The sequence below is a fragment of the Micromonospora trifolii genome (genome assembly GCF_022229005.1).
Taxonomy (GTDB): Bacteria; Actinomycetota; Actinomycetes; order Mycobacteriales; family Micromonosporaceae; genus Micromonospora; species Micromonospora trifolii.
Genome location: NZ_JAKKFD010000066.1, coordinates 1 through 56,408, shown reverse-complemented (window position 1 = coordinate 56,408; position 56,408 = coordinate 1). Strand labels below are relative to the sequence as shown.

At 71.3% G+C, this 56,408-nt stretch carries 56 protein-coding genes (1 of these 56 running past the window's edge); 29 read left to right on the top strand and 27 right to left on the bottom strand.

Annotation, left to right across the window (positions count from 1 at the left end; all coding sequences use genetic code 11):
- Positions 1–298, bottom strand: partial view of an MFS transporter gene (locus NIE79_RS30995; RefSeq protein ID WP_238681943.1) — the 5' end (the start) only. 1,001 nt of this gene lie to the left of the window's left edge; only the first 298 of its 1,299 coding nucleotides appear in the window; it begins with the start codon at positions 296–298; its stop codon lies off the left edge, out of view.
- A complete protein-coding gene (gene pdxH / locus NIE79_RS30990) occupies positions 295–924 on the bottom strand; it encodes a pyridoxamine 5'-phosphate oxidase (RefSeq protein WP_238682125.1) in 630 nt (209 codons plus the stop codon). Before pdxH ends, NIE79_RS30995 begins: the two co-directional genes overlap by 4 nt.
- A gap of 279 nt (positions 925–1,203) precedes the next feature.
- Here pdxH and NIE79_RS30985 point away from each other — a divergent pair, with 279 nt between their 5' ends.
- The 3 genes from NIE79_RS30985 to sepH all read left to right on the top strand — a co-directional run bounded on the left by NIE79_RS30985 (position 1,204) and on the right by sepH (position 4,896).
- Complete coding sequence (locus NIE79_RS30985) at positions 1,204–2,310, top strand: citrate synthase 2 (protein WP_030486376.1); 1,107 nt, start codon at positions 1,204–1,206, stop codon at positions 2,308–2,310.
- A gap of 196 nt (positions 2,311–2,506) precedes the next feature.
- Positions 2,507–3,634 (top strand): phosphoserine transaminase, encoded by a 1,128-nt coding sequence (gene serC, locus NIE79_RS30980; protein ID WP_238681942.1) that lies wholly within the window; start codon positions 2,507–2,509, stop codon positions 3,632–3,634.
- A 185-nt stretch (positions 3,635–3,819) separates the two neighbouring features.
- Positions 3,820–4,896, top strand: coding sequence for a septation protein SepH (sepH, locus tag NIE79_RS30975; protein ID WP_238681941.1), 1,077 nt, complete (start codon positions 3,820–3,822; stop codon positions 4,894–4,896).
- A 56-nt stretch (positions 4,897–4,952) separates the two neighbouring features.
- Here sepH and NIE79_RS30970 read toward each other — a convergent pair whose 3' ends face one another.
- The gene (locus NIE79_RS30970; protein WP_238681940.1) at positions 4,953–5,783 is read right to left on the bottom strand and encodes an alpha/beta fold hydrolase; all 831 of its coding nucleotides are present in this window, start codon (positions 5,781–5,783) and stop codon (positions 4,953–4,955) included.
- A 15-nt stretch (positions 5,784–5,798) separates the two neighbouring features.
- Complete coding sequence (locus NIE79_RS30965; RefSeq protein WP_238681939.1) at positions 5,799–6,464, bottom strand: DUF4097 family beta strand repeat-containing protein; 666 nt, start codon at positions 6,462–6,464, stop codon at positions 5,799–5,801.
- A gap of 238 nt (positions 6,465–6,702) precedes the next feature.
- On the opposite strand from NIE79_RS30965, the gene NIE79_RS30960 reads away from it, so the two are divergent.
- Entirely contained in the window at positions 6,703–7,470 is a 768-nt protein-coding gene (locus NIE79_RS30960) for a helix-turn-helix domain-containing protein (RefSeq protein ID WP_238681938.1), read from the top strand.
- Between the two features lie 79 nt (positions 7,471–7,549).
- On the opposite strand, the gene NIE79_RS30955 is transcribed toward NIE79_RS30960, so the two are convergent.
- The 4 genes from NIE79_RS30955 to NIE79_RS30940 form a co-directional block, all read right to left on the bottom strand.
- A complete protein-coding gene (locus NIE79_RS30955; protein ID WP_238681937.1) occupies positions 7,550–8,059 on the bottom strand; it encodes a hypothetical protein in 510 nt (169 codons plus the stop codon).
- Between the two features lie 95 nt (positions 8,060–8,154).
- On the bottom strand, positions 8,155–9,438 hold the full coding sequence (locus NIE79_RS30950; RefSeq protein ID WP_238681936.1) for an MFS transporter: 1,284 nt from the start codon (positions 9,436–9,438) through the stop codon (positions 8,155–8,157).
- Positions 9,439–9,510: 72 nt separating this feature from the next.
- Positions 9,511–9,960, bottom strand: coding sequence for a MarR family winged helix-turn-helix transcriptional regulator (locus NIE79_RS30945; protein WP_201748962.1), 450 nt, complete (start codon positions 9,958–9,960; stop codon positions 9,511–9,513).
- Positions 9,961–10,075: 115 nt separating this feature from the next.
- Positions 10,076–11,554, bottom strand: a complete 1,479-nt coding sequence (locus tag NIE79_RS30940; protein WP_238681935.1) for an NCS2 family permease — start codon at positions 11,552–11,554, stop codon at positions 10,076–10,078.
- Positions 11,555–11,642: 88 nt separating this feature from the next.
- On the opposite strand from NIE79_RS30940, the gene NIE79_RS30935 reads away from it, so the two are divergent.
- Entirely contained in the window at positions 11,643–11,888 is a 246-nt protein-coding gene (locus NIE79_RS30935; protein WP_091395273.1) for a DUF2530 domain-containing protein, read from the top strand.
- 36 nt (positions 11,889–11,924) lie between these two features.
- On the opposite strand, the gene NIE79_RS30930 is transcribed toward NIE79_RS30935, so the two are convergent.
- Entirely contained in the window at positions 11,925–12,854 is a 930-nt protein-coding gene (locus NIE79_RS30930) for a DUF3027 domain-containing protein (RefSeq protein ID WP_238681934.1), read from the bottom strand.
- Here NIE79_RS30930 and NIE79_RS30925 point away from each other — a divergent pair.
- Both NIE79_RS30925 and NIE79_RS30920 read left to right on the top strand, forming a co-directional pair.
- The gene (locus NIE79_RS30925; protein WP_238681933.1) at positions 12,853–14,454 is read left to right on the top strand and encodes an MFS transporter; all 1,602 of its coding nucleotides are present in this window, start codon (positions 12,853–12,855) and stop codon (positions 14,452–14,454) included. The two genes, NIE79_RS30930 and NIE79_RS30925, sit on opposite strands and share 2 nt — an antisense overlap.
- Positions 14,451–15,101 (top strand): futalosine hydrolase, encoded by a 651-nt coding sequence (locus NIE79_RS30920; protein WP_238681932.1) that lies wholly within the window; start codon positions 14,451–14,453, stop codon positions 15,099–15,101. Before NIE79_RS30925 ends, NIE79_RS30920 begins: the two co-directional genes overlap by 4 nt.
- Before the next feature lie 43 nt (positions 15,102–15,144).
- Here NIE79_RS30920 and NIE79_RS30915 read toward each other — a convergent pair whose 3' ends face one another.
- Complete coding sequence (locus NIE79_RS30915) at positions 15,145–16,014, bottom strand: helix-turn-helix domain-containing protein (RefSeq protein WP_238681931.1); 870 nt, start codon at positions 16,012–16,014, stop codon at positions 15,145–15,147.
- 327 nt (positions 16,015–16,341) lie between these two features.
- Between NIE79_RS30915 and NIE79_RS30910 the strand changes: the two genes are divergently transcribed.
- Positions 16,342–17,190 carry a 1,4-dihydroxy-6-naphtoate synthase gene (locus tag NIE79_RS30910; protein ID WP_112677681.1) on the top strand — a complete coding sequence of 283 codons (849 nt, stop codon included), beginning with the start codon at positions 16,342–16,344 and terminating at the stop codon, positions 17,188–17,190.
- On the opposite strand, the gene NIE79_RS30905 is transcribed toward NIE79_RS30910, so the two are convergent.
- The gene (locus NIE79_RS30905; RefSeq protein WP_124816498.1) at positions 17,151–17,537 is read right to left on the bottom strand and encodes a cold-shock protein; all 387 of its coding nucleotides are present in this window, start codon (positions 17,535–17,537) and stop codon (positions 17,151–17,153) included. The two genes, NIE79_RS30910 and NIE79_RS30905, sit on opposite strands and share 40 nt — an antisense overlap.
- Before the next feature lie 27 nt (positions 17,538–17,564).
- Complete coding sequence (locus tag NIE79_RS30900; protein WP_238681930.1) at positions 17,565–18,188, bottom strand: HAD family hydrolase; 624 nt, start codon at positions 18,186–18,188, stop codon at positions 17,565–17,567.
- A gap of 83 nt (positions 18,189–18,271) precedes the next feature.
- Between NIE79_RS30900 and NIE79_RS30895 the strand changes: the two genes are divergently transcribed.
- Positions 18,272–20,755: a helicase-associated domain-containing protein gene (locus NIE79_RS30895; RefSeq protein ID WP_238681929.1), complete on the top strand. Its 2,484-nt coding sequence runs from the start codon at positions 18,272–18,274 to the stop codon at positions 20,753–20,755.
- Between the two features lie 30 nt (positions 20,756–20,785).
- Here the strand turns inward: NIE79_RS30895 and NIE79_RS30890 are convergent, their stop codons facing one another.
- Both NIE79_RS30890 and NIE79_RS30885 read right to left on the bottom strand, forming a co-directional pair.
- Entirely contained in the window at positions 20,786–21,022 is a 237-nt protein-coding gene (locus NIE79_RS30890) for a hypothetical protein (RefSeq protein ID WP_238681928.1), read from the bottom strand.
- 97 nt (positions 21,023–21,119) lie between these two features.
- The gene (locus tag NIE79_RS30885) at positions 21,120–21,998 is read right to left on the bottom strand and encodes a L,D-transpeptidase family protein (RefSeq protein WP_238681927.1); all 879 of its coding nucleotides are present in this window, start codon (positions 21,996–21,998) and stop codon (positions 21,120–21,122) included.
- Between the two features lie 172 nt (positions 21,999–22,170).
- Here NIE79_RS30885 and NIE79_RS30880 point away from each other — a divergent pair, with 172 nt between their 5' ends.
- A complete protein-coding gene (locus NIE79_RS30880; protein WP_238681926.1) occupies positions 22,171–23,850 on the top strand; it encodes a DNA repair helicase XPB in 1,680 nt (559 codons plus the stop codon).
- Between the two features lie 86 nt (positions 23,851–23,936).
- On the opposite strand, the gene NIE79_RS30875 is transcribed toward NIE79_RS30880, so the two are convergent.
- Positions 23,937–24,512: a TetR/AcrR family transcriptional regulator gene (locus tag NIE79_RS30875; protein WP_238681925.1), complete on the bottom strand. Its 576-nt coding sequence runs from the start codon at positions 24,510–24,512 to the stop codon at positions 23,937–23,939.
- Positions 24,513–24,601: 89 nt separating this feature from the next.
- On the opposite strand from NIE79_RS30875, the gene NIE79_RS30870 reads away from it, so the two are divergent.
- A complete protein-coding gene (locus tag NIE79_RS30870) occupies positions 24,602–24,973 on the top strand; it encodes a DUF4267 domain-containing protein (protein WP_238681924.1) in 372 nt (123 codons plus the stop codon).
- A gap of 86 nt (positions 24,974–25,059) precedes the next feature.
- Here NIE79_RS30870 and NIE79_RS30865 read toward each other — a convergent pair whose 3' ends face one another.
- A complete protein-coding gene (locus tag NIE79_RS30865) occupies positions 25,060–25,755 on the bottom strand; it encodes a hypothetical protein (RefSeq protein ID WP_238681923.1) in 696 nt (231 codons plus the stop codon).
- A 157-nt stretch (positions 25,756–25,912) separates the two neighbouring features.
- Positions 25,913–26,665, bottom strand: a complete 753-nt coding sequence (locus tag NIE79_RS30860) for a TIGR03089 family protein (protein WP_238681922.1) — start codon at positions 26,663–26,665, stop codon at positions 25,913–25,915.
- A 144-nt stretch (positions 26,666–26,809) separates the two neighbouring features.
- Here NIE79_RS30860 and NIE79_RS30855 point away from each other — a divergent pair, with 144 nt between their 5' ends.
- Together NIE79_RS30855 and NIE79_RS30850 are read left to right on the top strand one after the other, a co-directional pair.
- The gene (locus tag NIE79_RS30855; protein ID WP_238681921.1) at positions 26,810–27,862 is read left to right on the top strand and encodes a hypothetical protein; all 1,053 of its coding nucleotides are present in this window, start codon (positions 26,810–26,812) and stop codon (positions 27,860–27,862) included.
- Positions 27,863–27,916: 54 nt separating this feature from the next.
- The gene (locus tag NIE79_RS30850) at positions 27,917–30,226 is read left to right on the top strand and encodes an esterase-like activity of phytase family protein (RefSeq protein WP_238681920.1); all 2,310 of its coding nucleotides are present in this window, start codon (positions 27,917–27,919) and stop codon (positions 30,224–30,226) included.
- Between the two features lie 314 nt (positions 30,227–30,540).
- Here the strand turns inward: NIE79_RS30850 and ligD (NIE79_RS30845) are convergent, their stop codons facing one another.
- Together ligD (NIE79_RS30845) and ligD (NIE79_RS30840) are read right to left on the bottom strand one after the other, a co-directional pair.
- Entirely contained in the window at positions 30,541–31,452 is a 912-nt protein-coding gene (ligD, locus tag NIE79_RS30845; protein WP_238681919.1) for a non-homologous end-joining DNA ligase, read from the bottom strand.
- Positions 31,442–32,383 (bottom strand): non-homologous end-joining DNA ligase, encoded by a 942-nt coding sequence (ligD, locus tag NIE79_RS30840; protein WP_238681918.1) that lies wholly within the window; start codon positions 32,381–32,383, stop codon positions 31,442–31,444. Before ligD (NIE79_RS30840) ends, ligD (NIE79_RS30845) begins: the two co-directional genes overlap by 11 nt.
- An 85-nt stretch (positions 32,384–32,468) precedes the next feature.
- Here ligD (NIE79_RS30840) and ku point away from each other — a divergent pair, with 85 nt between their 5' ends.
- From ku to NIE79_RS30810, 6 genes are all read left to right on the top strand, one after another.
- Positions 32,469–33,503 (top strand): non-homologous end joining protein Ku, encoded by a 1,035-nt coding sequence (gene ku, locus NIE79_RS30835; RefSeq protein WP_238681917.1) that lies wholly within the window; start codon positions 32,469–32,471, stop codon positions 33,501–33,503.
- A 73-nt stretch (positions 33,504–33,576) separates the two neighbouring features.
- Positions 33,577–34,215 (top strand): DUF4241 domain-containing protein, encoded by a 639-nt coding sequence (locus tag NIE79_RS30830; protein ID WP_238681916.1) that lies wholly within the window; start codon positions 33,577–33,579, stop codon positions 34,213–34,215.
- Positions 34,216–34,361: 146 nt separating this feature from the next.
- Positions 34,362–35,033 (top strand): FKBP-type peptidyl-prolyl cis-trans isomerase, encoded by a 672-nt coding sequence (locus tag NIE79_RS30825; protein ID WP_238681915.1) that lies wholly within the window; start codon positions 34,362–34,364, stop codon positions 35,031–35,033.
- 192 nt (positions 35,034–35,225) lie between these two features.
- Positions 35,226–36,053: an SCO6745 family protein gene (locus NIE79_RS30820; RefSeq protein WP_238682124.1), complete on the top strand. Its 828-nt coding sequence runs from the start codon at positions 35,226–35,228 to the stop codon at positions 36,051–36,053.
- A 32-nt stretch (positions 36,054–36,085) separates the two neighbouring features.
- A complete protein-coding gene (locus NIE79_RS30815) occupies positions 36,086–36,739 on the top strand; it encodes an HAD family hydrolase (RefSeq protein ID WP_238681914.1) in 654 nt (217 codons plus the stop codon).
- Between the two features lie 28 nt (positions 36,740–36,767).
- Entirely contained in the window at positions 36,768–37,778 is a 1,011-nt protein-coding gene (locus NIE79_RS30810; protein WP_238681913.1) for an NADPH:quinone reductase, read from the top strand.
- A gap of 184 nt (positions 37,779–37,962) precedes the next feature.
- Here NIE79_RS30810 and NIE79_RS30805 read toward each other — a convergent pair whose 3' ends face one another.
- Positions 37,963–39,597, bottom strand: a complete 1,635-nt coding sequence (locus NIE79_RS30805; protein WP_238682123.1) for a fatty acid--CoA ligase — start codon at positions 39,595–39,597, stop codon at positions 37,963–37,965.
- A gap of 71 nt (positions 39,598–39,668) precedes the next feature.
- Between NIE79_RS30805 and NIE79_RS30800 the strand changes: the two genes are divergently transcribed.
- Positions 39,669–40,160, top strand: a complete 492-nt coding sequence (locus NIE79_RS30800; RefSeq protein ID WP_112735496.1) for an NUDIX domain-containing protein — start codon at positions 39,669–39,671, stop codon at positions 40,158–40,160.
- A 35-nt stretch (positions 40,161–40,195) separates the two neighbouring features.
- Here NIE79_RS30800 and NIE79_RS30795 read toward each other — a convergent pair whose 3' ends face one another.
- A complete protein-coding gene (locus NIE79_RS30795) occupies positions 40,196–41,230 on the bottom strand; it encodes an aldo/keto reductase (protein ID WP_238681912.1) in 1,035 nt (344 codons plus the stop codon).
- A gap of 125 nt (positions 41,231–41,355) precedes the next feature.
- Here NIE79_RS30795 and NIE79_RS30790 point away from each other — a divergent pair, with 125 nt between their 5' ends.
- Complete coding sequence (locus tag NIE79_RS30790; RefSeq protein ID WP_238681911.1) at positions 41,356–41,988, top strand: TetR/AcrR family transcriptional regulator; 633 nt, start codon at positions 41,356–41,358, stop codon at positions 41,986–41,988.
- Between the two features lie 53 nt (positions 41,989–42,041).
- On the opposite strand, the gene NIE79_RS30785 is transcribed toward NIE79_RS30790, so the two are convergent.
- Entirely contained in the window at positions 42,042–43,718 is a 1,677-nt protein-coding gene (locus NIE79_RS30785; RefSeq protein ID WP_238681910.1) for an MDR family MFS transporter, read from the bottom strand.
- Between the two features lie 168 nt (positions 43,719–43,886).
- Entirely contained in the window at positions 43,887–44,429 is a 543-nt protein-coding gene (locus NIE79_RS30780; RefSeq protein WP_238681909.1) for a type 1 glutamine amidotransferase domain-containing protein, read from the bottom strand.
- Positions 44,430–44,620: 191 nt separating this feature from the next.
- On the opposite strand from NIE79_RS30780, the gene rfaE2 reads away from it, so the two are divergent.
- Both rfaE2 and NIE79_RS30770 read left to right on the top strand, forming a co-directional pair.
- Entirely contained in the window at positions 44,621–46,456 is a 1,836-nt protein-coding gene (gene rfaE2, locus NIE79_RS30775) for a D-glycero-beta-D-manno-heptose 1-phosphate adenylyltransferase (RefSeq protein ID WP_238681908.1), read from the top strand.
- On the top strand, positions 46,453–47,331 hold the full coding sequence (locus NIE79_RS30770) for a glycosyltransferase family 2 protein (protein ID WP_238681907.1): 879 nt from the start codon (positions 46,453–46,455) through the stop codon (positions 47,329–47,331). The genes rfaE2 and NIE79_RS30770 overlap by 4 nt, the downstream gene beginning before the upstream one ends.
- A gap of 1 nt (position 47,332) precedes the next feature.
- Here the strand turns inward: NIE79_RS30770 and NIE79_RS30765 are convergent, their stop codons facing one another.
- The 3 genes from NIE79_RS30765 to NIE79_RS30755 are packed head-to-tail and all read right to left on the bottom strand — an operon-like array spanning position 47,333 to position 49,502.
- Entirely contained in the window at positions 47,333–48,439 is a 1,107-nt protein-coding gene (locus NIE79_RS30765) for a glycosyltransferase family 9 protein (RefSeq protein ID WP_238681906.1), read from the bottom strand.
- Between the two features lie 8 nt (positions 48,440–48,447).
- A complete protein-coding gene (locus NIE79_RS30760) occupies positions 48,448–48,999 on the bottom strand; it encodes an Hsp20/alpha crystallin family protein (RefSeq protein ID WP_238681905.1) in 552 nt (183 codons plus the stop codon).
- The gene (locus NIE79_RS30755) at positions 48,999–49,502 is read right to left on the bottom strand and encodes a DUF2231 domain-containing protein (protein WP_238681904.1); all 504 of its coding nucleotides are present in this window, start codon (positions 49,500–49,502) and stop codon (positions 48,999–49,001) included. Before NIE79_RS30755 ends, NIE79_RS30760 begins: the two co-directional genes overlap by 1 nt.
- 167 nt (positions 49,503–49,669) lie before the next feature.
- On the opposite strand from NIE79_RS30755, the gene NIE79_RS30750 reads away from it, so the two are divergent.
- From NIE79_RS30750 to NIE79_RS30740, 3 genes are all read left to right on the top strand, one after another.
- Positions 49,670–50,287, top strand: a complete 618-nt coding sequence (locus NIE79_RS30750) for a pyridoxamine 5'-phosphate oxidase family protein (protein WP_238681903.1) — start codon at positions 49,670–49,672, stop codon at positions 50,285–50,287.
- Between the two features lie 318 nt (positions 50,288–50,605).
- Complete coding sequence (locus NIE79_RS30745; protein ID WP_238681902.1) at positions 50,606–50,866, top strand: hypothetical protein; 261 nt, start codon at positions 50,606–50,608, stop codon at positions 50,864–50,866.
- A gap of 130 nt (positions 50,867–50,996) precedes the next feature.
- A complete protein-coding gene (locus NIE79_RS30740) occupies positions 50,997–52,529 on the top strand; it encodes a hypothetical protein (protein ID WP_238681901.1) in 1,533 nt (510 codons plus the stop codon).
- Positions 52,530–52,544: 15 nt separating this feature from the next.
- Here the strand turns inward: NIE79_RS30740 and NIE79_RS30735 are convergent, their stop codons facing one another.
- A complete protein-coding gene (locus tag NIE79_RS30735; RefSeq protein WP_238681900.1) occupies positions 52,545–53,099 on the bottom strand; it encodes a DUF4240 domain-containing protein in 555 nt (184 codons plus the stop codon).
- 110 nt (positions 53,100–53,209) lie between these two features.
- Here NIE79_RS30735 and NIE79_RS30730 point away from each other — a divergent pair, with 110 nt between their 5' ends.
- From NIE79_RS30730 to NIE79_RS30720, 3 genes are all read left to right on the top strand, one after another.
- Entirely contained in the window at positions 53,210–53,854 is a 645-nt protein-coding gene (locus NIE79_RS30730) for a class I SAM-dependent DNA methyltransferase (RefSeq protein ID WP_238681899.1), read from the top strand.
- A 90-nt stretch (positions 53,855–53,944) separates the two neighbouring features.
- Complete coding sequence (locus tag NIE79_RS30725) at positions 53,945–54,820, top strand: patatin-like phospholipase family protein (RefSeq protein WP_238681898.1); 876 nt, start codon at positions 53,945–53,947, stop codon at positions 54,818–54,820.
- Between the two features lie 733 nt (positions 54,821–55,553).
- Positions 55,554–56,408, top strand: an 855-nt coding sequence (locus tag NIE79_RS30720) for a hypothetical protein (RefSeq protein WP_372471912.1), incomplete at its 3' end; no start/stop codon positions are given.

Genomic DNA, 56,408 nt, shown 5'->3' with positions numbered 1-56,408 from the left:
GCAACAATGAGCCGCCGAGCAGCACCGCACGCCGGTCGCGGGCGTCGGCGACCGCGCCGCCCCAGAGCCCGAAGACCAGCAACGGTACGAAGGCGGCCACTCCCAGCAGGCCCACCCAGAACGAGTCCCGGGTCAGGGCGTACATCTCCACCGGCACCGCGACGGCGGTGAACTGGAAGCCGAACATCGCCACGGTGTTGCCGAGCCAGAGCCTTCGGTACGCCGGAACCCCCAGCGGACGTACGTCGATCGCCCAGCGGCGCGCTTCGCGCGGCCGGGTCTCCCGCACACCCGTCACGGCGCCAACCGCTCGACGATCCAGCCGCCCTCGTCGAGGCGACGGAAGCGGAGCCGGTCGTGCAACCGGCCGGCGCGGCCCTGCCAGAACTCCACCGACTCGGGTTGGACCCGCAGCCCGCCCCAGTGCGACGGGGTCGGGATCTCGGCCTGGTCGGCGAACCGCTCGGCCGCCTCCTGGTACCGCTGCTCCAGCGCCGCCCGACCCGACACCACCTGGGACTGCGGGCTGGCCCAGGCACCCAGTTGGGAGCCGCGCGGCCGGCTGGCGAAGTACGCCTCGCTCGTGGCGCGGTCGACGTGCTCGACCCGCCCGGCGACCACCACCTGACGCTGCATGGGGAACCACGGAAAGACCAGGCTGGCGTACGGGTTGGCGGTCGCCTCGACGCCCTTGCGCGACAGGTGGTTGGTGAAGAAGACGAAGCCCTCCGGGTCGTACCCCTTCAGCAGCACCGTCCGCCCGCTCGGCCGGCCGGCCGAGTCGGCGGTGCCCACCACCATGGCGTTGGGTTCGGGTAGCCCGAAGGCCACCGCGTCGGCGAACCAGCTGTCGAACTGGGTGTGCCAGTCGCTGGCCAGGTCAGCCTCGGTCAGGCCCAGGTCCGCGGCGTACTCGTTACGCATCGCGGCCGGGGCGGGTGTGTCACCCGTCACGTCCCCACTCCTTTTCGCAGGCCCCGCCAGCACCCTCCCGCGCTGACCAGCCCGCCCTGCCCCAGTCTCACTGAGCCGGGCGGAGAATGCGCGTCCGGGGATGTCGCGTGCAGCACAGTCGCAGCGGGTCGCGTATCCCTTACTCAGCAGGCAGTATGTTCCGAACACATCCCTGAGGGTCGCCTAAGGCGCTCGGCCGATCGGGCCGGATGAGCGATCGGGCGCACCGACCAGATCCAGGAGAGCGACATGGCTGATTTCAAACCCGGGCTGGAGGGCGTCGTCGCCTTCGAGACCGAGATCGCCGAACCTGACCGTGAGGGCGGTGCGCTGCGCTATCGCGGAGTCGACATCGAGGATCTGATCGGCCAGGTGTCGTTCGGCAACGTGTGGGCACTGCTGGTCGACGGCCGTTTCGGGCCGGGCCTGCCGCCGGCGGAGCCGTTCCCGGTGCCGGTGCACTCCGGTGACATCCGCGTCGACGTGCAGTCCGCGGTCGCCATGCTGGCCCCCTACTGGGGTCTCAACCAACTGCTGGACATCTCCGACGAGCAGGCCCGTGAGGATCTCGCCCGGGTCTCGGTGACCGCGCTCTCCTTCGTCGCACAGTCCGCCCGCGGCCTCGGCCTGCCGGCGGTGCCGCAGAAGGAGATCGACAAGGCGCAGACCATCGTCGAGCGGTTCATGAAGCGCTGGCGCGGCGAGCCCGACCCGCGGCACGTCAAGGCCGTCGACGCGTACTTCATCTCGGCCGCCGAGCACGGTCTGAACGCGTCCACCTTCACCGCTCGCATCGTCGCCTCCACCGGGGCGGACGCGGCCGCCTGCATCTCGTCGGGCATCGGCGCCCTCTCCGGCCCGCTGCACGGCGGCGCCCCGTCCCGGGTGCTCACCATGCTGGAGGCGGTGGAGCGCAGCGGCGACGCGGAGGGCTACGTCAAGGGCGTCCTCGACCGCGGCGAGCGGTTGATGGGCTTCGGCCACCGCGTCTACCGTGCCGAGGACCCGCGCGCCCGAGTGCTCCGGCGTACGGCCAAGGAGCTGGGCGCGCCGCGCTTCGAGATCGCCGAGGCGCTGGAGAAGGCCGCCCTCGCCGAGCTTCAGGCCCGCCGCCCGGACCGGGTGCTGGCCACCAACGTCGAGTTCTGGTCGGCAGTGGTGCTGGACTTCGCCGAGGTGCCGGCGCACATGTTCACCTCGATGTTCACCTGCGCACGGATGGGCGGCTGGAGCGCGCACATCCTGGAGCAGAAGCGTCTCCAGCGGCTGGTCCGCCCGTCCGCCCGTTACCTGGGCCCGGAGACCCGCAAGCCGTCCGACGTCGAGGGCTGGGCGGCCATCCCGCACGGCGTCTGAGCTGCTGGGAAAGGGCCCCTTCCCGACGCCGGGCGTCGGGGAGGGGCCCTTCTCGACGTCTGCCGGGGCCGACTGTGGCGAAGGACTCAGACCGACGGCCGGGACCCCGGCCATCGCCGCCCGGCCCGGGTGCGAGGATGAGGGCCGGCAGTGTCGCCGGGCCCGCCCTCGCCCTTGCGGAAGGATCTTCAAGACCGTGGCTGACGCACCGATCATCCGGATTCCCGATGAGATCAAGCCCGCCGACGGACGCTTCGGCTGCGGCCCGTCCAAGGTTCGCCCGGCGGCGGTGTCCGCTCTCGCCGAGGTCGCGACCACCTACCTCGGCACCTCGCACCGGCAGAAGACGGTCCGTGACCAGGTGGCCCGGCTGCGTTCCGGCATCGCCGAGTTCTTCTCGCTGCCCGAGGGCTACGAGGTGGTGATCGGCAACGGTGGCACCACAGCGTTCTGGGAGGTCGCCACCTTCGGCCTGATTCGCGACCGGGCCCAGTTCGCCAGCTTCGGCGAGTTCGGCGCCAAGTTCGCCAAGTCGGTCAAGGACGCCCCGTTCCTGGGTGAGCCGACCGTCCGCAAGTCCGAGGCGGGCAGTGCACCGACCCTGGTCGCCGAGTCCGGCGTGGACGCGTACGCGACGCCGCAGAACGAGACCTCCACCGGTGTGGCCGTCCCGATCAGCCGGGTGGCCGGTGCCGACGAGGGCGCGCTGCTGCTGGTGGACGCGACCTCCGGCGCGGGTGGCCTGGAGGTCAACGTCGGTGAGACCGACGTCTACTACTTCGCCCCGCAGAAGTGCTTCGGCTCCGACGGCGGTCTCTGGCTGGCCCTGATGTCCCCGGCCGCTCTGGACCGGGCCGCCGAGATCAAGGCATCCGGGCGCTACATCCCCGCTTTCCTCGACCTGGTCACCGCGATCGACAACTCGCGGCTGGAGCAGACCTACAACACCCCGGCGCTGGCCACCATCTTCCTGGCCGCCGAGCAGACCGACTGGATGAACGCGCAGGGCGGCCTGTCCTGGGCGGCGAAGCGCACCGCCGAGAGCGCCGCCGCGGTCTACGGCTGGGCCGAGCGGTCCAGCGTGGCCACCCCGTTCGTCACCGATCCGGCGCTGCGCTCCAACGTGGTCGCCACCATCGACTTCGCCGACGGGGTGGACGCCACGGCGATCGCCAAGGCGCTACGCGCCAACGGCATCGTGGACACTGAGCCCTACCGCAAGCTTGGTCGCAACCAGCTGCGGGTGGCGCTGTTCCCGGCCGTCGAGCCGGCCGATGTCGAGGCGCTCACCGCGTCCATCGACTACGTGGTCGAGCGACTCTGACGTTCGTCACGGTCGGTGTCCGTTGGGGCCTCCACGGACACCGACCGTGATCATCGCCGCAGCTCAGTCACGACATGCGGGGTGTCGCTTCCCCCACCCTGAGGCAGATGCGCGTACGGTGGTCCGAGACGCCTGGGTGGCCGACTCGTGGCGTGCGGTCAGCGAAGCGGGACGGAGGCAACGCTATGCGCCCAGTACGCTTCGTCGCCCTCTCCGAGGACGGCCAGGCCCTGGTGCTCGCCGACGAGGTGGGGCGACTCCTCGCCCTGCCGATCGACGAACGCATCGCCGGCGTGATGCACCCCGAGCCGGGTGCTCCGCCGCTCGCGGTGGCACCGAGCACCGTCGATCCGATTCCCTCACTGTCCCCCCGGGACATCCAGGCCCGCATCCGCTCCGGTGAGTCCGCCGAGGATGTCGCCCGCATCGCCGGGGTGCCGGTCGACCGGGTGCTGCGCTATGCCGGCCCGGTGCTCCAGGAGCGGGCGATGCTCGCCCAGCACGCCCGTCGCACCCGCCTCAAGGGTGCGGAGAAGCCCACCCCGCTCGCCGAGGTGGTCAACGGTCGACTGAGCCAGCACGGCATCGACACCGAGAAGATCTCCTGGGACGCCTACCGGCGCGACGACGGCACCTGGCGGATCATCGCCACCTGGCCGTCCGGCAAGGCCACCGCCCAGGCCATCTGGGACATGGACAAGGCCCGGCAGGTGGTCACGCCGCACGACGACATGGCGCAGTACCTGTGCGCCGAGCGGCCCACGCCGATCCTCGGCCAGGAGCCGGCACCGGAACGGACGGGGCACGCCCTGCCCGGTCCGTCGCGTGGTGAGCCGAGTCGTGGTGGGCACGGGTTGCCTGCCGCGTCGGAGCACCCGCGCCCTGGCCGCGATCCGATCCGGGCTGGTCGGGACGCGCTGCTCGCCTCACTGGACCGCCCGCTCGGCGGCTCGTCGGGTCGCGGGCTTGAGCCGCGTACCCCGGCTGCCCTTGCCGGGTCGGACGCTCCTCGGCAACGGCCCGTCGGTGGGGGTGCCGCCGCGCTGCTCGGCGGTGGCCAGGGCTCGGCCTTCGACGATGATTCGGACGCGCCCAAGGAGGTGCCGGCCGTGCCGTCGCTGGCGGTGCTGCGGCCCCGCCGGACGGGCGCTGCGGCGGCCGCCGGCGAGTCCACCGACGCCAACGGCAAGCCACGCAAGCGGCTGCCGAGCTGGGACGACGTGCTCTTCGGCAGCGGCCCGGCCGCCCGCGAATCTTCCTGACGCTTCGCGTTGACGGGTGACAGCGTGCGTCACCCGTCAACGCGAGCGTTCGGATCTCACCGAATGTCCCCGGCCTCTTCGCGATGAGGGGCGGCGACCCCGCGTACGGCCTCGGCGACGGCGCGGAAGTCCTTCTTGAGGATCGCACCGTGGTTGCTGGCGACCTTCGCTCCGATGGTGATGTGCGGGTTGCGGGCGGTCACCGCGTCGAGGCTGGCGCGGATCTGCTCCTGCTCGTCTCCGCGACTGCCGAGGGACGTTCCGGAGGCGACCACGTACCGCACCGGGACGGTGATGGCGTCCAGCACCGGGCCCAGTTCGCGCTCTCGGGAGAGTTCGCCGAGTTCGATGTTGCTGTCCGCCATCTGGTCGGCGTTCATCCGTGGGGTCAGGCCGGTCGGGCGAAGCAGCGGCATGAACAGGTTCATCCGTCGGAACATCTTGCGGATCCGCTGCGCCATGGCCTCGTCGAGCCAGTCGTGCGGGAAGGCGCCGTCGACCAGGACCGCGCCCAGGGCCCGCTCCGGGTTCCGGTTGGCCCAGTGCGCCCCGACCACCGCTCCGTAGGACCAGCCCACCAGCACCGCCTGGTCCACGCCTCGGGCGGCGAGAACGGCGTCGACGTCCCGGACGGCCGCCTCGAAGGAGTAGTCGGCTGAGCGCTTCGACTTCCGGCCGCGAGCGCGCTCGTCGTAGGTGATGTGCCGGAATTCGGTGCCCAGGTCGGCGATGACCTGCCGCCAGTAGCCCTGGGTGGCGAACTGGCCGTTGAGGTAGACCACTGGGATGCCGGGACCGCCGGTATCGGTGACGGCCAGGGCCGTGTCGTCGACCGACACCATGCCGGTCCACGGCGAGTTGGTCGAGGGCATGCTGTTGTTCGTCATCTCGTTCCGTCCTTTTCAGAGGCTGCGGGCGTTGATGTCGCCCTGCAGGGTGCTGGCGTGGATGTCGAGCTCGACGGTGCCGTCGTTCTTGAGCGCGTTGCTGACGCGGCCGTGGCCGGTGCCGGCGTCCAGGGCGGCCGAGACGCCGGCCGCCGCCGCGACCGAGATGTCGCCGGACTGGGTACGGAGGACGACGGTGCCGCGCATGGCCTCGGCGACAGTGATGTCACCCCGGGCGGTGCTGATCTCGGCGGGCCCGTTGAGCCGGCCGATCTCGACATCGCCGTCGATGGCGGTGAGGCGCACACTCGCGGCCTCGTCGATCTTGATTTCCCGGTACGCCCCGTCGACGGTGACGTCGCCGAGGCGGCCGACGCCCCGAAGCTCGGCGCTGGCGGCCCTGGCCTCGACGCGGGAGTCGGCGGGCACCCGGACGGTGACCTCCAGAGAGCCGGAGGGGCCGAAGAGCTTGTTGATGGGACGTGCGGTAGTGATTCGCAGGACGCCGTCGGCGTAGGTGACTGTGGTCTGCTCGGCGGCCCTGGTGTCGCTGCTCTTGGTGGGGTCGGCCGGGAGGACCTCGACTGTGGTGTCGGCGCGGTCCGCGGCGATGAGCTGGATGCGTCCGGCGGGGATGTCCAGGACGGCGGAGATGGGGGCGGGTGTGTCGAACGTCTGCATCGTGCTCTCCCAAGTTCGTGCTTGTTTCTGATATGGGAAACGCTACGTTGCTTTCCAGTTTGTGCAACAAGCTCGTTGCAGCAAACTTGCGTTTTAGCTGCTCCAGCTCGTGAAATTGTTGCAACAGCCCTGAACCTAATGCAACGTGGCACCCGTCGTCGTTGCATTGGCGTGTGGGTTAACGCTATGGTGGCGGAGTCTGGGGCCGCAGCCCTACGGGACCACGAGGGAGATCGCGATGCCGGGAGGCAGGCTCACCCAGCAGGAACGCCAACAGATTGCGCTGGGGCTGACCGACAGCCTCCCCTACGCCGAGATCGCCCGACGCCTCGACCGTCCCACCTCGACGGTCACGCGCGAGGTGATGCGCAACGGCGGTCCCAACGGCTACCGCGCCGATCTGGCTCACCACGCGACCGAGCGCCGCGCCCACCGGCGCAAGCCCGCCCCTTCCCGCGGGGCCGAGGCGGCCCCCCGACCGGACGGACGCGACGCCCAGGCCGTGGCCGACTACGAGGAGGCGTTCACCACCGTCGTCATGGCCTCCGGCCTGAACAGGATGGGGGCCCGGGTGTTGACCAATCTGTTCCTCACCGACTCGGGCAGTCTCACCGCGTCTGAACTCGCCCAGCGCCTCCAGGTCAGCCCGGCGTCGATCTCCAAGGCGATCACCTTCCTGGAGAGCCAGAGCCTCGTCCGCCGCGAACGCGACGAGCGCCGCCGCGACCGCTACGTCGTCGACGACGAGCTCTTCTTCCAGGCGACGATCGCCAGTGCCCGGGCCAACGACCATCTCGTCGCGATCGCACGCCAGGGCGTCGCCCTCCTCGGCGCGCACACCCCCGCCGCCGTCCGGCTGGAGAACATCGCCCGCTTCCTCGACTTCATCAGCGAGAGCATCACCCGCGCCGCCGAACAGGCCCGCGAGGTTCTCCGCAGCAGACCCTCCACGGCGACGAGCCACGTGCCGCCGGGTCACAGCGACCAGGCGGCAACCCGCTCGTAGCGCGGTCGGCCGCCGAGGTCACTGACCGCCCCTACGGACGAGCGGACCGCGACGAAGAGTCGCACAGTGTGCGGCCCGCTCAGCGGTGTCGCTGCCGAAGCCCAGCACGGGCCGCCGGAAGGGCCAGCCCGGCGGCGTGCAGCACGCCCTCCACCCGGACCCGCTCGATCTCCTGATCGACGCCCTCCAGCTCGGCGAGGTGTTCGGCGATGCCGAGGGCGCGGCAGGCGAGGCGAAGCCGGTCGTCGTACGCCTGGAGCAGTGCGGTGTGCCAGACCATCGATCGACCGGTGCCGCCGACCCGCTGACCGCCGAGGCGGCGCAGGTCGGCGGCGAGTTGCTCCAGCGGTCGGCGGTCAGCGCTGTCGAACTGGCTGAGGTCGATGTCCCGGGTCAGCGCGTCGGCCTCGATGGCACGGTCGAGTCGGGCGATCGTGCGTTTCTCCCGGCGGCGGTCACGCCACTCGGACCAGCCGCAGACCACCCGGTCGACGATCTCGTCGTAGCAGAAGAGCAGGGCGAACGCCGCCGGCAGAATGGCCACGGCGAGGAACGCCAGGGCCAGCATCAGCGCGCGTCCGACTCCCACGTATCGACGCTAAGCCCCACCGTGCCACCTCGCCAGCGGTTTGGCCGCATCCGCGCGATCCGCGCAACCGGACGCGGCCCGGCCCGACCTAAACCTCAGCAGTCGGTGGAGGTGACGTAGAAACGGGGCATCGGCAGCACCCGGAACCGCAGCCGGGCACCGGAGTGGCGCAGCTGCCAGGTGAGCGCGACCAGCGCGGCGGCCAGCGAGATGAGCCCACCCATCCAGATGCTCGCGCCGGCACCGTAGTGCTCCGCGACCCAGCCGATCAGCGGCGCGCCGACCGGGTTGGTGCCCAGGAACACCAGCACCCACAGGGCCATCACCCGCCCCCGGAAGGCGGCGTCGACGCCCATCTGGATCCGCTGGTTGGCGGCCTGGGCGAAGAAGACCATGCAGAAGCCGGTCGGCACCAGCAGTGCCACCACCAGCCAGTACGCCGTGGAGAGGCCGACGAGGGTGCCGAAGCTGGCGCAGGCGATCGCCGCTCCGAGCACCAGCCACACCGACGGGCGGCTACGCCGACCGGTGCCGCTGAGAGCGCCGCCGAGCGCGCCGACGGCCAGCGCCGTGCTGAACAGGCCGAAGGAGGCGGCGCCGGTGTGGAAGACCGTCTTCGCCAACGCGGCCAGTGTGAGCTGGAAGTTGAACAGCGACATGCCGATCACCGACATGATCGCCATCGGCAGCAGCAGGTCGGGGCGGCGCCACACGTACCGCAGCCCGTCGACGACCCGGGCGGACGCCCGCTCGTCGCGGGGCAGCAGGGCGTCGCGGTGCAGTTCGGTGGTCCGCATCCGGACCACGTTGACCAGGGGCGCGACCGAGCTGAGGGCGGTGAAGAGGAAGACCGGGCCCACGTCGAACGCGGCGATGGCCAGGCCGGCGACGGCCGGGCCGACGATCCGGGCGGAGTTGAACACGGCGGCGTTCAGCGACAGCGCGTTGGGCAGCAGCGGCGTGCCGACCAGTTCGGAGACGAAGGCCTGCCGGACCGGGGTCTCCACAGCGTTGGCCGTGCCGAGCAGCGCCGCGAAGGCGAAGACGTGCCAGAGCTGCACCAGGTCGGTGAGGACCAGCACCGCCATACCGAGCGCCAGCAGGCTCCAGAAGGCGTTGGCGGCGAAGAGCAGCACCCGCTTGTCGTACCGGTCGGCGAGCCGGCCGGAGAGCAGGGTGAGCAGGAGCACCGGGGTGAACTGGCAGGCGGTCACCACGCCGAGCGCGGTCGCCGAGTTGTTGGAGAGCTCAAGGACGAGCCAGTCCTGGGCGATGAACATCATCCAGACGCCGATCAACTTGATCAGCTGCCCGGATGCGAAGAGGCGGTAGTTGCGGACCTGTAGGGACTGGAACATCGTGCTCAGCTTCGCCTGCACTCTTGGTGCGCCTCCTCCGGACGTACGCGTCATCGACAGGTGACGGCACGGACCCGGTGGCGCGGGTGCGGCTCAGGCGCGAGCGAGCTGCTGAAGAATCTCGGCGGCCCTCTGCAGGGTCTCCCGTTCGTCCTCGTCGAGTGCTGCCAGCCGGTGGGCCAACCACTCGTCGCGGGCCCGCTCGAACTGGTCGAGCACGGCCTGCCCTCCTTCGGTCGCCGCGAGGATGACCTGCCGCCCGTCGGTCGGATGGGGTGTCCGCTGCACGAGGCCGCGGTCCTCCAACTTCCCGACGATCTTGGTCATCGTCGGCGGCTGCACCCGCTCAACATCGGCCAGCTCCCGGGGTGTCATCGCGCCAGCCAGCCGCAGGCTGGTGAGCGCGGAGACCTGGGTGACCGTGAGGTCGCCGACCGGTCGGGCCTGTCGGACCCGCCGGTTGAGTCGGGTGATCGCATCACGCAGCTGGGGAGCCAGCTGCGCCGGTGGCACGCGTTCCGCCGTCACCGTCCGCTCCGTCACAGTAGTTAGCTTAACTAATGAGCATGGCTAACGACATCCGTTATGACCAGGCTCACGAGGGGATTCAGATGGTACGGGCGGGGAATCCTGATCGACTCCCCGCCCGACAGTTGCCTCAGAGCACCAGGGACTCGATCGGCCCACGCAGGAAGTACAGCACGAACAGCACGGCCACCCCGTACAGCAACGGGTGGATCTCCCGGGCCTTGCCCCGCGCCAACTTGACCACCACGAAGGTGATCAGGCCAGCGCCGATCCCGTTGGAGATCGAGTAGGTGAACGGCATCAGCACGATGGTGAGGAACGCCGGGATGGCGATCTCGTAGTCGGACCAGTCGATCGTCCGCACCGCTGTCATCATCAGGAACCCGACCACCACCAGGGCCGTCGACGCCGCCTCGAACGGCACGATCACGACCAGCGGCGCCAGGAACATCGCGAGCAGGAAGAGCACGCCGGTGACCAGGTTGGCCACGCCGGTCCGGGCACCCTCCGCGACACCGGCGGCGCTCTCGATGTACGACGTGTTGCTGGAGGTGCTGGCCGCACCGCCGGCCGCCGCCGCGATCGAGTCGACCAGCAGGATCTCCTTGGCCTTCGGCGGGGTGCCCTGCTCGTCGAGCAGGCCGCCCTCCTGGCCGACCGCGACCATCGTGCCCATGGTGTCGAAGAAGTCCGTGATCAACAGCGTGAAGATGAACATCAGCACGACCAGCCAACCGGCCCGGCCCCACGAGTCGAACACGTTGAACTTGCCGAGCAGCGACAGGTCCGGCAGGTCCACCACCGACTTCGGCAGCTCCGGAACGTTGAGCGACCAGCCCTTCGGGTTGGGCTGACCGTTGACGAACGACGGGCCGATGTTGCCGACCGCCTCGACGATCACCGCGAGCACCGTCGAGGCGAGGATGCCGATCAGGATCGCGCCCTTCACCCGACGGACCACCAGCACCAGCGTGATCAGCAGGCCCACCACGAAGACCAGCATCGGCCAGCTCACCAGCTTGCCGCCGATACCCAGGCCGACCGGCACTGTGGTGTTGGCATCATCCGGGATGCGTCGGACGAAGCCGGCGTCCACCAGGCCGATGATGGTCAGGAACAGACCGATGCCGACCCCGATCGCGCTCTTCATCTGGGTCGGCACCGAGCGGAACACAGCAGTCCGCAGACCGGTCAGCACCAGCACCGCGATGATCAGACCCTCGATCACCACCAGGCCCATCGCGTCGGCCCAGGTCATCTCGGGGGCGATCTCGTACGCCACCAGCGCGTTGACGCCCAGACCGGCGGCGAGCGCCAGCGGGAACCGGCCCACCACACCCATCAGAATGGTCATCAGGCCGGCGACCAGCGCAGTCGCGGCAGCCAGCGCGGGAATCGGGAGGCTCTTGCCGTCACCGTCGACGGCGCCGCCCAGGATCAGCGGGTTGAGCACCACGATGTACGCCATCGTGAAGAAGGTCGCCAGGCCACCGCGTACCTCGCGGCTCAACGTCGAGCCACGGGCGGAGATCTCGAAGAAACGGTCGAAACCGTTGCGCGGATGAGCGGAGGTGGGAGGTGTGCCGTTCTCGGGCGGCGCTACGGCCATCAGGTCCTCGCAGGTGATCTTCCAGTTGTCGCGCGCATCGTCCCAGATCGTCGGTGGGCAGGGGAAGTAGATCCCGTACGCTTGCCGAATGCCGAACGAGCAGCCACCGCGGCCCGCACCACTGGATCCGCCGATGGTGCCGTTCGCCCTCGCCGGGTTGATCGCGTGGGCGGTGGCCGGGCTGGTCCTGCTGATCTTCTTCCGGGGCTGGCTGACCGACCACGGTCACCAGAACTGGCTCTGGACCTGCCTCGCCGGTTTCCTGTGGGGTTTCCCGGGGCTCGCCGTGATGATGCGGCACGACGCCAACCGACGCCGCCGCCGCGCGAGGTGAGCTGGCCGCCGCGCCGGACCACTCCGGCGCGGACGATCAGGAGTGCCCGTACGGCTCCGCCGGCTCAGCCGCCTCCACCGAGCCCGAGGCCCGGCTGACCGACATGGCCTCCACCGCGCTGTCGTCGTACACAGTGGGCAGCTCGTCGACAGCGGTCTCGGCCGCCTCGATCAACGTCTCGGAGTGGGCGCCGCAACCGTGGTCGGCGCTCACCACCCGGCCATCGTCGGGGGCGTAGAAGTTGCCGCACGCCCCGAAGGCCTGCCGCATCGCACCGGCCAGCGGGAGGTAGAAGCCGCAGGTGCCGCAGCGGGCGGCGGACGGAGCGGCGGACGAGATGGCCGCGGCGGGGCCGTGGTCACCTTCGTACCAGCGCTGCGCCGTGTCGATGCGGCCCTCCCGGGAGAGCACGCGGGCACGCCCGAGGCCCAGCTCCCACGCCGTCTCCTCGACCGCCGGGTCGTCGGACAGCAGGTAACCAGGGACCAGTCGATCGTCGTCGGGCGACGTCGGGAGCAGGTCACCCGGGCCCAGGTCGCCCGGCTTGAGCCGCTCCTGCCAGGGCAGCCAGCCGGGCGCGAGCAGCGCGTCCGGGCCGGGCAGCAGGACCGTCTCGCAGATGGTCACCGTCTTGCTGCGCGGCACCCGGGTGACGGTGACCGCCCAACGCCAGCCGTTGTAGCCGGCGAGCCGACATTCGAAGTAGTGGGTGACCAGCCGATCACCCTCGGCAACGACCTGCAGGTGGTCGCCGACATCGTCGGCGTCGACCTCGGTGATGCCGGCGCGGGCCACCTCGACGGCGGCGGCGCAGACCTGGTCGAGACGGGCGGCACGGGTGGAGGCGGGCCTGGTCACCTCACCATTGTTCCCCATGCGCCTCGCAGGGGTGACAGTGACTCCCGGGGAACCTTTCCCAGCGGTGGTGCGGCGTACCCGGATCAGATGGGCGAGGATGGTGCACATGCCGTCGTACTCCCGCTCCGGGCGATCCGTCCTCGGGCGGACCGTCGGCACCGGCATTCGCGCCATCCGTCTGCTGCTGCGCGGTTCGGTGGGCAGCGGCCGATGGGTGACCCGCCGGGCCGGTCGCGCCCGCGCCCGGGGTGCCGGCGGCGAGGTCGGCATGGTTCGCCTGTTCGACCTGCACGCGTTGTCCTGTGCCGGTGACACTCTGATCGCCATCGGGCTGGCCGGCACGATCTTCTTCAACGTGCCGCTCGGCGAGGCCCGCAGCAAGGTCGCGCTCTACCTGCTGGTGACCATGGTGCCGTTCGCGATGCTCGCCCCGGTGGTGGGCCCGCTGCTGGATCACTTCCGGCACGGCCGGCGGTACGCCCTGGCCGCGACGATGCTCGGCCGCGCCTTCCTCGCCTGGTTGATCTCCGACTACATCCACGGCTTCGGGCTCTATCCGGCCGCGTTCGGGGTGCTCGCGCTCTCCCGGGCGTACGGCGTGGCCCGCTCCGCGGCGGTGCCCCGGTTGTTGCCGGAGGGCCTCGGCCTGTCCCAGGTGGGTGCCCGGGCCAGCGTCTACGGCACGGTCGCGGGTGCGCTGGTGGCGCCGATCGGGTTGGCCGCGTTCTGGTTCGGGCCGCAGTGGCCGCTCCGGGTCGCCTCGGTGATCTTCCTGGTCGGCATGGTGATCTCGCTGCGGCTGCCACCGAAGGCCGACTCGGAGCCACCGGAGCGGGTCCCCCGGCCACTGCGTGCGCTGGGCCGCCGCCGTGGTGATCGCCCCCTGGGTCGGGGTCGACCGTCCGGCCGGCTGGTGATCGCCACCCTGATCGGCGCCGCGACGCTACGCGCGCTCTACGGCTTCCTGCTGCTCTTCCTCGCCTTCGCCATCAAGAAGGGCGACCTGACCACTGTGGTGTTCGGCCGGGAACTGGGCGCCGAGTGGGCGTTGGGCGTGGTCGGCGGCGCGCTAGCGGTCGGCACCTTCCTGGCCACCGCCATCGGCACCCGACTGCGCATCCACCGGCCGACCGCCATCCAGTCCAGCAGCATGATCATCGTTGCCGGGGTGGCGGTGCTCGCCGTCATCCAGTTCTCGCTGCTGATGGTCGCCCTGCTCTGCCTGGTCGCCGCCCTGGCCAGCGGGATAGCGAAGCTGGCAGTGGACGCCTCGATCCAGGAGCGCATCCCGGAACGGCTGCGGGCCAGTTCCTTCGCCCACTCCGAGACGGCGCTGATGCTCGCCTTCGTCGCCGGCGGCGGGCTCGGGCTGGTGCCGTTCGATGGTCGGATGGGCATCGCCGTGGCCGCCGGAGTCGGCGTACTGGCCGCGATCCGGGGTGTGCTGGCCGCCGCCCGGCTTCGCGGCGAGAAGCTGGCCGGCCGACCGCTCGGTGACGACGAGTTGACCGAGGACGAGCCGGCGGACGAGCCCGGCGACCCCGCGCCCACCTCACCGGCACCGGCCCAGACCAGCTCACCGCAGTACGACGACCCGAGCCTCGCCCCGCCGGGCTACCACATCTACCGCCCGTCGTCGGCCGTTGGCGGCCCGGGTGGCGGAGCCGACGACGACACCCGCCGCGAGTCCCCCGGCTCACTCTCGTGACCGGTCTGCTGGTGGTGACGGCGGTTCCGGCCGAGGCGGACGCGGTCCGCGCCGGGCTGGTGGACCGCAGCGTGACAGTCACCCCGATCGGTGTGGGCCCGGCCGTCGCCGGTGCCGCCACCGCCCGGCTGCTGGCGCTGGCCGAGGCCGCCGGCCGCCCCTACCGTGCGGTGGTCAGCGCCGGTGTGGCCGGCGGCTTCACCGGGCGGGCCGAGGTCGGCGACACGGTGCTCGGCACCGCCAGCATCGCCGCCGACCTGGGCGCGGAGTCGCCCGACGGCTTCATCCCGGTCGACGAGCTGGGCATGCCGCCCGCGCTGCTCGGTGCCGGCAGCAGGGTGCCGGCGGACCCGGGCCTGCTGGCGGCACTGCGGGCCGCCCTCCCGGCGGCCACGGCCGGCCCGGTGCTCACTGTCAGCACCGTCACCGGCACCACGGCCAGCACCGACGAGCTGCGCCGGAGGCATCCGGAAGCTGTCGCCGAGGCCATGGAGGGGTACGGCGTTGCGGTCGCCGCGGCGCAGGCCGGGGTGCCCTTCGCCGAACTGCGCACCATCTCCAACCCGATCGGCCCCCGCGACCGGGACGCCTGGCGGCTGCGCGAAGCCCTGGCCGCCCTGACCGCGGCAGCCCCGGCGCTGCGCTGACCCGGCGCTGCGCTGACCCGGCGCTGCGCTGCATGGCTGACGCTCAGGAGAAGCAGCGTTTGCCGGGGTGGCCCAGGCGGAGCGCGATCGGGCGGCGGGCCTCGATCGCGAAGCCGCACGCCAGCAGCAGGTCGGCGCCGAACCCCTCGGCGATAGCTGCCGCGTCGTCGATGCCCGCCTCGCGCATCCCGGTCACCAGTGCGGTCACCAGCCGACGCCCGAGCCCCAACCGCCGGTACCGGGCATCGACAAGCACGCCGTCGAGCACCATCTCCCGCTCCGGCACGTCCGGATGCCACTCCCCGTACTCCAGGAACGGGCTCCGCTCATGGGCCCGCAGTTCGCCCAGAAGCGTTCCGTCGGGAAGTTCGGCGACGTACCGCCAGGAGGTCGCCGGCAGGTCGCCGCTGACCACCCGGCGCACCTGCGCAGTCCGCCGGACCTCGGCCGCCCACCGCCGATTGTCGCGATAGCGCCGGTTCAGCTCGTACGCGGCCGGTGGCAGCGGGAGTGGATACCGGTTGGGCGGCAACCTGTACCACTCCGCCCACCAGGCGCCGGGCCAGTCCCGAGGCTCATGGACCGGCCAGACGTCCAGGTGAGCCGGGTACCGGCGGCCCGCGTCGTCCCGCATGTCGTCGTGCGGGACCGGCGTGGGTTCGATGACGGCGGAGATGGATGGTGGGACGCCGACAGCCACCTTTCCGCCGGCGGCCTGGACGAGGCGTTCCACTGTCCGGAATTTTGGATCGACCGCCCGCCCCGACTCGATCCGGGCCAGCGTCGGCTGCGGCACCCCGGATTTCTCGGCCAACTGCCGCTGACTCAGATCGGCCCGCCGACGCAGCGCGCGGAGCGCCCGGCCGAGATCGGCTCCGCCGGCCTCGTCGGTGTGGTCACTCGCCTCGGTCACAGGCCGATGTTCCCGGCTGGTCAGCGAGCTATCAACACCCCCGCGCCAACCTGTGGATAACGCTGTGGACAACCTGTCCGACCGGTGGATGACCTACTTCCGCGGTTCCCTTTGGAGCTGAATCGTCTGCGACATCACCGCCCACTCGGGCTCCAGCTCCGGACCACCACGGTCACCGACTCTGGGCGATTCGTTTACGACATCAGCTCCAAAGGGGGACTGGGCCGGGTGCTCGACCCTGCTGGGCCGATCGCTCCGGCCCGGTCGCGGATCACAGTCGTGGGGTGGGCACGGACCCCGGGCGGGGGGCGGGGCTACCGTGAGGGTGTGGCGCTCTCCCTGGCGATCTCGCCCTGCCCCAACGACACGTTCGTCTTCCACGCGCTGGTGCACGGGCGGGTGCCCGGCGCGCCGCCGGTCGAGGTGACGTACGCCGACGTGGACGTCACCAACACGGCGGCCGAGCGGGGCGCGTTCGACCTGGTGAAGGTGAGCTTCGCGGCGCTGCCCTGGCTGCTCGACGACTACCACCTGCTGCCCTGCGGCGGTGCCCTCGGTCGCGGTTGCGGTCCGCTGGTGCTCACCCGGGGTGACCGTGACGGTGGGCCGGACCGCACCGACCTGACCGGTGCAACGGTGGCGGTGCCGGGCGACCGGACCACCGCGTACCTGCTGTTCCGGCTCTGGTCGGCGGGGCGACCGCCGGCCCGGATCGAGGTGGTTCCGTTCCACGAGATCATGCCGGGCGTGGCGGCTGGGCGCTACGACGCCGGGCTGGTCATCCACGAGGCCCGCTTCACCTACCACCGGCACGGCCTGAGCGCCCTTGTCGACCTCGGCGAATGGTGGGAGGCCGACACCGGCCTGCCCATCCCACTCGGCGCCATCCTGGCCCGCCGTGGGGCGGTCGACCCCGAGGCCGCGGCCGGTTGGGTCCGCGAGTCGGTCCGGCAGGCCTGGGCGGACCCGGCGGCCAGCCGGGAGTACGTGCTGGCGCACGCCCAGGAGATGGAGCTCGACGTTGTCGACCGGCACATCGGCCTCTACGTGAACGAGTTCACAGCGGACCTGGGCGAAGCCGGTTTCGCCGCGGTGGCGGCACTGCTCGACCGGGCCGCCACCGCCGGCCTGGTGCCTCAGACCTCCAGCTCGCGGGCCACCGCGTGGACCAGCTGAGCGATCTTCTGCGCGGACTTCTTGTCCGGGTACCGACCCCGGCGCAGGTCCGGCTGGACCTTCGCCTCCAGCACCTTGATCATGTCTTCGACCAGGCCGTGCAGCTCCTCGGCCGGCCGACGGCGCAGCTCCGACATCGACGGCGGCGCGTCCAGCAGCTTGACCCCCATGGCCTGCGCGCCCCGGCGGCTGTCCACCACGCTGAAGTCGACCCGCTGGCCACCCTTGAGGTCGGTGACGCCCGCCGGCAGCGCCCCCTTGGGCAGGAACACGTCGCCGCCCTCGTCACTCGTGACGAAGCCGTATCCCTTGGCCGTGTCGTACCACTTCACTCGACCCGTAGGCACCTGAAAACCCCTGCTTCACTTGAGCCGCTACTGCTCCAAGGCTAGCTGGATCATCCGGTCGAGCGCCGCTGGGAATTCGGTGAGCTCTTCCAGCACCACTTCCGCCCCGGCCGCACGCAGCTCATCCGAGGAGCACGGGCCGGTCGCCACACCGATGCCAGGCACTCCGGCCGCTGCCGCCGCCACCATGTCCGCGACATGGTCACCGACGTAGTGGGTCGCGCCGTGCTCCCGCAGAGCTGTCGCCTTCTGCTCGGCGAACAGGTCGCCGGCCAACTCGTCGACGGCGAGACCGAGGTGGTCCAGGTGCAACCGGGCCAGCCGGCCGATCTTGGACGTGACGACCAGCACCCGACCACCCCGCGCCCGGATGGCGTCGATGGCCTCCCGTGCCCCGGGCAGCAGGAGCGTCGGGGTGATCGCGTACGCCGGGTACAGCTCGCGATACACCCGCACTGCCGACTCGACCTGCTCCGGCGGGAACCAGTGCGCGATCTCGGTACGCAGCGGCGGCCCGAGCCGGGACACCGCCAGTTCGGCGTCGACCGGCACACCGGTTCTCGCGGTCAGAGCCCGGTACGCCGCGGCGATGCCGGGGCGGGAATCCACCAGGGTCATGTCGAGGTCGAATCCGACGGTCAGTGCGGGCATGTCGAGAAACGTACCGGCTATGCCCAGTCGGCCGGACGTCCGAGGGGCGCGGAAGCCCGGTGCCGGGCTAGCGTGGAAAGACGATGACCACCTCACTCGCCGACCACCTGCGGTCGCTGCCCGACGAGTCACTGGCCGCGCTCCTCCAGCTGCGGCCCGACCTCGTCGTGCCCGTGCCAGCCGACGTCTCCGCCCTGGCCATCCGGGCCCAGTCCCGGGTCTCCGTGGCCCGCGCGCTGGACGGTCTGGACCAGTTCACCCTCCAGATCCTCGACGCCGCCCGCCTCACCCGGAACCCGGACGACGCCACCACAGCCACCGACACAGTGCTCGCGATGGCGACCTCGGGGCCACAACCGCCGGCTCCGACGGCCGTCCGGGCCGCCGTGGGCCGACTGCGTGCGCTCTTCCTGCTGTACGGCCCGGAGCACGCGCTCCAGGTGGTGCCCGCCGTCGACGAAGTCGCCCCGTACCCCGCTGGGCTCGGTCGGCCGGCCGCGGAGCTGGACCCGCGCACGGCCGCGCTCTGCGCGGACCCGGCGAAGCTCCGACGGACGGTGCTCGCCGCCCCGCCCTCGGCCCGGGCGATCCTGGACCGGTTGGCGGCCGGCCCGCCGGTGGGCAGTGTGCCGCCGGGGGCGTTGCAGGCGCCGCCGCTCGGCGCGGCCGACCCGGTCCTCTCCGACCCGACAAACGGCGGCGCGCCGACCGGCTCCCCGGTGCGGTGGCTCGTCGACAACAGGCTGTTGGTCCCGGTGACGACCGGTTCGTCCACGGCCAGCGGAACTGTGGAGCTGCCCCGCGAGGTCGGCCTGCTGCTGCGCCGCGACAGTGGCCCGCTCGGAGCGCTGCGGACCAGCCCACCGCCGGTGTCCGCGGCGCCGCGCGAGCCGAAGGCTGTCGACTCGGCCGGGGCCGGGCAGAGCATGGAGGTCGTCCGGCACACCGAAGGGCTGCTGGAGCAACTCGCCGACGAGCCCGCGCCGGTGCTGCGTTCCGGTGGCATCGGGGTGCGGGACCTGCGCCGGTTGGCGCGTGCCGGCGGGCTGGACGAACCGACCACCGCGCTGCTGCTGGAGGTCGCGTACGCGGCGGGGCTCCTCGGTGAGCTGGAGATGCCCGGCACGACCACCGGCCGGTACGGGGCGGACCAGCAGGTGCTGCCGACCGGCGGGTACGAGGTGTGGCGGGCCGCCTCGCTGGCCCAACGGTGGGAGCAGCTCGCCCGAGCGTGGCTGACCATGACCCGGCAGGTGGGGCTGGTAGGCCGCCGTGACGACCGGGACCGGCCGATCACCGCGCTCTCCGCCGAGGCCGAGCGGGCCAGCGTGCCGGCCACCCGACGGGCGGTGCTCGGCGTACTCGCCGATCTGGAGCCGGCGACGGCGCCCACCCCGGATGAGGTGCAGGACCTGCTGGACTGGCGGGCCCCGCGTCGCAGCCGGGGCCGGGACGCCGCCCACCGGGAGGTGCTGGCCGAGGCCGCACAGCTGGGCGTGACGGGGCTGGGGGCGCTCACCTCGTACGGTCGGCTGCTGCTGGGGGACCTGACGTCGACCGACGAGCGGGGTGACGACCCGCTTGGCGTGCACGCGGACGTCGAGAGCGGCGACCCGTCCGGTGCCGCGCGGGCGCTGGACGCCCTGCTGCCCGCGCCGGTCGATCACTTCCTGGTGCAGGCCGACCTGACCGTTGTGGTGCCCGGCCCACCCGAGCCGGCGCTCGCCGTCGAGCTGGAGGCGATGACCGAGCTCGAGTCGGCTGGCGGGGCCAGCGTGCACCGGGTCACCACGGCGAGCGTGCGGCGTGCCCTGGATTCCGGCTACACGGCCGACGACCTGCACGATGTCTTCCGGCGCCGGTCGCGTACCCCGGTGCCGCAGGGGCTCACCTACCTGATCGACGACGTGGCCCGTAAGCACGGCGGGTTGCGGGTCGGCCTGGCCGGGGCGTACCTGCGCAGCGACGACGAGACGCTGATCAGCGAGGTGCTGGCCGACCGGCGGCTGGAGTCGTTGGCGCTGCGCCGGCTCGCGCCGACGGTGCTGTGCACGCAGTACCAGGTCGGTCGGCTGCTGGGCGCGCTGCGCGACGCGGGGTACGCCCCGGTGCAGGAGGACGGCACCGGCAGCACGATGCTGGCCCGGCCGCGAATCCGGCGGGCCCCGCCCCGGGTGTCGGTGACCACCCGGACGGTCGACCCGCTGGCCGCCCCGAAGCTGCCCATGCCCCGGCTGCTCGGCGTGGTGGAGCACATCCGACGAGGTGACGCGGCGGCGCGGGCCGCCCGGCGGGCGCCGGCGGTGGTGCGCGGCGGGGCGCCCGGGCTGGGCGGTGGCCCCGTGCCGGCGCACACCCACAGCGAGGCCCTGGCGGTGCTCCAACAGGCGGTGCGGGACAAGGCGCTGGTCTGGGTGGGTTACGTCGACGCGCACGGGGCGACGGCGTCACGCCTGCTCAAGCCGGTTTCGATCGGTGCCGGCTACCTGCGGGCGGAGGACGAACGGACCGAGATGCTGCACACGTTCGCGCTGCACCGGATCACCGCAGCGGTGGTGGCCGACTGACCGACGGCGCCACCGCGCGGGCGCTGTCGGTCAGCGGCGGCTGCGACGTACGGTGCCGACCACCGAGATGATCAGCAGCAGCGCGAAGCCGGCGCCGGCGGATTCCCCGACCGAGTCGACGAAGCCCTGCTGGAGCACCAGCCAGCCGAAGAGGAACCACCCGAGGAGGAGCGTCGCCGCGACTGAGTACGCGATCACCGTCGCTCGGGACACCTCGTCGGATGGTGCTTGCTCGTGCTCCGCGATCACGTCACGGTCGACCGTCATGCCCAGCCTCCCCGCCCGGTCCGGCCCTGGACTCCAAGGGTGACACTCGGAAGTCCGGTCGGACAGGGGGTTACCGCCGTGATTCGCTCCGTGTCGCTCAGGTGCCGGGGCGCCGGCCGATCAGCACCACCCGGGTGCCGACCTTGCCGAGTTCCCACATCCGGACGGCGTCGGCGTGCAGCAGGTTGACGCACCCGTGCGAGCCGATCGACTTCTCGTGCAGGTAGGTGGTGGTCTCGTGGAAGCCCATCCCCTGGGTGAAGTGCTGCCAGTACGGCAGCCACACCTCGTACGGGTCGGACCACTCCTTGGGATTGCGGTAGTTGACGGTGTACGTGCCGGCCGGGGTGCGGTAGCCGGACATGCCGGTGCGGGTCACCGTCGGCGCCATGATCACCTTGCCGCTGCGGAGAGCCCAGACGGTCTGCCGGGTCAGGTCGACGCAGAACGTGGTGCCGGTGCCGGCCTTGCAGCGGGTCGTGTCGGTGGTGGCGAGGCGCTGGGCCACGTCGAGGGTGGTTGGTCCGGCGCGACCCTCGACGGGGCGAATGCCGTACCTCTTCTGGAACTTCTTGATCGCCGCGCAGTCGGCGGCGGACTGCCGGCCGTCCACTGTCACAGCCCCGAACCCGCCCAACCGGGCCAGGTGGGTCTCCACGGCGCGCTGGTGCTGCCCCTGGGGGCAGCCGGCGACGGTCGGCGTACCGGTCCCGGGGGTCGTGGTGGGTGCCGGGCGGGTCGGCTTCGGCGTGGGTTTCCGGGAGGGTTTCGGGGTGGGCGCGGCCGGCGTGGGCCGGCCGTGCTGGTCGGGCCCGGGCGTGTCGCCCGCCCCCGTTGCCTGTTCCGCCGCACCGGCTGGGGCGGCTCCCCCGCCACCACTCCCACCGGACTGCGGATCGAACGCGCACGCTCCCGCGCCGACCAGCACGACCACCACGAGGGCGACCAGCCGGGAAGTGATCCGAACATGCTTCATGGGACCTCCCCAGACAGTCGTCCTCTTACTAGACGTTCGTGAGTGCCATCACGGTTGCGCCCGGTGAGCATCTTTCTTTCGCCGTCCCGCCCCGTGCAACACTGGATGGTCGGCCAGCAGCGGGTATGCGACCCGTTCCGGCCGGTCGGCCAACCGAGGAGAGGACGCTGGCGTGAGCGGTGGACCACTGATCGTGCAGTCGGACAAGACCCTGCTGCTGGAGATCGACCACCCCGACGCGCAAGCCTGCCGGATGGCGATCGCGCCGTTCGCGGAGCTGGAACGCTCGCCGGAGCACGTGCACACCTACCGGCTGACACCGCTGGGTCTGTGGAACGCCCGCGCGGCGGGCCACGACGCCGAGGGTGTCGTGGATTCGCTGCTCAAGTACTCCCGCTACCCGGTGCCGCACGCGCTGCTGGTGGACGTGGCCGACACGATGGACCGGTACGGCCGGCTTCAGCTCGCCAACGACCCGGCGTACGGGCTGGTGCTGCGCGCACTGGATCGGCTGGTGCTGATCGAGGTGGCCAAGAGCAAGAAGCTCGCCGGGATGCTCGGCGACAAGATCGACGACGACACCATCCGGGTGCACCCCTCCGAGCGCGGCCGGCTCAAGCAGGCGCTGCTCAAGCTGGGTTGGCCGGCGGAGGACCTGGCCGGTTACGTCGACGGTGAGGCGCACCCGATCGAGCTGGCCGACGCCGGCAAGGACGGGCGCAAGCCGTGGACGCTGCGCTCGTACCAGCGGGAGGCCGTCGAGGCGTTCTGGGCCGGCGGGTCGGGGGTGGTGGTGCTGCCCTGCGGCGCCGGCAAGACCCTGGTCGGCGCGGCGGCGATGGCCGAGGCGAAGGCGACCACCCTGATCCTGGTCACCAACACCGTCGCCGGCCGGCAGTGGAAGCGGGAACTGATCGCCCGCACCTCGCTGACCGAGGAGGAGATCGGCGAGTACTCGGGCGAGCGCAAGGAGATCCGCCCGGTCACCATCGCCACGTACCAGGTGCTCACCTCGCGGCGCGGCGGCGCGTTCACCCACCTGGACCTCTTCGGGGCCCGCGACTGGGGCCTGGTCGTCTACGACGAGGTGCACCTGCTGCCCGCGCCGATCTTCCGGTTCACCGCGGACCTCCAGGCCCGCCGCCGGCTGGGCCTCACTGCGACGCTGGTACGCGAGGACGGCCGCGAGGGTGACGTGTTCAGCCTGATCGGTCCGAAGCGGTACGACGCGCCGTGGAAGGACATCGAGTCGCAGGGCTGGATCGCCCCGGCCGAGTGCACCGAGGTCCGGGTGACCCTGACCGACGCGGAGCGGATGTCGTACGCGACGGCGGAGGCCGAGGAGCGCTACCGGATGGCGGCGACCGCCCGTACGAAGCTGCCGGTGGTCAAGGCGCTGGTCGACCGGCACCCGGACGACCAGGTGCTGGTGATCGGGGCGTACATCGACCAGTTGCACCAGCTCGGCGAGTACCTCGACGCCCCGATCATCCAGGGCTCGACCACGAACAAGGAGCGGGAGCGGCTGTTCGACGCGTTCCGGTCCGGCTCGCTGCGCACCTTGGTCATCTCGAAGGTCGGCAACTTCTCCATCGACCTGCCCGAGGCGGCGGTGGCGATCCAGGTGTCCGGGACGTTCGGCTCGCGCCAGGAGGAGGCGCAGCGCCTCGGTCGGGTGCTCCGGCCGAAGGCCGACGGCCGGCAGGCGCACTTCTACACTGTGGTTTCCCGGGACACGATCGACACGGAGTACGCGGCGCACCGGCAGCGCTTCCTCGCCGAGCAGGGCTACGCGTACACGATCGTCGACGCCGACGACGTCCTCGGCCCGAAGCTCCCGACCGTCGACTGACCCGCGCGGCTTTGATCGACTCGGTTTTCAGGAAGTCGCGGTGTCCGATGCCCTTTTATGCCCCGATTTCCTGAAACCCGAGTCGATCAGCGCGGGGAGAAGCGGTCCACCAGGACCGCGAGCCGGCGCTCATGGTCGACGCGGCGGAGCCGGCCGCTGCGCATCAGTGTGACCAGCCCGTGCAGGCCGGCCCAGAAGGTCTCGGTGACCGTCTCCAGGTCGTCGTCCGCAGCGACCGGGCGCACCGTCTCGGCCAACTCGGCGAAGCCCCGGGCCAGGTCGGTTGGCACGTCCTGAGTGGCGAACGGCAGGTCCACGGCGAGGGTGAACATCGCGTCGTAGATCGCGGGCCGCTGCTGGGCGAACGCGACGTACGCGGCTGCCACGTCGGCGACCGCCTGCCGGGGGCCGGCGGAGGAGGCCCGCGCCGAGACCAGTGCGGTTGCCAGTTCGGCGAAGCCCTCGACGGCCACCGCCGCCATGATGGCGTCCTTGCCCTTGAAGTGGCTGTAGAGGACGGGCTGGCTGTACTCGATCTCGGCGGCGAGCCGTCGGGTGGTAACCGCGTCCCAGCCTTCGGCCAACGCCAGGTCCCGTGCCGCGGTGATGATCGCCTGCTCCCGTTCAGCCCGCTCACGCTCCCGGCGTGCCTGTGTCGACATGACAGCAACCCTAGCACCGCTAGCGATCCTGTCGATGCTCTGCTAGCGTCGCTCTCATATCTAGCAGCGCTAGGAATTGGAGCAGACTCATGCTGACACCCCTTGCCTACGGGCTCGCCGTCGTACTCAGCCTCTTCGTCGCCTTCATCGGAGCGCGGTTCCTGCTGGTGCCGCAGGCCGCAGCCGCCGGGTACGGCATACCGGCCAAGCCGGACGGCGACCCCGCCTACCTGACGGTCAAAGGGCTCAAGGACCTCACGTTCGGCCTGCTCGGCCTCGCCCTGATCGCCTTCACGACCGCCGACGCGGTCGCGTGGTTCATGCTGGTCGTCGCGCTCGTCCCGCTGGGCGACACCTTCATCGTGCTGAGAAACGGCGGGACGAAAGCTGTCGCCTTCGGCATCCACTTCGCCACCGCCCTCGTCGTCCTCCTGAACGCCGCCCTGCTGTTCGCCCTGTAACTGCCCCTACCCGTGTTGATCAAGAGGTTTGCGTCATCATCAGGCCGATCGATGACGCAAACCTCTTGATCAACGCAGTGGGTGGGTCACGACGTGGGGGGTGGGCAGCGGTCGGGGAGGGTGACCTGGCCGGGACGGTGGTCGAAGGTGTCCATCGTGAACCATTCGTCCAGCTCCGGGTCGAAAAGGTTCTGCAAGCCGAACTGCAACACCTGCCACCACCGGCTCGGGTCGTGCTGGTCGACGTAGATGTCACCGAGCGCGAGCGGGAACCGGAAGAACTCCCCCGGCACTGTGGAGCCCCCGACCACCCCGACCCGCCAGTGGTCCACGTGCCGGCCCTTCTCCCCCTGCAGGATCTCCGGCCCCACGTAGCGGGCGGTCTTCAGCTTGTCGTTGAAGATCTGCCGGTTGAAGAACCCCGGCACCTTGCTGCACGCGCGGGGCGGAAACAGCGGGATGTTCGGCCACTTGTAGGTGAGCGTGTAGAGGGTGTTCTCGTAGATCAGGTTCGTGAACCAGATCGGGTGGTCCGGGCCGCCGGCGGTCATCTGGCTGTTGCCGTCGCGGCCCTGCCACGAGAACGGCACATCGATGCCGAGGTCCCGCACGATGTACCGGCCGGTGCCCTGAAAGTCAGCGGGGAGCAGCGGCGGGCGCGGCTCCCGCGGGTCGGGGGCGGTGGGGCCGTCGGCCTGCGCCGCGCGGGGTGACGGCGCCGCCGCCGGACCGGGCGCGACCACGCCGAGGGCGAACAGAGCGCCGGCCACCGCCGCAACCACGCTCCGACGGGTACGCCTCGAAACCATCGACCCTCCGCCGGTGTGCACAATGGCCGCGCCCGGACCATCGCGCGTGCCTCCGGCGAAGCGTATGAGCAGGCGAAATGTGAGAGCTGACGGAAGGCTGCGGCTCCACCGGTCGGGTGACGAGACAGCCTCAGAGGACCCGGGTCACCTGTTCGGCGGCGACGACCGCGTCCCGCCGCGCCCTGTCGAGGTTGGCGCTGATCACCACGGACGCGCCGACGGAGAGCGGCGCGAGCAACCACTTCAGCGGCTGCTCGGTCTCGGCGGCATCGACCAGCAGGCGATCGCCGGCGCGCAGGTCCAGCATGGTGGCGAACTCCTGGGCGAGCGCACCCCACTGACCGTAGGTGGTGCCGTCAGCGGTGGCCGGGTCCGACGGGTGGATGGCGGTGTGGTCGGGCGCGCCGTCGCCGTGCCGAAGCACCTCGGCGGACCAGTCCAACCAGCCCAACGGCACGTCGTCCAGCCGCCCCGGCCCGGTGCCGACGAGATAGCGGTGCGGCGCGTCCGGCACGTCCTCCAGCCAGTCGTCCTGCCGCTCCGGCGTCACGAAGACCGCGTCGAACGGCCGGTCGCCGCCCGGTTCGAGCACCGCCAGGCCCGCCGTGGCGCGCGGTCGGAACGACACCGCCAGGCCGGAGGCCCAGGCGCCCAACAACACCGCTGCGGTACGCCAGTGCGGCGGCAGCAGGACCGCTACGCGGCTGCCGGGGCCGAGCCGGCAGCCGTCCCGCAGCAGGCCCGCGCTGCGTGCCGCCCAGGCACCGAGCTGGTGAGCGGTGAGGTCGACGCGCTCACCGGTCGCCTCGTCGCGGTAGCTGAGCAGCGGACGTTCGGCCTCGACGGGCCGGGCCGCCTGGTCGGCCGTGACGGTTGGCTGCATCTCCACGCTCCCCGGGTCGACGTCGGCACCACAGTACTCAACGACTTTGGTCGCAGCGGTCGTCGGCCGATGGCCGTATCGGGTGACCGGGTGGCCCGCGCACGGTGCAGGGAACGATCCCCGCAACGTCGTTGAGGAGCGCCCATGCCGGACGGACCCGACCCCGCCACCGCCGACCATCCCGCCGCCGGCCGTCTGCCTTTGCGCCGACGGCTCCTGCCGGTGATCGCGTTGTTGCTGCTCGCGCCGTGGGCGGCCGAGTGCTCCTGGGGTGGCTTCGCCATCGACGACTTCCTACCGGTGCTGATCTTCCTGGGCCCGATGTACGGCGGCGCGGCGATCCTCATCCGGGAGACCGCCCGGCACCTCGGCGCGGGTTGGCCCAGCATCGTGCTGCTCGCCGCCGCGTTCGGCGTACTCCAGGCCGGGCTGGTCGACCAGTCACTGTTCAACCCCGACTTCCTCGACGACACCCAGTACGCCGACACGCGGGCCGCCGCCGAGGCGACGCTGGTGCCGGGGCTCGAATTCAGCCTCCGGCAGGCCTTCGACTACGTCGGCAACCACATCGTGCTGACCATCTGCGCGCCTGTCGTGCTGATCGAGTCGTTCCTCGGGCCGAAGCGGCGGCTGCGGCCGTGGCTGGGCTGGCAGGGTCTCGCCGTGGTGGGCGTGCTCTACCTGCTCGGCAGCCTGTTGATCTTCTCCGACAGCAGCGGCCGCAAGGGCTTTCTGGCCAGCCCGCTCCAACTGGCCTTCGCCGCCGTGGTGGTCGTCGCCCTCGTCGCGGTAGCCCTGCTGCCCCGCTGGCGACGCCCCCACCCACGCCGGACCCGCCGGGCACCGCACCCGATCTGGGTCGGTCTGCCCGTCGTCCTCGTCCGCCTCGGCTCCGACCTGACGCCCGGATGGGCGGGGGTGGCCATCGCGCTGGGACTCGCCGCCGTCGCCGGAGGGCTGATCGCGTACTGGTCGTCGGGCAGCGGTTGGGGGCAGCGACACGTGCTCGTGGCGGGCACGGCGGGCCTGGTCACCGCCGCAGCGTTCGCGTACCTGGTGCCGCCGTACTCCCCGGCGAGCCCGGCCGCGGCCCTGGCCGGCGACGTCGCGGTCACCGTCGTGACTGTCGCCCTGGTCGGGGCCGCCTGGTGGCGGCTGCGTCGTGCTTCGCCGACTGTTCATGTTGGCGCAAGCTGACGCTCCCCAACGACTGTCAGCCTCCGTGCGGGTACGACCTAACGGAGGAAGTCCTTGACACTCAGAAGAGCATTCACCGCGCTCACCGCAGCCGGTGTCGCCGCCGCCAGCCTGACCGGGGCCACCCCCGCGTCGGCCGGCGGGCACCACCACCACCCAGGCCTGTCGCGCGCCTTCGACCGGGTCGCCACGTACCCGGTGTTCCAGAACCGTCCGGCCGGCGAGGATCCGACGACCGCGACGGTCGCCGAGATCTCGGCGGTCAGCGAGGACGGTCGCACCCTGATCCACACCGACGCGCTGGCCCGGCGCATCGGCTTCCTGGACATCTCCCGCGCCGACCGGCCGCGCGGCCTCGGCACGCTCTCCCTGGCCCAACTCGGCAACGCCGAGGATGAGCCGACCTCGGTCGCCGTGGTCGGCAGGTACGTGCTGGTGGTGGTGAACACCAGCGCCAGCTACACCGAGCCGTCCGGTCGCCTCGACGTGATCGAGCTGGCCAGTCGCGAGCGGGTGGCCAGCTTCGATCTCGGTGGTCAGCCCGACTCCATCGCGATCAGCACTGACAAGCGGTACGCCGCGATCGCCATCGAGAACGAGCGCGACGAGGAGGCCACCCCGCCCGGCGGCGTGGAGGGCGACCTGCCCCAGGCGCCCGCCGGCTTCGTGCAGATCGTCGACCTGGCCGGGAAGGCACCGGCCGGTTGGCGGCTGCGGCCGGTAGCGCTGACCGGGGCCGACGGCAGCGCGCTGCCCGCGCTGGCGCAGGCCGGCCTCGCCGCGCCGACCGACCCCGAGCCCGAGTACGTCTCGATCAACAGCCGCAACCAGCTGGCCGTGACGCTTCAGGAGAACAACGGCGTCGCCCTGGTCGACCTGCCCACCGGGCGGCTCACCAAGGTCTTCAGCGCCGGCACCGCCACGATCAGCGGCATCGACACCAAGAAGGACGGTGTCATCGACCTGACCGGCGGCATCACCGACGTGCCGCGTGAGCCGGACGCGGTGGCCTGGGTCGACGACCGCTATCTCGCCACGGCCAACGAGGGCGACTGGCACGGCGGCACCCGTGGCTGGTCGGTCTTCGACAGCCGCAGCGGACGCGTGGCCTGGGACGCCGGCAACACCTTCGAGCGGCTCGCCGTCACGTACGGGCTGCACAACGAGGACCGGGCCGCCAAGAAGGGCACCGAGCCGGAGGGCGTGGCCGTCGCCGAGTACGACGGCGTCCGGTACGCCTTCGTCGGCTCGGAGCGGAGCAACTTCGTCGCCGTCTACGACCTGGGTGACCCCACCCGGCCGGTGTTCCGGCAGGTGCTGCCGACCACCAACGGGCCGGAAGGGCTGCTGCCCATCCCGTCGCGCGGGCTGCTCGCCGTCTCCAGTGAGGAGGACGACGCTTCGGTGAACGTTCGGGCCTCGGTGTCGCTCTTCCAGCTCGGCAAGGCCACCCCGGCGTTCCCGAGCGTCGTCTCCGGCACCGACCGGGCCGGCACCCCGATCGGTTGGGGCGCACTCGGCGCGCTGAGCGCGGTCCCGGGCAAGCGGGACCAGCTCTACAGCGTCACCGACGCGGCGTACGGCCAGACCCGCATCCTCACCCTCGACGCGAAGCGGACGCCGGCCGTGATCACCGGCGCGCTGCCGGTGCGGGACGCGGCCGGCGCTCCGGTCGGGTACGACGCGGAGGGCATCTTCGCCCGTCCGCAGGGCGGCTTCTGGCTCGCCGTGGAGGGCGCCAAGGGCGCGGAGAACAAGCTGGTCCGGCTCGACGCCGCCGGGGTGACCCGGCAGACCGTCGCGCTGCCCGCCGAGGTCGCCGCCGGCCTCGGCAAGCAGGGCTTGGAGGGCGTCACCGCGACCACCGACCGGCAGGGCCGGGAGATCGTCTGGGTGGCCGTACAGCGGGAGTCGAGCACCGACCCGGCCGGCATCGTCCGGCTCGGCCGCTACGACGTCACAGCGGGCACCTGGAGCTGGTTCGGCTACCGGTTGGGGGCCACCACGGTGCCCGGCGATTGGATGGGCCTGTCCGAGATCACAGTGGTCGGTGACCGGCTCGCGGTCATCGAACGGGACAAGCTGAACGGCCCGGCCGCCACTGTCAAGCGGATCTACACGGTGCCGCTGCCCGGCGCGGCGGCGACCGGTCCGCTGACGGTGCTGCCGAAGACGCTCGCCGTCGACGTGCTGCCCGCGCTGCGCGCCACCAACGGGTGGACGCAGGAGAAGCTGGAGGGCCTGACCGTCGCCGGCAACGGCGAGGTGTACGCGATCACCGACAACGACGGGGTCAAGGACGCCACCGGCGAGACGGTGCTCCTGCGCCTCGGCTCCAGCCGCAAGGTCTTCGACCGCCGCTGACCCACCGCCAGCTCCCCTTCGGCCGGCGTCCACCCCTCGCGGCGGGCGCCGGCCGATCACATCAGGTAACCCCGCTACGGGCCACGGCCCGAACTCGGAGCCTTTGCTCTGCTTACCTATATGCGACGCACACGCCCCGTGAGGAAAGTTTCCACCCCTCGACTGCGCGGGCCGTCTCAAAGTCCCAGCTAAACGCGGTGGTGCGTATAGGTAAGCAGAGCAAAGGTGGTGAGCGGCCCGCACGGGACCCCGAGGCCCGCGACGCTCTGTCACGGGTACCGCCCCTGTCCCTGGGCACCCAACGTCACCTGACGTCAGCCCGGCAACTCCGGGCCGCCTTCGAGCAGCGGGCCGAGCAAATCGTCGTACTCCTCGACCCGGGCCAGGACCTCGGCGGCGGTGAACTGGCGGACGGCCGGCTTCCGGCCGCGCGCGCCGGCCTCCACCTCGTCCCAGGTCAGCGGCGTCGACACCGACGGCACCGACTGGGCCCGCAGCGAGTACGGCGCCACAGTGGTCTTCGCCGCGTTGTTCTGACTCCAGTCGATGAAGACCTTGCCCGGTCGAAGGTTCTTCGCCATCCTCGACACGATCAGCTTCGGGTGGGCCTTCTCCAGCTCCTGGGCGATCCGTCGCGCGTAGTCGGAGACGAGGTCGGACGACTGGGTGCCGGCGATCGGGCAGCAGAGCTGCATGCCCTTCTTGCCGGAGGTCTTCGGGTACGACTCGATGCCGTCGTCGGCGAGGCGGTCACGCATCAGGACCGCCACCGGGCAACACTCGGCGAGCCCGGCCGGCGGCCCCGGGTCCAGGTCGACGACCATCATGTCCGGGTGTTCGCCCACCTTCCACTGCGGTGTGTGCAGCTCCAACGCGGCCAGGTTGGCCAGCCAGACCAGTGTGGGCAGGTCGTCGGCGACCACGTAGTCGATGGTCTCCCGGCCCTTCGTCGACCCGGGCGCGGGCAGGTTCTCCACCCGCACCCAGTCCGGGGTCGCGGCCGGCGTGTTCTTCTCGAAGAACGACTTGTCGTCCACCCCGTTGGGATAGCGGATCCGGGTGACCGGCCGGTCCCGCAGGTGCGGCAGCAGCACCGGGGAGATCCGGGTGTAGTAGTCGATCACCTCACCCTTCGTGAACCCGGCCGCCGGGTAGAGCACCTTGTCCAGGTTGGACAACTCCAGCGCGCGGCCCTCGACGTCCACCCGTAGCCGTTCAGCCGGCATCGTCGACCTCCTCCGGAGGCTTGTCCGGGCGCAGCCGCAGCACCCGGGGGAAGCGCAGCCGGCCGTCGGGGGTGCGCTGGCCGTACTTCACCTCCACCACCACCTGGGGTGTTACCCAGATGGCGCCCCGCGCATCCTCGCGCGGCACACCCGGCGCGAACGGTGACACGCCGGAGCGCAGCGGTTCCAGCTCGGCGAGGAGCTGCCGCTCGATGGCCGCGCCGATCCCGCCGCCGACCCGACCCCGGTAGATCAGTCGGCCGTCCGGGCCGGGCACCCCGACCAGCAGCCCGCCGATCCGGCGCGCGCCCGGTCGCCAACCGCCGATGACGAAGTCGCCGGTCACCTCCAGCTTGACCTTCACCCAGTCCGGCGAGCGCACCCCCGGGCGGTAGACGGCCCCGACCCGCTTGGCCATCACCCCCTCCAGGCCGTGCTCTCCGGCCGCCTCGTAGGTGGCCGGCCCGTCGGTGAACATCGGCGGCACCGCCCACCGGAGGCCACCGAGCGCGAGCGCGTCCAGCGCCTCCCGGCGGCGCTCGTACGGCCAGCCGGTCAGGTCGTCGCCGTTCAGCCGGAGCAGGTCGAAGATCATGTACGTCACCGGCATGACGGCGGCCAACCGGGCGGCCTTGGCCCGGTCCCGGACGTGCATCCGCTCGGCCAGCGCGGTGAAGGACGGCTGCCCGCCCTGGCCGAGCAGCACCACCTCGCCGTCGAGCAGCGCATCGTCGACCTGCTCGGGCAGGGTGGCCAACTCCGGGTACGCGGCGGTGATCTCCACGCCGGAACGGGCATACAGGTGCTGACCGCCGCCTGAGATGTCGGCCAGGGCGCGGACGCCGTCCCACTTGAACTCGTACGCCCAGCCGTCACCCGCCGGGAGCGGCCCGGTCATCGCGAGCATCGGCTTGAGCGGCGCGCCGGGCACGACCCGACTGTAGTAGCAGCCCGAACACCTCGCGTCCGGTTCTTTCGGATGCGAGCATGGTCGATACCGGGGAAGGGAGCGCAGGATGCGTGCCATCTGGAAGGGAGCCGTGTCGTTCGGGCTCGTCTCGATCGGGGTGAAGCTCTACTCCGCGACCGAGGAGAAGGACATTCGGTTCCACCAGGTGCACCGCGAGGACGGCGGTCGGATCCGCTACAAGCGCACCTGCTCGGTCTGCGGTGAAGAGGTCACCTACGACGACATCGCCAAGGGCTACGACATCGGCGGCGGCGAAATGGTGATCCTCACCGACGAGGACTTCGCCGACCTGCCGTTGACCAGCTCCCGCGCCATCGACGTGTTGGAGTTCGTGCCGGCCGAGCAGGTCGACCCGATCCTCTACAACAAGGCGTACTTTCTCGAGCCGGAGGGCGCGGCGACAAAGCCGTACGTGCTGCTGCGCGACGCACTCATCGACTCGGAGCGGGTGGCCATCGTCAAGGTGGCGCTGCGCCAGCGGGAGCAGCTGGCCACGCTGCGGGTCCGCGAGGGTGTGCTGCTGCTCAACACCATGCTCTGGCCGGACGAGATCCGTACCCCGGACTTCGGTTTCCTCGACGAGGACCTCAAGGTGCGCCCGCCGGAGCTGGCGATGGCCAGCTCCCTGATCGACTCGATGACCGGCGAGTTCGAGCCGGACGTCTTCACCGACGACTACCGGGCCGCGTTGCAGGAGGTCATCGACGCCAAGGTGGAGGGTCGGGAGGTCGTCCAGCCGGAGGAGGTCGAGGAGGCCCCGGCCGCGGCGGTGGACCTGATGGCGGCGTTGAAGGCCTCGGTGGAGCGCGCCAAGGCGGCTCGCGGCGAGCAGCCGGCCCGTGGCGGCGGTGGTGGTGGTGGTGGCGAGCCGACGCCCATCTCGTCGGCGCGGTCGGCGCAGAAGGCAGCCGAGAAGAAGGCGGCCAAGGCTCCCGCGAAGAAGACCGCGGCGAAGAAGACGGCCGAGAAGAAGGCGGCCGAGCCGGCGAAGAAGACCGCCGCCAAGAAGGCCGCCGCCACGAAGGCAGAGCCGGCGAAGAAGACGGCCGCGCGCAAGACAGCACCCCGCAAGAGCGCCTGACCGCACGGCAGCGGCGGCGGTGTCCGCCTCTCCGGGTACGCTCCGCCGGCCGCTGGCGACCGGAGGAGCCCCCATGCCGTACACCCCTGATCTGGACCGGTTGCTGACGCCCGGCGCCCGCTTCACCGACCAGCACGGCGGATACCTGATCGAGGTTCACCCGGTGGGCGACATCGTGTTGCCGACCGGCCGCGTGGTCGGGTGTGACCCGCTGGTCTGCCCGGAGGCCGAGCCGTTCACTGTGACAGTGCCGCCGGGGCGGCACCCCGCCCGCGCCTGGGTGGCGGTGGTGCTCCGCGAGGACGCCGAGGTGGACCGCCGGGTCGCCGCGCTGGAGCTGGTCGTCTCGGCTGAGCCGACCATCCGCTGGGAGCCGGCCGTCGCGGGCGACCAGGACGTCGCCACGCTCGGCGCTGACGACTACTTCGGCTACGGCGTGGACGCCGGCATCGGCACCTTCGCCGACCCGACAGCGCTCGCCGCCCTGGAGGACTGGGACGAGGACCGGATCGAGGAGGTCTTCATTCCGGCCGAGCTGCCCTCGTCCCCGGTTCCGGGGCTGATCACCGCCGTGTTGGACGAGGCCAGCGGCGCCAACGTGGTCACAGTGTCCACGGGTTGGGGTGACGGTTGCTACGGCACCTGGATCGGCCGTGCCGCCGACGGCCGGGTCACCTCGTTCGTGACCGACTTCATGGTCGTCCCGGAATAACCGCCCGGGAAAGCTCCGGAAGTGTCGCGCTGGGCGATCCGAGGCGTCCGCGGCGGGCACGGTAGGCCGCAGTGCGGGTACCGTGTGCGTCGGCTTTCCCCCCGGCACCGGGTGCCGGCCACACTTCGCAGCAGGGAGTCGACGACGTGAGCGAGCGGACGCAGCAGACGGGCCCGGACCAGAGCCCGGCAACCAAGTCGGGGCGCCGCCTGGCCGCCCAGTTGGCGGAGAAGAAGGCCGCCGACGCGAGGCGCAAGCGCAACGCGTGGGCCAGCGGCCTCGCCGCCGTCGCCGTGGTCGGGTTGCTGATCGGCGTCTTCGTGGCGATCGGCGGCGGCGACGACAAGCCCAAGACCCAGGCCGACGGGACCCCGTCCGCCTCCGCCCCGGCCCCCGACGAGGCCGGCGCACCGCCCGCTCCGCAGCTGCCCGAGGGCGCCGATCCGGCGCTGGGCACCAAGCCGACTGTGACGCCGGGCACCGGCGACCTCAAGAAGCTCACTGTCACCCCGCTGATCAAGGGCAAGGGCCCGGCCGTGCAGAAGGGCCAGAACATCACCACCAACTACGTGGGCGTGTTCTACAAGGACGGCAAGGAGTTCGACTCGTCCTGGAAGGCCGGGCAGCCGGCCACCTTCCCGATCGGCGTCGGCCAGGTCATTCCCGGCTGGGACCAGGGTCTGGTGGGGGTGACCGTCGGCAGCCGGGTGCAGCTCGACATCCCGGGCGAGCTCGGTTACGGCAACGACGAGGCCGCCGCCGGTGGACGTCCCACCGGTCCGCTGCGCTTCGTGGTGGACGTGCTCGCCGCCCAGTGACCTGTCCGGGTCGTCCCGGTTGTCACCGCGACGCGATGGAGTTGTTCACATGGGGCTTCCGGCCCGTCACCCTGCGGCAGTAGGTTCGGCGTCACCCCGGGCGGTTCGCCGCCCGGGGTGAGCAGCATCCGGAACCGGGACGCGGAGGTGCATGTGACGGCGCTGGACGAGCCTGGGCGGACCGCCCGGTCGATGTGGGCGTACTTCGAGCCGGTGCACACTGTCACCTACCTGCACCCCCGGGCCCGGGCCGCGTACGAGGCGGTCGGGCTGCGCGGCTACTGGCGCGGTTATTTCGCCGGTCGTGCCGCGCCGCTGGGAGCCGCCGAGGCGGCCCCGGTGATCGCCGCCTTCTTCAACTTCGCGCCGCAGATGGTGGCCCGCGCGCTGCCGGCGGTGTGGCGGTTGGCCACCCCGCAGGAGGCGCTGCGCGCCCGTCTGACCGGTGCCGTGCAGGCGCTCGCCGAGCTGACCTACGAGCTTCCGGAGTCGCACCTGGTGGAGGCCGCCGACCTGCTGGAGCGGGCCGCCGCGGCGGCGCAGACCGCCGGCCGGGTGCTCGGCGCCGCCAACGCCGCCCTCCCGGCCGGCGAGTACCCGCTGGCGCGGCTCTGGCAGGCCGCCACGACGCTGCGCGAGCACCGGGGGGACGGGCACGTGGCCGCGCTGGTGGCCGCCGGCCTGGACCCGGTGGAGACGCTGACCGTGCGGGTCGCGCTGGACGGGTCGTCGCCGCAGTACCTGCTGGGCCGCGGCTGGTCCGAGGAGCAGTGGAACGCCGCCCGTGAGCGGCTTGCCGAGCGGGGTTGGCTCACCGGGGACGGCGCGGCCACCGAGCACGCCCGGGCCGAGTTCCAGGCCATCGAGGACGCCACCGACCGGGCCGCCGCGCACCCGTGGCAGGCGCTGGGCGCCCAGGACACGGACCGGCTCCGGGAGCTGCTGGAGCCGATCGCCCGGTCCGGCCACACCCTGCTCCCCGAGGGCAGCCCGCTCGGTCTGCCCGCGTTGCCGAGCTGACCGGGCACCCACCGGTCGGGCAGGATGGGCCCGTGACTGATGCGGTGGTCTTCGACCTGGACGGCGTGATCGTGGATTCCGAGCCGGTGTGGGAGGAGGTCCGCCGGGCGTACGTGGCGGCGCACGGCGGGACGTGGCAGCCGGACACACAACGTCGGCTGATGGGGATGAGCACCGGCGAGTGGGCCCGCTACCTCAGCGGAGAGCTGGGCGTCGGCCGCACCGCCGAGCAGGTCGCCGTCGAGGTGGTCGAGGAGATGACCCGACGCTACCGGGACCACGTACCCCTCATCGACGGCGCCGACCAGGTCGTTCGCCGGCTGGCCGCGCGGTGGCCGCTGGGGTTGGCCAGTTCGTCGCCGACCCGGTTGATCGAGGCGGCGCTGGCGGCGACCGGCCTGACCGACGCGTTCGGCGCGACCCTCTCCACCGAGCAGACCGAGCGGGGCAAGCCCGCACCGGACGTGTACCTGAGTGTGGCGCAGCGCCTCGGCGTCGACCCGACCCGCTGTGCGGCTGTGGAGGACTCGTCCAACGGGGTGCGCTCCGCCGCGGCGGCGGGGATGCGGGTGGTGGCGGTGCCGCACGGCTCGTACCCGCTCGATCCGGACGCCGCCGGGCTGGCCGTGGTGACGCTGGACGCGATCGGTGAGCTGACCCCCGAGCTGGTGGACGAGCTGGGTTGACACGGGTCGAGCCGGGTAGAGACCACGGATGAAGGCCATCGTGTACGAGCGCAACGGCGACCCTTCGGTGCTCGAGCTGGTCGACCGGCCGGTGCCGGAGCCGGGCGCGGGCGAGGTACTGGTGCGGATGGCGGTCTCCGGGGTGAACCCGACCGACTGGAAGTCCCGCCGCAACGCCCCGCCGAACGGGTGGCAGATCCCCGGGCAGGACGGCGCGGGGGTGGTCGAGGCGGTCGGCGAGGGGGTCGACCCCGACCTGATCGGTGAGCGGGTGTGGGTCTGGGAGGCCGCCTGGCAGCGACAGTGGGGCACGACGGCGGAGTACACGCTGGTGCCGGTCCGGCAGGCGGTACGCCTCGGCCCCGCTCCGTTCGAGCTGGGCGCGGCCCTGGGCATCCCGTTCCTCACCGCGCACCGCTGTCTGACGGCTGGCGAGTTCATGCCGGACACGCTGCGGGCCGGCGCGCTGGCGGATCACACGGTGCTGGTGCAGGGCGGCGCGGGCGCTGTCGGCAACGCCGCGATCCAACTCGCCCGCTGGGCCGACGCCACTGTGATCGCCACTGTGAGCAGCGCGGAGAAGGCGCAGCTCGCTGCCTCGGCCGGCGCCTCCTTCGTGATCAACTATCGGGAGCAGGACGTGGTCGAGGAGGTCCACAAGATCGCCCCCGACGGGGTGCACACGATCGTGGAGGTCTCCCCCGCCCGCAACGCCTCGGTCGACGCACGGGTGCTGCGGCACGGCGGCGCGGTCTGCATGTACGCCGACAACGGCGGGGACGAGGTGAGCATCCCGATCCGGGCGATGATGGCGCCGAACGCCCGCTGGCAGTTCGTGCTGGTCTACACCGAGCCGAAGGCGGCCAAGGCGCAGGGCGTGAAGGACGTGGCGGCGGCGGCCAGCCAGGGTGGCATCCGGGTCGGCGCGGACGCCGGTCTGCCGCTGCACTACTACCCGTTGGCCGAGGCGGCGGCGGCGCACCAGGCGGTGGAGGACTCGACGGTGGGGAAGGTGCTGATCACCACCAGCGACGCCTGATCGGGTCGCTGACCACCCGATTTCCCCGTCAGCAGGACAGAAGCGAACAACTTTCGCAACAATGACGGTGCGGGTCACCCCGCGTGGAGCGGGCGGCCCCGGCGCGGTGCGAACGCCGGGGCCGCCCCTGGGGAGGGTTTCAGGAGTACTCCCGCCCCAACAGGCGACAGTGCCGGGGAAAACGTTACGGGGCTGTCAGCTCCCGGACAGTCAGCTCACCCTCGGCGTACCGCGAACGGACGACCTTCTTGTCGAACTTGCCGACGCTGGTCTTCGGCACCGTGTCGATGAACGCCCAGCGCTCGGGCAACTGCCAGCGCGCCACCGACCCGGCCAGGAAGTCCCGCAACTCCTCGGCGGTCACCGAAGCGCCCTCCCGGACCACCACTGTGGCCAGCGGACGTTCGTCCCATCGTTCGTCCGGGACCCCCACCACGCACGCCTCCAGCACCGCCGGGTGGGCCATCAGCGCGTTCTCCAACTCCACCGACGAGATCCACTCACCACCGGACTTGATCACGTCCTTGGCCCGGTCGGTCAGGTTGATGTACCCGTCCGGCGAGAGGGTGCCCACGTCGCCGGTACGCAGCCAGCCGTCGCGGAACTTCTCCTCGTCCGGGGCGTCGTCACCGACGTACCGGGCGGTCACCCACGGCCCACGAACCTCCAGCTCGCCCACTGCCGTGCCGTCGGCGGGCATCGGGTCGCCGGACGGGCCGACGATCCGCGCCTGCACGCCCGCCGGCACCCGCCCCTGGGTGTAGCGGTAGCGCCAGGCCTCTTCACCTGTCGCACCGGCGGGTGGGCGCGACACCGACCCCAGCGGGGACATCTCGGTCATCCCCCAGGCGTGGATGACATCGATGCCGTGCCGCTCGTCGAACGCGTGCATCAGCGCCGGCGGGCAGGCCGAGCCACCGACGATCACCTCGGTTAGCGAGGAGGTGTCCACGTCGTGGGTGTCCAGGTAGGCCAGCAGGTCGGTCCAGATGGTCGGCACCGCACCGGCCAGGGTGGGCCGCTCGGCGGCGATCATCTCGGCGATCGGCGCGGCCTGGAGGAACCGGTCCGGCATGATCAGCGACGCGCCGGAGAGGAAGGCCGCGTAGGGCAGGCCCCAGGACATGGCGTGGAACATCGGCACGATGGCCAACTCGCGGTCGGTCGGCCCGAGACCGAAACCCTCCGGCATGCAGACCTGCAACGAGTGCAGGTAGATCGACCGGTGCGAGTAGGCCACGCCCTTCGGGTTGCCGGTGGTGCCCGAGGTGTAGCAGAGCGCGGCGGCGTCGCGCTCGTCGACCTCGGGCCAGTCGTACACCTCGGGCCGGTCGGCCAGCAACGCGTCCCAGTGGTGCACTGTGATCCGGTCGCCGGCCGCCGCCACCAGCGGCGCCGGGTCGCCGCCGCCGACCACCACGACGTGCCGCACAGTGGTCAGCTCACCGATCACCCGGGCCAGCAGCGGAATGAGCGTGCTGTCGACGAGCACCACCCGGTCCTCGGCGTGGTTGGCGATGTAGACGACCTGGTCGGGGAAGAGCCGGATGTTGAGCGTGTGCAGCACCGCGCCCATGCTCGGCACCGCGAAGTAGGCGACCAGGTGCTCGTTGTTGTTCCACATGAAGGTGGCGACCCGCTCGTCGCCGGTCACCCCACACTCGTCGCGCAGCCCGTGCGCCAGCCGGGCGGCGGCCCGGCCCACCTCGGCGTACGTCATCCGGCGGGGTTCGGCGCCCGTCCAGGTGACCACCTCGGCCGTGCCGTGCACCAGTGCACCGTGGTCGAGGATCCGGGAGATCTGCAGAGGGGCGTCCATCATCGTGCTACGCATGGGTAACAAGCTAGTGTCGGCGGTCACACGTTGGGAACCCCCGTAAGTTGTCGCAGGTGAGCATCTCCTGGGCCGACTCATACGTGGGGCAGTTGCGCGCGCTCGCCGGGGACCGGACGCTGATGTTCGTCGGCGCCCGAGCCGTGGTCAACGACGACGCCGGACGCATCCTGCTGATCAAACGCTCGGACAACGGCCAGTGGGCCATGCCGGCCGGCGCGATGGAACTGGGCGAGTCCATCGCCGACTGCGCGGTACGCGAGGTCCGCGAGGAGACCGGGCTGCGCGCGCTGCGGGTCTGCGCGTTCGCCCTCTACACCGGCCCGGACCGGACGAGCACCAACATGTACGGCCACACGTACCAGGTGTTCACCACCGCGTTCAAGGTGGAGGAGTGGGACGGGCAGTTGGCCCGGGTCACCGACGAGACCACCGACGCCAGCTTCTTCGCTCGCGACCGGTTCCCCGCCCCACTCTCCACCTCGGTCATCGAGACCCTGGCCGACCTGGACGTCTTCGAGCAGACCAACCGGCTCATCCTCAAGTAGGGCGGCCCCGGGGCCACCGGCCCCGGGGCCGTGCCTCACTGCGGCAGGCGGAGCCCGGCGAAGAACCCTTCCTGGATCCAGTTCGGGTACGCGACCGGCAGCTTGGTGGCCTCGTCCAGCTCGGTGAGATCCTCCGCGGTCAGGGTGAGGTCCGAGGCGGCGATGTTGTCCACCAACTGCTCCTCCTTGCGGGCACCGACGATCACGCTGGTCACCGCCGGCCGGGACAGCAGCCAGGCGACAGCCGCCCGGGCCGGGCTGACCTCGTGCCGCTCGGCGACGCCCTTGAGCACGTCGACCACCCCGAAGGCGTGCTCGGGGTCGAACGGGGTGAAGCTGGCGTAGCCGGGCTGGGCGCTGCGTGCGCCGCTGTCGGCGACGGCGCCGTCCCGGCTGACCTTGCCGGAGAGGAAACCACCGGCGAGCGGGCTCCACACGGTCAGCCCGACACCCTCGTTGAGCGCCATCGGCACCACGTCGCGCTCCACGTCCCGGCCCAGCAGGGAGTAGTACTCCTGCACCGAGACGAACCCGGCCAGCTTCTCCCGGGCGGAGATGCCCAGCGCCTTGGAGATCTGCCAGGCGGCGAAGTTGGCGGCGCCGATGTAGCGGACCTTGCCCTGCCGGACCGCGTCGTCGAGCGCGCGCAGCATCTCCTCCATGGGAGTGATGTGGTCGAAGTTGTGGATCTGGTACAGGTCGATGTGATCGGTGCCCAGCCGGCGCAGGCTGTCCTCCAGGTTCTGCATGATGTGCAGCCGGGAGGTGCCGACGTCGTTCGGGCCGGGGCCCGTCCGGGAGTGCACCTTCGTCGCCAGTACGACGTCGCGACGCCGCTTGCCGAGCGCCTTGCCGAGCAGTTCCTCGCTCTCGCCGTCGCTGTAGCCGTCGGCGGTGTCGACGAAGTTGACGCCCGCGTCCAGCGCGGTGTCCACCAGCCGCTGCACCTCGGGCAGCGCCAGCCCACCCAGGGTGCCCCAGAGCGGGTGCCCGCTGCCGCCGAAGGTCATCGCGCCGAGCGAGATCTCCGAGACGTACACCCCGGTGGTGCCCAACAGTCGGTACTTCACGTGTGTTGCTCCTCGTGGTGGGTCGGAGGCCGAGGTCAGGCACTCCGTGGTCACTATGTCGGACACTGTGTCCGGCAACGAGCGTACGTCGCCCACCCGACCCCCAGCCACCTAGGATTCCGGCTATGCCCTCGATCACCCGCCGCCGCCCGCGCAACCCCGACGGACGCGCGGCAGTCGAAGCGCGGGTGCTGGCGGCCACCGAACGGCTCTTGAAGGAGGGAATCCGCTTCACCGACCTCGGCGTGCAGCGGATCGCCGCCGAGGCCGGTGTGGCGCGGTCGACCTTCTACACCCACTTCCGGGACAAGACCGAGTTGCTCATGCGCCTCGCCGGCACCATGCGCGAGAGTTCGTTCGACCGCACCGGCGACTGGGACCCGGGCGGCCCCGGCGACCCGCTCGCCCGGCTCACCGAGGTCTTCGCCGACGTGATCCGGATATACCGGACGTACGCCCCGGTGCTGGCCGCGATCAGCGAGGTCGCCGCGTACGACGAGGTGGTCCGGGAGTACTGGGCGGCCGGGCTGGAGCAGTTCGTGGCTCGCACCATCGACGTGCTCCGGATCGAGCAGCAGGCCGGGCGTACCCCCGCCGACCTGGACGTGACGACGGCCAGCCGGCTGATCGTGATTGGCGGCGACCGCTTCCTCGCCGACCACGTCAGCACGACCTCGCCCGACCCCGGGACCGACGCGGCGGCCGCCCGGGAGCTGGCCGCGACCTGGTGGTACGGCGCCTACCGCCGCCCCGCCTGACCGGCTGACACCGACCGCCCCGGAGTGGTCCGGGGCGGTCGGTGTCGGGACACTCAGATCATCGTCTGGGACTTGGCCTCCATGTCGGCGGCGGCCTCCTCCTTGGACTCGCGGGTCAACGGCTTGCCGCCCGGAGCCGGGGCCTCGCCGCCGAGCGGGTCGGCGCCACCGGTGGCACCCTTCGGGCCGGCACCCCGCAGCTGCGTGTTGGGCAGCGCCAGAGTGACCACCACCGCCACGATCGCGATCAGGCCGGCGGTCAGGAAGACCATGTCCAGCGCGTCGACGAAGGCGCCCTGGATGGCCGCGCGCACCGGCCCCGGCAGGGCCAGGATGGTGGCCGGGTCGTTGATCGAGATGTTGGCGCCGCCACTCGCCGCCACGGCCGCCTGCTCCTGCGGCGGGAGCTGCGCGATGGCGCCAGGCAACCGGTCGGCGAGCCCGCCGGTCAGCCGGGACGAGAGCACAGTGCCGAGGATCGCCACCCCGAACGAACCGCCCAGCGACCGGAAGAAGGTCGCCGAGGAGGTGCCGGCCCCCAGGTCGCGTACCGAGACCGCGTTCTGCACCGCCAGGATCAGCGACTGCATACACAGACCCAACCCGACGCCGATCACCACCATGAACCCGAACGCGACCCAGAGCGAGGTGGCCACCTCCAACTGGGTGAAGAGGAACATGCCGACCAGCAGGGTCACCGAACCGGCCACCGGGAACCACTTGTACCGGCCGATCCGGGTCATCGCGCGGCCGGTCAGGATCGAGGTGATGATGATGCCGGCCATCATCGGCAGCATCAGCAGACCGCTTCGGGTCGGCGAGGCGCCCTTCACGATCTGCAGGTACAGCGGAATGAAGATGATCGAACCGAACATCACCAGACCGATGATGAGCAGGGCCGAGTTGGCCAACGCGAAGGTGGCGCTCCGGAACAGCCGCAGCGGGAGGATCGGCTCGGCCACCCGGGCCTCCTGGAGGACGAAGAGCACCCCCAGCACCGCACCGACCACGAAGAGCGTGATGATCACGCCGGAGCCCCAGGCGTATTCGTTGCCGCCCCAGCTCAACGCGAGCAGCAGGGAGCTCACCCCGGCCACCAGCAGGCCGGCGCCGAGCCAGTCGATCGAGTGGTCCCGACGTTCGAACGGGATCAACCGCATCACGTGGTAGCAGACGACGATCGCCAGGATCGCCAGCGGCACGTTGATGTAGAAGATCCACCGCCAGTCGGTCTCCGCGAAGTAACCGCCCACCAGCGGCCCGGCGACCGACGAGATCCCGAAGACCGCGCCGAACAGCCCCTGGTAGCGGCCACGCTCCCGGGGTGACACCACGTCCGAGATGATGGTGAACGCTAGCGTCAGCAGACCACCGGCGCCGAGACCCTGGATACCCCGGGTGATGATCAGCTGGGTCATGTTCTGCGACAGCCCGGCCAGCAACGACCCGACCAGGAACGTGCCGATCGAGAAGAGGAAGACCGGCCGACGCCCGTACAGGTCGGCCATCTTGCCGTAGAGCGGTGTCGACGCGGTCGAGGCGAGCAGGTACGCGGTGACCACCCAGGAGTAGTGGTTGATTCCGCCCAACTCGCCCACGATTGTCGGCAGCGCCGTACCGACGATGGTCTGGTCGAGTGCGGCCAGCAGCATGCCGGTCATCAGGCCGAACATGAGCAGCCGGATCTGCTGACGGTTCAGCACCGGCGCATCCGAGGCTTCGGTGGTCATGTGGCCTTCTATCCCGCGAGCCGCAGAACATGCGCCGAACCACCAAAAAACCAACCCGGTACCGCACCCGCTCCGCCAGCGTTGATCATGAAGTTATTGCCACGACACGCCGCGCGTGGTGGCAATAACTTCATGATCAACCGAGGGGTTGTGAGGGGTTGTGAGGGGTTAGGAGGCCGTGAAGGTTTTGGTGATTGCCGCGCAGAAGGCGGGGAGGTCGTCGGGTTTGCGGCTGCTGGTCAGGTTGCCGTCGGTGACGCACTCCTCGTCCACCCACGTGGCTCCGGCGTTGGTCAGGTCGGTACGCAGGGTGGGCCAGGAGGTGATCCGCCGGCCGCGCACCACGTCCGCCTCGATCAGCGTCCACGGGCCGTGACAGATCACCCCGACGGGCTTGCCCGCGTCGAAGAACGCCTTCACGAACCGCACCGCGTCCGCGTCGCCCCGCAGGAAGTCCGGGTTCGCCACCCCTCCGGGCAGCACCAACGCGTCGTAGCCGGCGGCGTCGGCCTTGTCGACCGTCACGTCCACGTCGTACGTCTTGGAGTGGTCCAGGTGGTTGAAGGACTGGATGGAACCGGGCTTCAGCGAGACCAGCTCGGCCGTCGCGCCGGCGGTCTCGACCGCCTCGCGTGGTTGGACGTACTCGACCTCCTCGACGCCGTCGGCGGCCAGGAAGGCGATCCGCTTGCCCTGCAATGTCGCTGCCATCTCGGTACATCTCCTTTCCGGGGGGTACCTCAATCCCCTTCCCGCCCTCGAACGCCCGAAACAGGTCGGACAGGTGCGGACCGGTCCGCACCGGCGAGGACCGGTCAGGAGCCGTCGAAGGTCGCCTGGCCAGCGGCGGGACCGGTCGGCGCGCAGGTTTGTCCCCCAGGCCGCTGGGGACCCGGGGAGGCATGGCAGGAGCAGCAGCGGAACAGCGCCGGTTCGCCACCGTCGTGGAGAGCTGGCTCGGACGCCCGGTACTGATCGTCGGTGACGCCATGTTGGACGAATGGCGGTTCGCCGACTCCGACCGGCTCTGCCGGGAGGCGCCCGCACCGGTCCTCACCCTGCGCCGGCGGATCTCCGCCGCCGGCGGGGCCGCGAACACCGCCGTCAACGTCGCCGCCCTCGGCGGACGGGCGGTGCTGGTGGCACCGGTCGGCGCCGACGTCGCCGGGGACGAACTGCACGACTGCCTGGACCGCGCGAGCGTCTGGGACCGCACCGTCAACCAGCCTGGGCGACCCACCCCGGTCAAGCGGCGGATGTTGGCCGGCAACCAGATCCTGCTGCGTGAGGACTCCGGCGACCCGGAGGACGCCCTGGACCACGACGGGGTGACCCGGCTGCTCACCGCCCTGAGCTGCGCCACCGAGGAGTTGCGCGCCGCCGCCGGCGGGGAGGCACCGACCCTGGTGGTCTGCGACTACGGCCTGGGCGCGCTGCCCGCGCCGGTCCGCGCGTGGCTGGTCGAGAACCGCCAGCGGTACGCCACAGTCGCGCTGGACGCCCACGACCTGGCCGACTGGCGGGGCCTCGCGCCGACAGTGGTCACCCCCAGCTTCGCCGAGGCGACCCGGCTGTTGGCCCGCGCGGGCGGTACGACCCGACCGACCGGCGGGGCGGAACTGCACCTGGAACACCCGGACGGCGACCCGGTCGACGGGCCCTCCGAGATGACCGTCGGCGCGGCCCCGGGCGCGGTACGCGTCGACGACACGGCCGCCGAGGTGGCCCGGGCCGACCGCCCGGGACCGGTCGGCGAGCCCACACCGGGCGAGGGACGGGTGGCCCTCACCGGCGACGGGCTCAGCGTCACCGGCACCGGCGTCACAGTGAACACCCGGGCCGGGGAGGGCGTCGACCGGGCCGTCCTGGCCGAGTCGAGGCTGGCCGAGCTACGGGCGCACACCGGCGCCGACGTGGTCGCGGTGACCCTGGACACCGAGGGCGCTGTGGTCGGCGGCGCCGACGGGGAGCCGCGACGCAGCCACAGCACCCCGGTGCCGGCGAGCCACGCCGTGGGCGCCGGCGACGCGTACCTGGCGGCGATGACGTTGGCCCTGGCCGCCGACGCGCCCCTGCCCACCGCCGCGCAACTCGCCCAACTGGCGGCCACCATCACCGTCTCGGACACCGGCACCTGCGTGTGTCGACGGGACGACCTGCTCGCCGCGCTGGACCAGCCGACCGACACCACGAGCCACCCGGCGCTGGTCGGCGGCGACGAGTTGGACGCGATCGTCGCCGAGTACCGCGAGGCGGGACGGTCGGTGGTCTTCACCAACGGCTGCTTCGACGTGCTGCATCGCGGGCATGTGCGCTACCTGGAGCAGGCCCGCGCGTTGGGCGACCTGCTCATCGTGGCGGTCAACTCGGACGGCAGCGTACGACGGCTCAAGGGCCCGGACCGGCCGGTCAACCCGGTCGAGGACCGGGGTGCCCTGCTCGCCGCGCTCGCCTGCGTGGACCACGTGGTGGTCTTCGAGGAGGACTCACCCGCCGCGCTCATCAAGGCGGTCCGACCGGACGTGTACGTCAAGGGCGGCGACTATCCGCCGGAGCTGGTGCCCGAGGCGCCGCTGGTGCGCCGGCTGGGCGGCCAGGTGCGCACCCTGGGGTACGTGCCGGACCGGTCCACCTCCGCGATCATCGAGCGGATCCGGTCGCACAGCCAGGACCCGTCGCCACACCTCGACGACCGGGAGCCTGACCCGTCGCTGCACACCCGCACCCAGGCGTCGTGAACCGCCCCCTCGACCTCGGCACGCCGGAGGAGTTCCGCGCCGACCGGCTGGTCGACGTGCTGATCCCGACCCGGAACCGGCCCGCCGAGTTGGCCGTCACCCTGGGCGGGCTCGCCGCCCAGGACGGGGTACCCGGCTTCGGCGTGGTCGTCAGCGACCAGTCCGACGGGGATCCGGCGTACACGCATCCCGCCGCGGCCACCATGGTCCGGGCGCTGCGCCACCGGGGTCACCCGGTGCTGCTGACCCGCCGGCTGCCCCGAAGAGGGTTGGCCGAACACCGGGCGTACCTGCTCGCCGCCTCGGCGGCCCGGTACGTCCTCAGCCTCGACGACGACATCTGGCTGGAAGCCGGTGCGCTGCACCGACTGGTCACCGCGATCGGTGAGCTGGGCTGCGGGTTCGTCGGCAACGGCGTGCACGGGCTCTCGTACACCGATGACGTGCGGCCGGAATCGCACTGCCACTACGAGGAGTGGGCCGGCCCGCCCACACCGGAACGGATCCGACCCGGCACCCCGGAATGGAACCGGGCCCGGATCCATTCGGCCGCGAACCTGCTGCACATCACCGAACAGTTGGCGCTGCCGCCGGGCACGTGGCGGGCGTACAAGGTCTCCTGGATCGGCGGCTGCGTGCTCTACGACCGGGCCAAGCTCGTCGACTCCGGTGGCTTCGACTTCTGGCGTCGGGTGCAGGAGAAGCACCAGGGCGAGGACGTGGCCGCGCAGCTCGCCGTGTTGTCCCGCCACGGCGGCGCGGGCATCCTGCCCAGCGGCGCGTACCACCTGGAGTCCCCCACCACTGTCACCGAGCGGGACGTGGAGGCGTGGGAGGTCGTCCTCGCCGAGGAGGACACCCCGCAGCCGGCCTGACCTACCGGGTGAGCAGCTCGCGGGCGGCTTCCAGCACCTCGATCACCGGTACGTCGGTCACGAACGAGTCCCGGTGCGGGCACTCACCGTCGCCGGGCCGGTGCGGGTAGATGCCCGGTGTGCAGTCGACACCGCAGACCGGGCAGTGCACGGTCCACGAGCTGATCGGCCGATGCCGGCCCCGCAGCGGGCTGGCCCCGTTGATCAGGTTGCCGACCCAGAAGATCCCCACAGTTGGCGCGCCCACCGCGGCGGCGAGGTGCAGCGGGCCGGTGTCGTTCGAGACGACAAGCGCGCAGTCGGCGTAGCAGCCCACCAACCCACCAAGGCTGAGCGTGCCCACCTGCGGTCGCACCGGCACCTGCGCCGCGGCGACGACCCGGTCCACCACCTCCTGCTCGGAGGGCGTGCCGGTGACCAGCACCTCGTAACCGTCCTCGTGCAGCGCACGGGCCACCTCGGCGAAGCGCTCGGCGGGCCAGCGACGGCGGGTGTCGGTGGCACCCGGATGCAACGCCACACGGGGTCGGCCCGCCGGGCCGAGCACCTGAGCGGCCTCGGCCCGGTCGGCGTCGGTCACCGCCAGCGTCGGTGTGATGGTGATGGCCGGCGCTCCCGCCAGCGCCACCACCTCCAGGTAGCGGATCACCTCGTGCTGGTAGTAGACGTAGCGCAGCCACCGGTCCAGCGGAGGCGCGTCGTCGGCGCGCAGACCCACAGTCAACCGGGCACCGAGCCGACTGATCAGCGGGTTGGAGTTGGCACCCCCGCCGTGGATCTGCACCGCCAGGTCGAATTCCGCACCGGCGGCAGCGGCCACGAAGTCGTCGATCGACGACTCCGGCTCACCCGCCTCCGGCGTGCGGATGCCGGCTGCCGGCGGCACCACCAGCACCCGGTCCACCGGGCCGGGCCGGTCGCGCCAGAGCTTCGCGTGCCACGGCGCACCGAGCAGCACGATCTCCGCCGAGGGGTACGCGCTGCGCAACGCCTCCAGTGCCGGCAGGGCGAAGATGAAGTCACCGAGCGCGTTGGCGCGCAGCACGGCGATCCGCCGCACGTCGGGAAGGCGCTCCGCCGTCGGGCCGAGCACGGACGGGGTGACCACCCGGCCCGCTACGGCCGGTCGATCTCGCCTGCGGTGTCCGGGCGGTGCAGCTCCCGGTCCGCGGCGGGATCGGCTGGCATCGGCGTACCCGTGGAGAGGTCGCCGGAACGCGGCCCGGTGCGGCCGACGGTGATGGTGCGCGGCGCGGGCCGGGTCGCCCGCGGCAGCCGGACCCGGAGCAGGCCATGGTCCATCAGCGCGTCGATGGTGTCCGGGTCGACCCGCGCCGGCAGGTTGACCCGGTACTCGAAGCCGCGCGTCTCGAAGCCGCCGGGAATGCCCTGGTCGGCGTTGACCTCCGCCTCCGAGCGGGCCCGCACGCACAACTCGCGGTCGTCCAACTCGACGGCGACCTCTTCCGGCGCCACCCCGGGCAGCCGGACGACGACCTCCCAGCCGTCCGAGGTCTCGGTCAACTCGACGTCGGAAGCCCCGCCGCGACCACCGACCAGGCGACTCAACTCGGAGCGCAGCGACTGCAACTCCCCCATCGGGTCCCAGCCCTGCTGCCGGTTGCCGCGCCACCCCCGGCCGAAGCCGCCAAACTGCTGCTCGCTCATCACACCTCTCCGATCCGCTGGGTGGCCGTCGGCGGCCGTAGTGAGCTGGGCGCGTCCAAGCCGGCGTCGGGGTCGACGCCCACACCGAGCCGGTCGACCAACTCGCCACCGAGCCAGGCGCTGATGCCGAGAATCGCCAGCGCGACCACCTCGATGGCGACCAGCGACCCGCCTGCGGCCCGGGAATCCGCGTTGAGCCGCACCGCCCACACGGCGGCGAAGAGCAGGATCACCGCCACGTTGGCGCCCGCGTGCAGCAGACCCACCCGCTTGGCGCGGGTGCCGGTCGGGATCGCCAGCAGGTCGAACGAGCCGGCGGCAGCGGCGAGCAGGCCGCCGATCAGGCCGACGGTGATGTTCCAGTACGCGACCTCGCCGAGGAAGTCGGGACCGCCGACGGTGTCCACCACGTCGAACAGCACCGCCGTGGCCAGCAGCGCGACCGGGAACATCACCAGCATCGGATGGACTGGGTGACCCAGCACCTTGAGTCGGCTCTCCATCTCCCGGCCTCCACTGGTCGGCGTCCTGCGGAACGGTCTGCTTGCGGCGAGCACGTCGGGTGAGGCCGTACCCCCGGCAACCAGGCACAAACCTCGCGCTGGTCACGGCGGCCTAGGCTGACGACGGTGGTGCCCGCCACCGGGTCAACGGCTGAGGGAGGATCAACGTGACGGTGGAGATCACGTCGCACGAGGAGTTGCGCGAGCTGCTCGGTGTGCCGAACGCGCGGGCCGCCAACAAGGAACGCGCCCAGCTGCACGAACGGGACCGCGAGTGGCTCGGCGCCTCGCCGTTCTGTCTGATGGCCACGGCCGGCGCGGACGGCAGCTGCGACGTCTCACCCAAGGGCGACCCGGCCGGGTTCGCCCTGGTGCTGGACGACACGACAATCGCGCTGCCCGAGCGGCCCGGCAACAAGCGGGCCGACGGCTACTGCAACATCCTCGACAACCCGCACATCGGGTTGCTCTTCCTGATCCCCGGGCGTACCGACACCCTGCGGATCAACGGCCGGGCCCGCCTGGTCAGCGACGCGCCCTGGTTCGACGACATGGTGGTCAAGGGGCACCGGCCGGTGCTTGCCGTGGTGGTGGAGATCGAGCAGATCTTCTACCACTGCGCGAAGGCGTTCCTGCGGTCCGCGCTGTGGCGGCCGGAGACCTGGCAGCCGGAGGCACTGCCGTCCCGGGCACGCCTGATCAAGGAGGTCGAGGCCCCGACGGAGAGCCTCGAAGACCTGGAACGGCACTACGGCCCGGCGTACGCCTCGAAGATCTACGTCTGAGTTCCGGGGGGGGTGACCTTGCCGAGAGCCCGGGCAGTGACGCCATCCATCGCGGTGTCTGGACGCCGGACGTCGCGAACACGGCAGCGGCCATGGACACCGTCAACCGCCTGATCATCGAGCGTTTGCGTGGGCAGGTCCCTGCGAAGCGGTTCGCCCGCGAAGGACTTGCCGGCCGCTGTGGCGTGATCTGTGCCGACTTCGCCGATCTGCCCGCGGAATCCCACTACGACGCCATGGTCGCCGTGGAGGCGGTCGTTCACTCACCGTCGTTGGAGAACCTGATCCCGTCCCTGGTGAATCGGAAGCTTGCATACAGTGGCCGAGCTGGCCGTCATGTCCGAGCGCGCTGGCTTACGCCTGGTCGAGGACCTGGATCTCACCCCATACCTGCACCTCGGGCGGCCCCGCGACCGCGTGATCAAGCTGGCCGTCGGCGCCACAGCCGCACTTCCGCGGCTTCGCAACCGTCTTGTCGAGGTGCCATTCTGGGCCAACATGATTGGCGGCTCTGCCTTGCAGGCTGGATTGTCACGGCGGTGGTTGGAGTACCGGTTGATAGTGCTCGAGAAGGCGTGAGGTTCCGCCCGACCACCTGCGGCACTGTGGCACGGCGCGCGGCGATCTCGTGGCGATCGGTATGTCTGTTGAATGACAGTCACCGATAACGCTCGCACGCCTACGCTGGATCCTCTTGGGAGGGGGTCCAATGAGGACGAACTGGCCTGGCTCGCACCCCGTCATCCGCAGGGCCGGCCGCTTCTGGGTCGCTCGTGCCTCCGCCTGGCAGCTGGTGACGGCGCTGGTTCTCTTCGTCGCGGCCGTCTCGGCGGCCTTCACAGTGGCCGCGATGCTCACCACCGGCCCCGAGCCGACCGACAGTGGCGGACCGAACGGTTTTCCGCAGACCTGGCTGGCGACCGCCCGATCGCTCCTCGGCGCGGAGGACTTTCCCCGACAGGACGGGAACACCTGGCACGAATTCCTCGCCACGCTGGCGAGCCTTCTCGGCGCGGTCACCCCGGCCGCGATCATCGGCATCGTCATGATCCGGGTCTTCGCCACTGAGTTCTTCACCTGGCGAGCCAAGGGAAGTCTCTCCAGCCTCGCCGAGCTGCGGTCGGACACCGCCGGGCCGGTGCAGGTCAGCACGGACGGAATCATCGCGATCCGTTTCTACAAGAAGATCCACGGCGTCACGCTCAGCGACATCCGGGCACGGGCCTACCTGGCCTTCCGTTCCACGTCGCTCATCGACGGCAGCACCTTCTTCAAACGCGAGCAGCTCCAGGTGCTCAGCCCGGAGGCCACCGAGGTGGAGGAACGGGTGTGGCCTCGGGTCGACTCGTGCATGCCGCTGACCCTCTGGATCCCGCTCAAGGCGCCTCTGCGCGACGGGCGGGCGACGAGTGTGCAGGGCCGGCAGCTCGACAGTCGCACCTTCCACATCTTCGTCGTGGTGGAGGCCAGGGTCGCCGGGTTGAACATCAGCGTCCACGACCAGCACAGCTACGCGCTGGCAAAGGATTTCCACGAGGGTAGGGCGGTGCCGATCGAACCGGACCTGACCCGACGGCCTCGCGACTGGCGCGGCTGGGATCGCTTCGACGAGCCGGCGACGTACGGGATCTTCGCGTACGGCTCACTGGTCGCGCCCGAGACGGTCAGCGACCTGCTCGGTCGGCCCGCTCGGGAGGGAGTCGACTACTGCCGGGCCACCCTGGACGGCTGGCGCCGGACGTGGAGTGTCTGCACCGACAACACCGGACCGGGTCGTATCCGCTACCAGGACCTGGCGAGCGGCGACGAGCCCGAGATCCAGGTGCTGTTCCTCAATGCCGAGCCGGACGCCGCTGCGCCGGCGGCGCTCGACGGAATCCTCATCCTCGTACGGGGAGAGCAACTCGTCGAGCTGGACAAACGCGAGGGCAACTACCATCGCACAGTGCTCACCACCGGGCTTTCGGTGCCGGCTGGCACAGTGGTGCCCGACGTGGTGTGGATCTACACCGGGCGGCAGGAACAGGTCGACCGGGCACGCCAGGGCATCGTGATGGGGACCGCGCGGATCCGGCAGGAGTATCTGGACAGCGTCTGCAAGGCACACGCGCGCCACCAGGGCCTGCTGGAAAACCTGGAGCGGTATACCAGCACTCCGCCGGGCGTCTCGGTGGTCAGCCTCCGCCGAATCGAACTGCCGGCGACGCAAGCAGCGCCACCTCAGCAGCGCAAACCGGCCTGATGCAGACCGCAACGATCAGGCTGACCAGCCGGCCGGGTTGCCGAACGACTCCCGGGAGATCCCCGAGCCGGTCTCCGGCCACGAACCGAACCGGTCGTTGTGCAGGTGCGCGAAGAAGTAGCACATGCCTTCGCAGTCGGCGTCCAGCAGAGCCATCGCGGGGTCGGCGCGGACCGCCTCGTAGTACGACCGCCCCAGGGCCACCATGAAACCTCGGGCGTAGAGGAAGCCGTCGTCCGACCCGTCGGTCACCTCGTGAATGTCCTCCCGATCGATGTCGTGCAGCTTGCGCTCCACCACCCGGTCGAGATCCGTCAACTCCTGCCCGCTCAGCTCGACGGTCAACTGCCCGAGGTGGCCCAGGAAGGCATCAAGCCAGGCGTCGATCGCGTAGGACGGGTCGTCATCGTCATCGCCGTCGTCGCCGGCGGGGTCGCGCTCGACGAGGGCCTGCCGCAGCGCCAGGGGCTGGGCGCCCAACTCGGCCCAGGCCGCCTCGATGAGTGCCCACAGCCGGGCCTCGTCGGCGGGGGTGGGCAGTGTCCCAGGGGCATCGGTGGTCACGGTCACCGCCGGACCATATCGACCGCCGCCGACACTTCCGCCGCCATCACAGGACCCCCAGCCCCGTCGGCTCTCCACATCGGCCGGTCGTCGTACCGCTGCTCTAGCGTTGCCTGGTGCACGACGACGATTGGTTGACAGCGACCCGCACCTCCTACGACACCGTCGCGGTCAGCTACGCGCACCTGGTACGTGACCTCCTGGCGGAGGCACCGCACGAACGAGCCGTCCTGGCGTCGTTCGCCGAGCGCGTGCAGGGTGCCGGCGGCGGGCCGGTCGCGGATATCGGCTGCGGGACGGGGCGAATCACCGCCTACCTACACACACTCGGCGTCGACGCCTTCGGGATCGATCTCTCGCCCGGAATGATCGACGTTGCCCGCCGTGACCACAGCGAGCTGAGGTTCGAGGTCGGCTCGATGACCGACCTCGACCTGGCCGACGGCTCGGTCGCCGGCCTGGTCGCCTGGTACTCCCTCATCCACATCCCCGACGACCAGATCGGCGTCGTGCTCGCCCACTTCCGGCGGGTGGTGCGGCCCGGTGGCCCGCTGCTGCTCGGCTTCCACGTGGGTGACGAAACGACCCTCAAGACAGAGGGCTACGGCGGGCACCCGATGAACGTGCGGGTCCATCGTCGGCAGCCAGCCCAGGTGGCGGCCTGGCTACGACAGAGCGGCTTCACGATCGACTCGCAGACCACAGTCACCTCGGCGGAGAGCCGGCTCGGCGGGATCATCGTCGGACGACGGGAGCCCTGAACGCCACCGCACGTTGCCAATCCTCCGTCACCGCCGTTACCCTAAACTGCGTACAGCGTTAGCAGTATTCGACGTCGAATGAGGCGACTGATGACGGATGACGCTCGGCCCGTCTGGGTGCTCGGCGGTGGTGGAGTTGCCGGCATCGCCTGGGAAGTCGGCATCCTCACCGGGCTGGCGGACGAGGGCGTGACAGTGGCCCCGGAGGCCGTCCTCATCGGCACCAGCTCCGGTGCCGTCGTGGGCGCCCAGCTCGCCAGCGGCACCCCCCTCCCGGAACTCTTCGAGCGCCAACTCGGCGGCGTCGCCCACGAAACCTCCCCCGCGCTGAGCCTTCTCCACCTGCTTCGGCTCGCGCGGGCACAGCTGTTCGCGCGAAGCCCCGAGCAGGCCGCTCGCCGCCTCGGTCGACTCGCCCAGGCTGCACGCATCGACGACCCGTCCCGGCAGCGCCGGATAGCCGAGGCCCGCCTGCCCAACCACGTCTGGCCGAACGACGCCGACCTTCGCATAGTGGTCGTCGACACCGAGTCCGGCGCCAGTCGCACCATCACCCGGCACGACGGCGTCCCCCTGGTCGACGCCGTCGCCGCGAGCTGCGCCATGCCGATCTCCGCCGCCCCGGTCAGCATGGACGGTCGCCGCTACATGGACGGTGGCATGCGGTCGACACTCAACCTCGACCTCGCCCCCGGAAACGGCCCGGTCATCGCCCTCGCGCCGAGCACCGCCGCGATCGGACCCTGGGCGCGCATCGACAAGCAGCGAGCCGCGCTGGGAACGGGTCGCCGGGTGGAGTTGCTGCTCCGGGACCCGGCCTCCAAACAAGCCCAGGGGAGCAGCGTGATGGACCCATCCGTCGTGCCCGCGCTCGTGGCCGCAGCCCGCGAGCAGGGCCGACACGAGGCGCCCCGGGTGGCCGCCGCACTTGCGGAGACAGAGCCGGGGCGGGAACCGCGAGGCTGACACCCAGGTCTCCGCGTGCCGTCGTCCGGTACGCGACAGGCACGGTGGCGACTCCCCAGCTTGCGTACCGGGCCTACCGCGGCCCACCGGCCGGCCCGGGACGAACCTCCGGGTCGCGGCGGCCATCCACCCTCGAACGTGACAAGTCCTTGGGATCGGCGGCCGCAATGCTGCGGCCAGGGCTTATGCCCGTATCGCAAGGAAGTTCCGCATTCTCCAAAATGTACCCAACTACCGCCAAAAGCCCTCTAGACCGACCAATCAGTCGAATACGCTACGACTCGCCCAACGAATAACGTCGGGTGACTAGTAGGCAGCTCTGGGTGTATCCGGGGTGGCTCTGGAGGGGTCATGAGTAACAACCGACGGCTTCGGCGCAGCCTGAACCATGGCCGGGCCGCTTCAGGGCTCAGCTCCGCCCTACTGGTAGTCGGGATGACGGGCGGGCCCGCAGCCGCCTCGCAACCGGTGGAGACGAAGCCGTCCGCACAGGACGTACACATCGGTACGCCCGGTCCGCTGGGCCAACGCGGCGGGTGGCCGTCATCCTGGTCAGCTGTCCGCCAAGACGACGACGGACCCGGCGATTCGTGGGACCAGTACCCCGACGGACAAACGGACTACGGTCCGCAGGGCTGGCAGAGCCCCTGGGGTGGGCACGACAAGGACAAGGACGACTACCAGCACGACAAGCATGGCGCCCAAGGCGCCCAGGGTGCGCAAGGCGCCCAGGGTGACGCGGGTGCCCAGGGCGACGCAGGCGCTCAGGGCAACACTGGCGCGCAAGGCGCTCAGGGCAACACGGGCGCTCAGGGCGACGCAGGCGCCCAAGGCTTCCAAGGTGCCACCGGCGCTCAAGGCGCACAGGGCGACGCAGGCGCTCAAGGCGCTACCGGCGCTCAAGGCCCGCAGGGCGACGCGGGTACTCAAGGCGCCACCGGCGCTCAAGGCCCGCAAGGCGACGCAGGCGCTCAAGGCGCCACCGGCGCTCAAGGCCCGCAAGGCGACGCAGGTGCTCAAGGCGCTCAAGGCTTCCAAGGCGCTACCGGCGCCCAGGGCGACGCGGGTGCTCAAGGCGCCACCGGTGCTCAAGGCCCGCAGGGCGACGCGGGTGCTCAAGGCCCGCAAGGCGACGCAGGTGCTCAAGGCGCTCAAGGCTTCCAAGGCGCTACCGGCGCCCAGGGCGCCACCGGCGCTCAAGGTCCCCAGGGCGACGCGGGTGCTCAAGGCGCCACCGGCGCTCAAGGCCCGCAAGGCGACGCAGGTGCTCAAGGCGCCACCGGCGCTCAAGGCCCGCAGGGCGACGCAGGTGCTCAAGGCGCTCAAGGTTTCCAAGGCGCTACCGGCGCCCAAGGCGCTCAGGGCGACGCGGGTGCCCAAGGCCCGCAAGGCGACGCGGGCGCTCAAGGCGCCACCGGAGCCCAAGGCCCTCAGGGCGACGCAGGTGCTCAAGGCGCTCAAGGCTTCCAGGGCGACGCAGGCGCTCAAGGCGCCACCGGAGCCCAAGGCCCGCAAGGCGACGCAGGCGCTCAAGGCGCCACCGGCGCCCAAGGCCCGCAAGGCGACGCAGGCGCTCAAGGCGCCAACG

Coding starts and splice junctions, on each gene's coding strand:
- pdxH (WP_238682125.1), bottom strand. CDS start 924: ATGCGTAACGAGTACGCCGCGGACCTGGGCCTGACCGAGGCTGACCTG.
- NIE79_RS30985 (WP_030486376.1), top strand. CDS start 1,204: ATGGCTGATTTCAAACCCGGGCTGGAGGGCGTCGTCGCCTTCGAGACC.
- sepH (WP_238681941.1), top strand. CDS start 3,820: ATGCGCCCAGTACGCTTCGTCGCCCTCTCCGAGGACGGCCAGGCCCTG.
- NIE79_RS30970 (WP_238681940.1), bottom strand. CDS start 5,783: ATGACGAACAACAGCATGCCCTCGACCAACTCGCCGTGGACCGGCATG.
- NIE79_RS30965 (WP_238681939.1), bottom strand. CDS start 6,464: ATGCAGACGTTCGACACACCCGCCCCCATCTCCGCCGTCCTGGACATC.
- NIE79_RS30960 (WP_238681938.1), top strand. CDS start 6,703: ATGCCGGGAGGCAGGCTCACCCAGCAGGAACGCCAACAGATTGCGCTG.
- NIE79_RS30940 (WP_238681935.1), bottom strand. CDS start 11,554: ATGGCCGTAGCGCCGCCCGAGAACGGCACACCTCCCACCTCCGCTCAT.
- NIE79_RS30935 (WP_091395273.1), top strand. CDS start 11,643: ATGCCGAACGAGCAGCCACCGCGGCCCGCACCACTGGATCCGCCGATG.
- NIE79_RS30925 (WP_238681933.1), top strand. CDS start 12,853: ATGCCGTCGTACTCCCGCTCCGGGCGATCCGTCCTCGGGCGGACCGTC.
- NIE79_RS30930 (WP_238681934.1), bottom strand. CDS start 12,854: ATGTGCACCATCCTCGCCCATCTGATCCGGGTACGCCGCACCACCGCT.
- NIE79_RS30900 (WP_238681930.1), bottom strand. CDS start 18,188: ATGCCCGCACTGACCGTCGGATTCGACCTCGACATGACCCTGGTGGAT.
- NIE79_RS30895 (WP_238681929.1), top strand. CDS start 18,272: ATGACCACCTCACTCGCCGACCACCTGCGGTCGCTGCCCGACGAGTCA.
- NIE79_RS30890 (WP_238681928.1), bottom strand. CDS start 21,022: ATGACGGTCGACCGTGACGTGATCGCGGAGCACGAGCAAGCACCATCC.
- NIE79_RS30885 (WP_238681927.1), bottom strand. CDS start 21,998: ATGAAGCATGTTCGGATCACTTCCCGGCTGGTCGCCCTCGTGGTGGTC.
- NIE79_RS30875 (WP_238681925.1), bottom strand. CDS start 24,512: ATGTCGACACAGGCACGCCGGGAGCGTGAGCGGGCTGAACGGGAGCAG.
- NIE79_RS30870 (WP_238681924.1), top strand. CDS start 24,602: ATGCTGACACCCCTTGCCTACGGGCTCGCCGTCGTACTCAGCCTCTTC.
- NIE79_RS30860 (WP_238681922.1), bottom strand. CDS start 26,665: ATGCAGCCAACCGTCACGGCCGACCAGGCGGCCCGGCCCGTCGAGGCC.
- NIE79_RS30855 (WP_238681921.1), top strand. CDS start 26,810: ATGCCGGACGGACCCGACCCCGCCACCGCCGACCATCCCGCCGCCGGC.
- ligD (WP_238681919.1), bottom strand. CDS start 31,452: ATGCCGGCTGAACGGCTACGGGTGGACGTCGAGGGCCGCGCGCTGGAG.
- ku (WP_238681917.1), top strand. CDS start 32,469: ATGCGTGCCATCTGGAAGGGAGCCGTGTCGTTCGGGCTCGTCTCGATC.
- NIE79_RS30830 (WP_238681916.1), top strand. CDS start 33,577: ATGCCGTACACCCCTGATCTGGACCGGTTGCTGACGCCCGGCGCCCGC.
- NIE79_RS30820 (WP_238682124.1), top strand. CDS start 35,226: ATGTGGGCGTACTTCGAGCCGGTGCACACTGTCACCTACCTGCACCCC.
- NIE79_RS30810 (WP_238681913.1), top strand. CDS start 36,768: ATGAAGGCCATCGTGTACGAGCGCAACGGCGACCCTTCGGTGCTCGAG.
- NIE79_RS30805 (WP_238682123.1), bottom strand. CDS start 39,597: ATGGACGCCCCTCTGCAGATCTCCCGGATCCTCGACCACGGTGCACTG.
- NIE79_RS30790 (WP_238681911.1), top strand. CDS start 41,356: ATGCCCTCGATCACCCGCCGCCGCCCGCGCAACCCCGACGGACGCGCG.
- NIE79_RS30785 (WP_238681910.1), bottom strand. CDS start 43,718: ATGACCACCGAAGCCTCGGATGCGCCGGTGCTGAACCGTCAGCAGATC.
- NIE79_RS30780 (WP_238681909.1), bottom strand. CDS start 44,429: ATGGCAGCGACATTGCAGGGCAAGCGGATCGCCTTCCTGGCCGCCGAC.
- rfaE2 (WP_238681908.1), top strand. CDS start 44,621: ATGGCAGGAGCAGCAGCGGAACAGCGCCGGTTCGCCACCGTCGTGGAG.
- NIE79_RS30760 (WP_238681905.1), bottom strand. CDS start 48,999: ATGAGCGAGCAGCAGTTTGGCGGCTTCGGCCGGGGGTGGCGCGGCAAC.
- NIE79_RS30755 (WP_238681904.1), bottom strand. CDS start 49,502: ATGGAGAGCCGACTCAAGGTGCTGGGTCACCCAGTCCATCCGATGCTG.
- NIE79_RS30740 (WP_238681901.1), top strand. CDS start 50,997: ATGAGGACGAACTGGCCTGGCTCGCACCCCGTCATCCGCAGGGCCGGC.
- NIE79_RS30725 (WP_238681898.1), top strand. CDS start 53,945: ATGACGGATGACGCTCGGCCCGTCTGGGTGCTCGGCGGTGGTGGAGTT.